We start from the raw sequence: 55927 nt of genomic DNA, 5'->3' as shown, positions 1-55927 counted from the left end.
TTCAACCTTGCAGACAAAAAAAACCGCCGGAAGGACCCGGCGGCGGTGGCTACGTAACGTCTGTCTCTGATACTCAGCCGTCACGACATATCTGACAGATAGCCCGACAATTACGATTTGTTGTTGCCGTGGCTATTTTTGCCCCCTTTTTTGCCTGCCTCTGAAGCGCGTTGCGGGTCATTCTTAAAGTTGCCCCCGCTGTGCTGGCCACCTTTTCGACCTGCTTCTGATGCTCTTTCGCGGTCTTCCGCAAAGTTGCCGGAACCGCCCCGATGGTTTGCCATTACTGACCTCCGTCATTGATTAGACATCATATTGCATAGGTACTGAGGAGTGATACCTCACGCAGCGTTACGGGCGATGCCCTGAAAATAACTGCGTGGGATTAAGCATAGTGAAGCGTGGACTGGGAAGACGCTAACTGTAATATCCTGCAACAGGATCAAGAGTGGCAAAGAAATAATCACCCCAAGAAATTAATAAGTCTTTCTTATGACTACCGAATTCTACCCGGTTAAATATGTATCATTTTGCTACAAAGCAGGTTGTTATAAAAATTGTTATAAATCAAAGAAGTGATTGTGAAATTTGCACTCCTGACAGTACGTCATATCTTTAAAGGTAGGTAGCGAATCGCTACGGACACGGTTAACTCGAGGAGTAGTGTAAAATGGCAAAAGTTCTGGTGCTTTATTATTCTATGTACGGACACATTGAAACTATGGCCCACGCAGTCGCAGAAGGCGCAAATAAGGTAGATGGCGCGGAAGTGATTATTAAGCGTGTACCAGAGACCATGCAGCCCGAGATTTTCCTTAAGGCTGGCGGCAAAACACAAAACGCACCAGTCGCAACCCCGCAAGAACTGGCTGATTACGACGCCATCATTTTTGGTACCCCCACGCGCTTTGGTAATATGTCCGGTCAGATGCGTACCTTCCTTGACCAGACTGGCGGGCTGTGGGCCTCTGGCGGCCTGTACGGCAAACTCGCCAGCGTATTCAGCTCAACGGGAACCGGCGGCGGTCAGGAACAAACCATTACATCAACCTGGACTACGCTTGCCCACCATGGGATGGTAATTGTGCCTATCGGTTACGCAGCGCAAGAGCTGTTTGATGTCTCTCAAGTTCGCGGCGGTACCCCTTACGGTGCAACCACCATTGCCGGAGGCGACGGCTCCCGCCAGCCAAGTCAGGAAGAATTATCTATCGCCCGCTATCAGGGTGAATATGTCGCAGGTCTGGCAGTAAAACTCAACGGCTAATCTTCAACAGGAGGATTCGAATGCCAACTCAAGAAGCGAAAGCCCATCGCGTCGGCGAATGGGCAAGTCTGCGCAATACATCGCCGGAAATAGCCGAAGCCATTTTTGAAGTCGCAAATTATGACGAGAAACTGGCGGAAAAAATTTGGGAAGAAGGTAGCGATGAGGTACTCATCAAAGCCTTTGAAAAAACAGACAAAGATTCGCTCTTTTGGGGTGAACAGACTATCGAACGTAAAAACGTCTAGTGCTCAGACTCCCCCGCGAACACGGGGGAGTTTTTCTTTTACTTAGCCGCCTCATTCAGCACGCTGTCGAACTTATCTATCGGGCAAAAACCATCCGCATCTATCGGACATCCTTTCAGCTCCAGCGTTACACGCTGCGCCGGGGATTTCAGCGTCAGGACATCTGCATTACGCAACTGCTGCGAGCTCTGATACACATACTCGATTTTCATCAGATCACGATTTGCATTGCTGTCATGCCAGCGCTGGAAGACAATCTTCCCGCCAATCGGCGTACGCTCGTTCTGATCGTGAAGTTGGTACGGTTTAAAATCCAGCGCGGTGAGCAGCGAAGCGATATTTGAATCATGCCCCACCAGCACGGTTATTTTCGGTGCTTTCGCGCGTTCAGTAACCAGCGCATTATCAATATATTTCACCAGTGGTTTGGCGACGTTCTGCGCCACTTCCGGGGAGGTGAACAGGCTGTCCTGATAGCCGTTTTTCAGCTTCGACAGAACCTTCCACTGCTGATCGGATTTAATCTCGCCCCAGGCAACTTTGTCCATTGGGAAGCCTTCGTAATATTGCAGCGTGAAGGCATCAACCAGCGAATTCCCAACCTTCAGCGGCCCCGAAACGCCTGGCTCCTGCTGGTATTTCGCGCTAAACGTATCTTTGGCATCGGTCAGGGAACACTGTTGTTTTTCTTTGCAAGACGGTGAGTCTTTGTAGTCAGTTATTTGCTCAAGCAGCTGATAGCTGTCGTTGAGCTGCATTTTACTACGCTCTTTCTCCATGGCCTGAACGGCCTGCTGGCTGAAGACGGCGGAATCATCGGTGATCACCGGATTAAAGGTAGGATCCATGGTGCCCATTTTTTCCTGATGATGGACCGGAACATCGCAACCAGGGAAAGCACCGGTGACAAAGAACTGCGCCGTGGCGACCGTACGCTGCAGGCTGTTAGCGTAGGTATAAACCGTGTCCGGCGCTGGGCATTCGCCCGATTTCACCATCCCCTGCTCTGCCAGCCACTCTCGCATGTAGTGGCCCATATAGATTTCCAGCACACCGCCTTTGGTGGTGAGTTGTCCACCGGGGACATCCCATTCTGGCCATTGTTTGGGGGTGGATTGTTCAAGAACGCTGCCATTATTGGCTAAAGGTGCGCGTAAGTTATGCCGACTCATCATCAATACTTGCTGAAGCTGATAACCTTCCGGCGCGGTCTGCGCCTGCGCGGCGGTTGACAATAATACAGCCCCTGCCACGGCTGTGGCGATTAACGATTTATTCATCCCTACGACCTCTTGTTGTTATCAATCACAACAGAGTGTGACAGAAATATGACATATTTCCGGGAACGCTTTCGCAAAACAGACCATCTATCGTGACGTTTTAACACCGAACTCGGTTTCGAGTTTGCGAATGCCAAGAGGTGTGAAGGTGACGTGGCGGCTGCCCTGTTCGGTTTTTATCCATCGCTGTTCACTGAACCAGCGCAGCAGCGTTGCGCCAAGCACACCACCAGGATGATAACGTCGTTCGCTCCAGTCCAGACAACCGCAGGTTAACTTCCGCCGGGATGAGCCCGCCGCCAGGACAATCCCCATCTGTGCCAGCTTTTCCTGGCCAAGAGGAGTCAGCGTTTCACCATCCGGCGTTAACCACTGACGGGAAACCAGCGTATCGAACAACCTCACCGCGACCTCTCCGGCGAGATGGTCGTAGCAGGTGCGGGCATGGCGCAAACCTGGCGGTGTAGTGATTCTGCGGGGCGTTGATGTCGCCCACGCAACGCCCATCAGGCGTTCCAGCAGTTCAGCGATATCGGAACCTGCAAGGCGAAAATAACGATGTCTGCCCTGCGCCAACGCGACAACAAAACGTTGTTCGCACAGACGCGCCAGATGCGCGCTGGCGGTCGACGCGGATATATCCGCCACCGCGCTGAGCTCAGTTGCAGTCCAGGCGCAGCCATCCATTAGGGCGCACAACATACGCGAGCGCGATTTATCGGCCATCACTGCCGCAGTGAGTGCCATTTGCGACTCCAGATCACCCTCTTCTTCATGTAACATCACGGATGCCATAACGACCTCATTGGCCCTGAATCTCTGAATTAACGATGCCATGAAAGTCGCGCAAAGTCACCGCACCGGTCACACAACACGCAGCATCATCTCGGTACCCAACCCGACCAGACAAAACAGAAAACAGCGTTTAAACACGAGCGGAGAAATAACCCGTCGTACACGGGTTCCTATCCATTGGCCAATCAGCGCAGGAACAATGGCCAAAGCCGACAAGCTTAGCGATTGTACGGGCAGCGCGTTATGCCACCACAGACCCAGCGCCAATGCCAGGGTCGAAAAGGTAAAAGAGATCCCGAGTGCCTGCACCAGTTCATCTTTCTCAAAGCCGAGGGACTGGATCCAGGGTACGGCGGGCATCACAAACACCCCGGTTCCGCCGGTCAATAAGCCGGTCACAAATCCAATAACGAGGGAGTACGGTTTTTCACGCTGCGGGGCCCCCGCGATTTTCTTTCCCGCCAGCGTCCAGATAGCGTAGGCCACCAGCGCCACACCGAGCGCAAACTGGGTTCGGGTGGTATCACCCCCGGTAATCCAGGCGCTGGCAAGCAGAGTCGCCACCACAACTGTCAACAGCATTGGCCACAGTCGTTTGAGTAATTGGCGTGTATTTCCACCACCGCCAAACTGGAACAAATTGCTTATCAGCGAAGGCAATAACAGCATGGCCGCCGCGGCAACCGGCGAAATCAGCGATCCGAGGATCCCCATAGCCACGGTGGGTAACCCCATACCCGTAACGCCTTTCACCATCCCGGCGAGAACAAATGTGGCGGCAATCATCACCACCAGAGCGGGTCCAAACGCTAAAGAACTCGTCATGTTGCACTTTCCTGGAAAAGAGAAGATAACTGATTCTGGACGTTAATCACCGTGTTTGCTTCGTCAGGCAACGAAATATGCCTTCCTGGGGAGGGCGACGCCATAAAAAATGCCGGGTTTCCCCGGCACATTTATCAGAACGTTTTCGCCCACCACAACCGAAGTTTCATGCCCCAGTAGCTGGTCCAGCCGCTGGTGGTTGATATCACCCGACCTTGTGACATCACCACCAGCGTGGGCGTGACGCTGATTGCCCAACTGCGGGAAATGGCCCCGTTCGCATCATTGATGACCGGAAAGTCCACGCCTTTACGCGACAGCCAGCGAGATACCTCAGCTTCATTTCCGGAACGTAACGCAATGGTCATCACATTTTCCCCTTCCGAACGCAGCCTGGCGACTTCCGGCGTCGTGAAGCGGCATACGCCGCACCAGCTCGCCCAGAAATAAAGCAACACCGGCTCGTCTTTGCTGAGCGCCGCCAGCGTGACGGTTTCACCATCCAGCGTTTGTAACGGTGTGCTGTCAAAGGAGGCTGGGAGCTGCGGCGCGCGCCAGACATCCATCAACAGCATCGCCCCCGCTAACAATGCCAGTAAGATCAGCCCTTCGCGCAGCCAGCGGCGCAATTTACTTAGCATTGGCCGCCGCCAGTTTTTCTTTTACCACTTCCTCAAGGGTTTCCCACGACACCGCACCGGGAATAAGTTCATCACCAATAATCGTTGCGGGAGTTCCCTGCACACCCACCAGTCTCGCCAGTTGCAGGTTAGTACTCAGCGTTTCAGCACTTTGGGCATCCAGCGTCACCGGACTGGCCCCCGCTTTTTCCTGCGCCTGCTTGATACTGACGTCGGTATGGTAGCCCTTCTTCTGCATCAGTTTTTCATGTAGCGCCAGAAACTGCTGCGGATGCTGATGCCAGGTGGTCAACACGGTCCGCGCCGCCAGTTCCGAGCTTTCACCTTTAAACGGTAGCGGTTTAATCACTACCGCCACGTCAGGGTATTTCTGCACAATTTTTTCCAGCATGGGATCCAACTGCTTGCAGTATGGGCAGTTGTAATCGGTGAAGTTTATCAGGGTCAGTTTCGCCTGCTTCGCGCCAATACGCGGGCTGTTGGGATCGTTAAACAAGGCTTCCTGAATTAATGCTTCAATTTGCTTTTCCTGTTCCGGGGTAAACGGCGCAGGCTCTTTCGCGATACTGACGGCAGAAAACAGGGTTAACAGCAGAACAATCATCATTTTCATGGGGTTACTCCTTTGGCATCATTCAACGTTTGCAGTACCGCATCGCGGGTTAACAACGTGGGTAACGCCTGGCCATCCGGCAGACCGGGGCCATAAATTTGGTTATACGGCACAGCAACCTGGCCGCGTTTTTTTAGAAATTCGGTAATAGCTTCAGAAGGGAGTGTCCAGTCGCCGCGCAGCGCCACCACATCCGGCTGTTGCAATGCGGCCTGTACGTCTTCTTTATGCAACACGTTGTATTTGTTTACCTTACAGGTGATGCACCAGTCGGCTGTGACGTCAATGAACACGCGCTTATGTTGCGCCAGCGCCCCCTCAATCGCCTGCTCGCTTAGCGGTTGCCAGTTCACGCTTTCTTTAGCGCTACTTTGTCCGCTAAACCCTAAGTGTGGGAGCAGCAACGTCGCAAGCCAGATAGCCGAACCCAGCATCATCACGCCAAGCAGACGCCGCAAAATATTCATCCACCGCCCAGGTCGCGGCAAACGCAGCGCCAGACCGGGACGCAGGGCCACCAGCAGCCACGGTAAGCTCATCCCCAGCCCAAGTGCGATAAACAATCCCCACAACGTCGGCAGCGAAGCGGTCAATGCTACCGCCACCGCCGTTCCCAGAAACGGGGCACTGCACGGCGTGGCAAGCAGTGTCGCAAATGCACCTTGCCAGAAATGTCCCGACAGTCCGTTGCCGCCGTGAGTCGCCAGCGTGGTGGTCATTGCAGAAGGCAGGCGGAATTCAAACCACCCGAACAGGCTGGCGCTGAACGTCAGCATCACCAGTACCATGACGCCAATGAACCATGGATTCTGAAACTGGATCCCCCAGCCAAGGGCCTGATTGGTTAAACGCAGCACCGTCATCAATAGCGCCAGTGCCATAAACGAGACCAGTATTCCGGCTACCGATGCGAGGAACTGACGACGGATCTGGCGACGACTTTTTTCCTCGACCAGCAAAATAGAGCCCAGCTTCATGCCGAGAACCGGTAACACACAAGGCATCAGATTGAGGATCAAACCACCCAGCAGTGCCATGAGCACCACTTGCCACAGTGGGAGTGAGGCGTTCTTAACAACCGGGGCTTCGCCAATCGCCAGACGACTCTCCTGGGCAACACCGTTATCTGCCAGCACCAGCGTGACTGACTTACCACGCAGATCCGGCGCGCCTTCTCCCCAACCGTCATGTACAGGTACCGTGGCGCGTAACGTCTCCCCCTCAACATGGATTTGCGGCATGCCAAAATCTGTATCATCAACGGCATCCAGATATAGCCCTGGTTCAGTCCAGCCTCCCGCACGGTGAGCCTCGACGACTAACTCTCCCGCCCGTGCGCCAGCGCTCAGAGTATCGGTCAGGCCGCTGGCAAGTGGGATCTGTCCCATCGCCTGAGCATAGTCATGTGCAAAAGTCGGGTCCTGGGCTGTGGGCGTCACGGAAAAAGGAAAATCCGTCAACAGGCAAACGTTGCTACAGGTAGATAGCGTCAAAACGCCGCTGAGCGTGGCGGGCGCTCTACCGCGCACCACCATCGGAAACGTCACCTTATCGTGATACCCCTGGGTAGTGATATTGGCGACCTCAAAACGAGCAGGGGTTGGCCAGGACCAGTCGACCGCAGGCATTTCCCCTTTCCAGGCGATAGCAGGCGCAACGCCCCCCTCGCCCGGAGAACGCCAGTAGGTTTTCCAGCCGTCCTCCAGTTTGACATCCAGCAGCAGACGGGTTTCTCCGCCTGCGGACGTATCAGCGCGTAACCGCACGCTGGCGTGATCGTTATCGGGTGAACGCAGCCAGCCGGGTTCAGCCGCCCAGGATACGGGCAGCCATAGCAATAACAGACAGAGCAACGCCTGTCTGAAAACAGTCATCATAGTTTTTCTCCGTGAATAATTATCTAACAGTCAGCAACGGCTGTTCTGTCATTCACGGAAGACGCAAAATCGGAGATGCACCCGGAGAGTGGGCGGCGAGATGGCTCGCGGTGGGAAAAAAGGTAGACGAAACGCCCGTACTGGCGCCAGCAATGACAGCAGCAGGCACAGCACCAGAATAGCACCTTCAAACAGTACGGGTGGCGCAGCCAGTAATGACTTCGCGCTCAGTTCACAAGGGGTAACGGGTGAGGCCTCGTCGGTCTGCACTTGCGCGCTGGCGGCAACGCTTGTAACGGCGGTATCCATCTGCAACGCGTGCAGGCCCGCCATGCGTTGTGCGGTGCAAACCATCACCACAACACATGCCAGACAGAGGAACCACCATCCCATCCGTTGACGTTTCGCCATTATACCCTCACTCATTGATGCGAGTTATCTTAACCACTCGCCAGGTTTTGGCAACCTTTACGCTGTAAAGTTATGTCCTGCTATCTGCTGGATATACCGCGATTTCAATCAGATTGAGATCGGGATCCCTGACATACACCGAGCGAATAGGTCCTGTCGCACCGGTACGTGCAACGGGCCCTTCAATAATCTCGACTCCGTGGGTTTGAAACGTCTCCATCACCTCTTCCAGCGTACGCGTGGTGATAAAACACAAATCCAGCGCCCCCGGCGTTGGCGCGTAGGCTTTGGGTTCAAACTCTTTTCCCCGAATGTGGAGATTGATTTTCTGATTGCCAAAGACGAAGGCTTTCCGACCTTGCGCGAAGGTTTCCAGCCTCATGCCTAAAAGCTCGACATAGAAACGAACGCAAGCCTCTTCATGATTGGTGGTTAGTACCAGGTGATCCAGGTGGTCAATCATAGCGATATCCATTTGGGTTGCTCATCTCTGACACTTACCCTATTCATTCACGCACGACAAGAAAAAGAAAATCTACGGGGGTATTTGCAGAACTTAGCGCAATACCTTGCTATTCACGCTTTAAAAACGAAATGATAATTAATCATATTACGTCTTCTTTTATTACACTATAACATTGCTAAAAATACCCCTGGAAATATCACGCAAGTTATCATTCACTATTTACGAAGAATGCATGTAGATAATTCAATGACAGCACACAAATAATGCCCGCTACGTACTGATGCGTAAATGAAAGTAAGGGTCAGCGTATTTTCAGAAGATTCCATTATTATATCCAGGCGCAATGAATAACGTATTCATTAGCAGAAGATTTGTTTATTAAATGTTATTTAGAGTATATGGAAATGAAAAAATATTTATTACCCCTGATTGGGTTACTTTTTACAGTTAGCGCTCAGGCAGCATCATTTACCGACGGCAAAGAGTATATCACCCTGGAAAAACCTGTCGCTTCCGCACCGCCGGCGCTGAAGTTTTTCTCATTCTACTGTCCTTCCTGTTATCAGTACGATGAAGTTTTTGAAATCACTGATAACGTGAAAAAAGTATTGCCTGCAGATGTCAAACTCACCGAATACCACGTCGACTTTTTAGGACCGCTGGGGCAAGACATGACCCACGCCTGGTCCGTCGCCATGCTGTTAAACGTACAAGATAAAGTTAAGCCGTTGCTTTTTGATGCCGTTCAGAAAAAACAAACCGTTAAAACAGCGGACGATATTCGTAACGTATTTATCAGCGCGGGCGTCAGCGCCAGTGATTATGATGCGGCATGGAATAGCTTTGCCGTGAAATCACTGACCGCTAAGCAGCAAGAAATGGCGAAGGCAGTTGATTTAACCGGTGTGCCCGCCATTTTTATCAACGGAAAATATATGATCAATCCAAAAGGACTGAAGTCTGATGACCTTAATGCATTCGTGCAAAACTATGCTGATACGGTCCGCTTCCTGATAAGCAAATCCTGATGTTTAGCTAATCTCATTTTTCGCACCACACAACAGATGCCGTAACCTCAACTGCGCTGTTGGTGGTGCAATGCCTGCATCGTTTATCGCAATATCCTCCCTTCCCGGTTGGCATTCGCCGTTATCAGGATTACCCTAAACTTAGCGGTGATACCTGTTGTCAGGGTTCACCTTCTGCAAGTGTTGATTTACACGAGAGAACGCTATGGAATTAAAGGATTATTACGCCATTATGGGCGTGAAACCGACAGACGATCTCAAGACAATCAAGACCGCCTATCGTCGACTCGCCCGTAAATATCATCCTGATGTCAGCAAAGAGACTGACGCGGAGGCCCGGTTTAAAGAGGTTGCAGAAGCCTGGGAAGTATTGAGTGATGAGCAGCGACGCGCCGAGTACGACCAGCTGTGGCAGCACCGCAACGACCCACAGTTCAGCCGTCAATTCCAGCAAGGAGAGAATCAAAGCTACAGCGCCGAAGATTTCGACGATATCTTCTCCTCCATTTTTGGTCAGCGTGCGCACCAGTCGCGCCAGCGCCCTGCCAGCCGCGGGCACGACATCGAAATCGAAGTTGCCGTATTCCTCGAAGAAACGCTTACTGAGCATAGCCGCACTATCAGTTACAACCTGCCAGTCTACAATGCGTTTGGCATGGTAGAACGAGAAATTCCTAAAACGCTGAATGTGAAAATTCCGGCTGGCGTCGGTAACGGCCAGCGCATCCGTCTGAAAGGCCAGGGCACCCCCGGCGAAAACGGTGGGCCGAACGGTGATTTGTGGCTGGTGATTCATATTGCGCCGCATCCGCTGTTCGATATCGTTAATCAGGATCTGGAAGTTGTCGTTCCCCTCGCGCCGTGGGAAGCTGCGCTGGGTGCGAAAGTAACCGTTCCGACGCTGAAAGAGAGCATCCTGCTGACCATTCCTGCAGGCAGCCAGGCCGGTCAGCGGCTACGCATTAAAGGCAAGGGTCTGGTAAGTAAAAAACATACCGGCGATTTGTATGCGGTGATCAAAATAGTCATGCCACCGAAACCTGACGACGCCAGTGCCGCCCTGTGGCAACAACTGGCGGATGCACAAAAGACCTTTGATCCGCGCAAAGAGTGGGGGAAAGCATAATGGCTAACGTTACCGTCACTTTTACCATTACCGAATTTTGTCTGTACACCGGTGTGTCAGAAGAAGAGCTGCATGAGATTGTCGGCTTAGGGGTGATAGAACCCCATGAAGACGAGACGTTTGACGATCATGCGCTGACTGTAATGCGTCGCGCGGTGCGCCTTCGTCAGGAGCTGGAACTTGACTGGCCAGGGATTGCCGTTGCGCTGACGTTGCTGGAGGAGAACGCTCAGTTACGCCAGGAAAACCGCCTGCTGCGCCAGCGCCTGTCTCGCTTTATCAGCCATCCTTAGTGTGTCAGGACCAGCATGGTGCTGGTCCTTTTATTATCCGCCCCGCGCTCTTAATGACATTGCCCAGCAGATGGCATACAGTCTCAGATAAGAATTATCTTAAACAATAAGACGTTGAGTCATGCAGCTTAAACCCCTCACGAAAGGTCGTTTTCACAACATCTGGCAGCAGGATGATGCCTTGATTGAGAAGATATTTCAGGAACTGCTCTCTGAAACGCAGATTCTCCAGGAAGATGAGTATCTATACCGCCAGGGACAGGTTGTCGATCGACTGATCATGGTGCAATCCGGAAGAATTTCGCTGCGTTACAGCGCGGAGAATGGTCGCCGATTCCAGTTGGGCGCCATGGAATGCGACGAGCAGCTGTTTGGTGAAATGGAGTTTTTTACCGGGTATCGCTGCCAGCTTGATATCGTCGCGGAAGAACCACTGACCGTAGCGGTGTGCAGCTGTGACCGTCTGGAAGAAGCGCTGAATCAGCATCCCAGACTGGCGATATTTTTTGCCAGTGCAATGGCGATTGATTATCAGGATATGCTGGAAATCTTCCTGCACCGGATGCTCTACCCTATCGTACATAACGTGGCGTATGACCTGTATCGCCAGCATCAGAACAAGCAGCCGATGGATGGTTTCCATAAAAAATACCAGGAAGCTGAGCGATTCGGCACAACCGACCGGGTCTATCGGCGGGCGGTTAAAGCGCTGACGGATGCCGGGCTGGTAACGCGAACGAAGCAAGGACTGGAAATTAAGGATCTGGATGGGCTGCGTAAATTTCTCGGCAATGACATCATTGACTGACACACCAACTCTCGTAAACAGAGCATTGGTGTGTCATTTCGGCGCAATCAGAACTTATAGGTGAGATTGAAATAGTGACCGAGCCCGGTGGTTCGCCCTGCTCCGCCGTGGTTTTCCATCAATGCCATGTTACGGAAATACTTCAGGCCATAACCGACTGCATAATGCTCTGAATGCCAGTAGATACCGTTATACCATTCAATCGCGTTATTGCTGTATAACGGTTGATTAGCAATCTTATTCGCGGCGAACTGGTAGTCAAAGTACCCCTGATAGTTCAGATAACTGCCGTTGGCAAAGGTATAGAATGGCGTCGACCAGTTAGTCGAGAACATGTAACCATCCCACTTTCCTTCGTTATCCGCACCGTAGTTTTCACGAACATAATGCGCATAGATGTTCATTCCCACCAGACCAAACCACGGGACCTTCACATCTGTACCCAGACCAACGTAATGTTCAAATAATTCCCGGTCGCCAATGTTATTGACCGTTGCAATATAGAATTCGTTAAACGGCCCAACGGATAAATCTTTATTAAAAATGGCGTCCAGGGAAAAACGTGGAGATATCTTGGCAAAGAAGTTATCACCACCGTGACGATCGTCCTTCTCGCGATCCAAAATATCAAAGAAATCCACATAACCGTACAGATCGATAATGCCAGAGCGTGCACCAAACTCCAATTCCAGATAGGTGTCATTGCGAATACCATATGGCACTTTCGCGTCCACACTTTGCATTAAGTTCATCTGCATCCAGTTAAAATCATTTTTACGGATGTTGCCATCAGTATAGTCAGCCGCGAATGCTTGCATACAGCTCATTGCCACTACTGCACCCAGGATTGTTTTTTTAATCATTAATTTATTCTTTTTCAGCATTTTCAATTCCTTTGAGTAAGGTTGAGTATCGCCTCACCATATAAATGGTGTGGCGACTGGCTATTTAATTAAAGAGGTAAGTATTATTAGTGCTTTTAATTACGTTTGAGTTTTAATGTCGCCATTAACATAACAAAGATAATTAAATACAACACCGGTATTGCGTACATAATTTTCTGTAATCCCATTGTTTTTTCCATGAGCGCGCTGATCGCTGGACTAAACATGGCCCCGGCACTGCCGCTAATTAAAATATAAGAAACGTTCTGACTGCTCGCACGCTTCACGAAAGAAACACCATAGGCAATAAATGAGTTATACAGCGCAGCACAGACAAAGCCGTAACTGTAGGCCAGATAATCAAGCCCGGAGATATTATCCTTCGTGACGATAATTGTGGTAATAATGCTAGCCAGCAAAATAATACTTAGCAGGAAATAATGTATCTTCACCCGAGAAACAATGACGGTTGATACTAATGCCCCGACCAGCGCAGCGCCCCAGTATTGCGTAATAATATTTCCTGCTTCTTCAAAGGGAATGCCAAATTTGTTCTTCACAAATAATGGTGCCCAGGTCAGGAAGGTGTACAGCGCCAGCATACCTAAGAACAGGCCAATGCCTCCGCTGATAATCCCTGGATTCCACTCCGATTTTACCTTGTCTGTCCGATCTGCCGTGGGCGACGTCTCGCAGGCAGTAAAGCGGGTGAGCGCCACAACGCCCAGCGTGAGTAAGGCCACCATACCCACGCTCAGATAGCTGTAACTCCACGACATATTGTGCGTCAGGGCGAAGGTGGTGATCAGCGGGAAAACTACACCCGCGACGTTGAAAGTGGCGTCCTGCACCACCAGCATCGTACTTTGAATACGATCCTGCCAGACCGATACCACAATCGTTCCTGCCACGCACAGACCGATCCCACCGCAAAAACCCACCAGGGTCATGGCGACCATCACCGGCCATAAGCCAGGGCTTAAGTGCATTACCAGAGCGCAAAGGAACACTATCGAATAGATAATGAGCGTCATACGCTTCACACCGATTTTCTCAATCAGGAAAAAGGCGGCGATGGTGCCGGCTAATGCTCCACCATTGAGCAACGAAAATATCGAAGCAACGGTATTCACATCGGCACCGTAGCGTACTGCAATCGGTTCGATTAGCATACCGAACTGACTGGCAAACCCTGCCATAATAAAATTTGCCAGAAAACTAATCAGCGTAAGTGCTATTTTATTCTTCATATAATGCCATCTCTGATTGGTTCAATTAAAAGCCGGAACTAAGCGGTAACAGCAGTATTTAGCGCCAGCTCAATCATGTTGTTAAAGGTCAATTGTCGTTCTTCTGCCGTTGTTTCTTCTCCGGTCAGGCAATGATCGGAGACAGTTAAAATAGCCAGCGCTTCAATATTAAACTGATGCGCTAAAGCGTATAAGCCTGCTACTTCCATATCTACACCCAGTACACCGAATTTTTCCAGTGCCGGTATTAAATTTTCGTCAGGATCGTAATAAAGATCGCCGCTGAAAACATTGCCGACTTTAATATCGATACCCGCCTTCTGTGCCAGCGTCCACGCCTGCTGTAATAATGGGAAATAGGCAGATGTTGCCATCGCATAGCCCGCGCTACGTTTTAAATTTGTGACTGAATCCGTTCCGGCGGCGACGGCCAGGATAATATCGCGCATTTTGACATGATGTTGTGTTGCGCCTAAACTGCCGACGCGAATAATTCTTTGCACACCAAAATCATGTACCAGTTCATGGGCATAAAGCGTCATTGAAGGAATGCCCATTCCATGTCCCATCACCGAAACAGGTTGCCCAAAATATAAACCGGTATAACCCAGCATATTACGTACATTGGTGACTTCGCGGTAATCCATTAAATAATTTTCGGCAACAAATTTAGCACGGAGCGGATCGCCCGGCATAATAACGGTTGGCGCGAAATCCCCTGGCTTGGCATTCATATGTGCAGTCATAACAATTCCTGAATTATGGGTATTGAAGATATGCAGGGATTGTAACCAGACGTTTGTGAGGTGATTGAGGACAAAAGTCCTGCTCAGAGGATCGGCCTCTCATTTTTGAGAGTTAGTGGTGCAGGTAAGTGGTAAAACGGAACACAGCGTGTTGGTCTTCTGGCTTGCGGTGAATAACGTCAGCACCCCAGCGCAAAGAAGCAGTACGTTGCTCATGGCAAACGTGCACTGCCAGATAAAGGCGAGGACCGCGACGGGAACCAGGCACAAGAAAGCGCCTCACCATCCGATTGTGGTCCCCCCAGATATCCCCTCACCAGCGGCGTGGCTACTACCGTCGCCAGCAGCAGGGGCTTACGATTCCCATTTATAATCCGTATGCAGAATAGCACCATAGATAATTGCATTTCTGTCTCTTGCCGCTCAATATTGTTTTTAAAGGAGGCTTATTGTTATTATCGTTTTCCATTCTAAGATTGAGTTATGCATGCCATGATCCCATTTAGATTTAGTGAGATGACTCACGCCGATATTCCTGCTGTTCAGTCGTTCCTTATTGAGCATCTTAATTTATTCTTCAATGCCGGCAGATCCATGCCTTCTGCCGAAGAAGATCTCTTTGATCTCGAACAACAGTATCTGTTACAGGAAAGAAATTTATTGCTTTGCGCATGGAGTGAAAAACAAGAATTAATCGCCACACTGGCAGTATGTCAATATAATGATCGTATTACTGAACTGCGTGGGCGCTATAACTTGCGTGAAACGGCAGAAATTTGTCGTTGCTACGTGGATGAGCGCTATCGTAGACAGGGGATTGGCAGCCAATTGTTTGCTTTAGCAGATGTATTCTGCCAGCAACATAAATATAAAATTTTGTATCTTCATACCCATCATTTTTTACCAGGAGGTTATCACTTCTGGTTGCGTAAAAATTTTAAGGTGATTATGGATATGCAGGATGAATGGCAATTGGTACATATGGAGAGTTCGCCAAAAAAGGACTCAAACGCTAATCCGCAGCATTTTTGATGGTAATCAATATGTTTTATGCGCAGAGATTGAATCATGCTTTTAATTTGATCAACATCAATCAATTCTCATTTATCTTTCTGTTGTTATTTTCATTTATAGCAACACACAGAGCAATGCATCTACATCCTATTGTTTTTACTGATTATTTTCAGAACGACATTATCTTTATACCTCTTACATTCCGTGGTTGACCTTGTTAACAATTGCCGTTAGAGTCACTTTCGATAGCATTTCATTACATTTTGTGTATGAATAGGAATATGGTGAGAATTATTTAATTCAATTCCATAACTGCCCCCGCAACTGTAGGCGGATGCAGAATATCCTTGTGTGGCTAATAAGCCACAGGTCACTGTAAAGTTTATCTTTATGGGAAGGCTGATATTCTGATTACCGTGAGTCAGGAGACCTGCTGTCAATGATGTATACCATTGAGTGGACGGGATGGTCCATGGGATGAATTATTTGACACCAGCAGTAGTGTATTTATGAATAAGATTTTAGCTAAGTCAGTATTACTTGCATTTTTCGCATATCTTTATTCTTAAATTTCACGATTCAATGTCATCTATCTTCATGTCTCCTCCCGATATATGGAATGAAATGAGCCATGACCAGACCTTAAGATTCTGGCATCAACGGGACGATGACAATGCACGCTAATTCTACCTTTTACTCCTCTAAAAAAACGCTTCTGGCAATTTTTGGTACCACTGCTCTGCTGCTCGCTTCCGGTTTTTCTGACGCGGCAAAAACCGAATATCCTCTGACGATTAAAAACTGTGGCCGCGATATTACCTTTAATCAGGCACCAACGCGCGTGGCAACGGTGGGTCAGAACAGTACCGAGATCCTCTATTCATTAGGCCTTGCCGATCGCGTCGTCGGTACTTCATTGTGGTTTGGCCCGGTACTGGACGCCTATAAAACAGAAAATGAAAAAGTTGCCGTTATTGCGCAAAATATTCCGAGCTTTGAAGGGATTTTGGCTAAAAAACCAGATCTGATCGCCAGCCAGTTTGAGTGGCAAATCGGCCCGGCTGGCACAGTTGCCTCTTATGAACAGTTTAGTGAACTGAAAGTTCCTGTTTACACCGCGCCAGCTGACTGTGCGAAAGATAACGAAGATGGTGGTGATGGTGTCCGTAAAGGGATGTTTGATATCACCATGGTGTATCAGGAAGTCGCCGATCTGGCAAAAATCTTCGATGTTCAGGATAAAGGCGAAGCGCTGATTGCCAGCCTTAAAGCACGTGAAGCCGCAGCGAAAAATAAAATTACCGGTATTGATAAGAATGTTTCCGCCGTGTTCTGGTTTTCAAGCGCCGATTTACAGCTCGATCCTTACGTTGCCGGGAAGTTTGGCCCAGCAGCATGGATAGCCCAAACACTGGGTGTGAAGAATGTGATTGATTCTGCCGAAGAATGGCCAACAGTGGGCTGGGAAACTATCGCTAAAGCTAATCCTTCTGTCATTGTGCTCGGCGAGATGAGCCGTCGCCGCTTCCCGGCAGATGACTGGAAGGTCAAGATGGAATACCTCAAGTCCGATCCTGTCACCAGGCTGGTTCCTGCCGTTAAGGAAAACCATCTGCCGGTCATTGACGTACAGACAATGAATGCTGGGATCAGAACTATTGATGGGCTGGAAAAACTGGCTGATGCCCTTGTTGAATATGGCTTAGCGCATCCGCAGGCTGCTCATTAATCTACGTTTTGCGCTATATCCTCGCACGGTATAGCGCATCTCTGTTACTCAGGAACGCAGATAATCATGAGTGATCCACGCAGGATGCGTCGTGCCGTTGGTCTGCTTGCGGTGAGAGTCGGTGGGCATGCCGTCTGGGTCAGTGCGCTGATGTGCTGCGTGCTGCTGGCGGGGATTTCCATCGGCGAAACGCTGATCCCCTGGCGGCATGTGCTCAGTACGCTGGCAAATCATCTTTTTGATACCCACTATCCTGTCGATGCGCTGGATGCTGGGATCGTCTGGAACTATCGCCTGACCCGAGCGCTGGTCTCTGCCAGTTGCGGTGCCTGCCTGGCTGTTTCCGGCGTAGTGTTACAGTCGTTGCTACGCAATGCACTCGCCGAACCTTATCTACTGGGGATTTCTGCCGGAGCATCCACCGGAGCGGTGCTGATTGCTCTCACCGGGCTTGGGGCCGGCATTATCAGCATGTCATTGGGGGCTTTCATTGGCGCGCTAACGGCATTTATGTTCGTTGTACTATTGGCAATGGCTGCTGGCGGTAGACAAGGCGGCGGTGTGACAACCCAAATCATTCTTGCCGGCATCGCCAGCTCGCAGCTTTTCAATGCAATTACGTCGCTAATCATCACCCGCTCAGCAAATGCCGAGCAAGCGCGCGGAATTATGTTCTGGTTGTTAGGTAATTTGAGCGGTGTACGCTGGCCCGATGTTGTCTTAGCCATTCCTACCGCTCTGGTCGGTATTGCGCTGTGCTTTTGTTATGCCCGCCATCTCGACGCCTTCTCCTTTGGCGCTGAGTCTGCAGCATCGTTGGGCATTCCAGTAAAACGTACCCGTGCAGTACTGATTGCCGCCGTCACCGGCATGACGGCAATTATGGTCTCCATCGTTGGTGCGATCGGCTTTGTCGGTCTGGTTATCCCGCATGCCGCTCGTCTGCTGGTCGGCAACCAGCATCATCGACTGCTGCCAGTCAGTGCGCTTACCGGCGCGATTTTCCTCATTATCGCAGATGTTATTTCCCGCACGTTACTCCCCGGTCAGGTTCTACCAATAGGCGTGATCACCGCTCTGGTTGGCGCCCCTGCGTTTTCAATCATTCTGATTAGAGGAAACCAGAACAAATGACGGTGAATCTCGTATCCCCCCTTGTGAACTCTGCACAAGCCGTTATTGAAGCCTGTAATCTGCGATGGAAGGTAAAAGGCAAGACGATTGTTGATGATATTTCACTCAGCGTAACGCCTGGTGAGTTTGTCGGCATCATAGGTCCCAACGGCTCGGGCAAAACGTCACTGATTTCACTGCTGGCCGGTTTATTGAAGCCGACTTCCGGGCATATCACTCTGCAGCAAAAGGCGCTCCAGCATTATTCGCGGCGTCATCTTGCGCAACAGGTGGCGCTGGTCGAACAACAGGCTGAAACCAGCGAGCGTCTTACTGCTTTACAAGCCGTTTCTCTGGGGCGAACCCCCTGGCTTAGCATGCTCTCCCCCTGGTCCGCCAAAGATGACGATATTGTGCAAACTATGCTGGAAAAGGTCGATCTCAGTGAATTACAGCATCGCTGCTGGCATACCTTTTCAGGGGGAGAAAAACAGCGCCTGCATATCGCACGGGCGCTGGCGCAACAACCACAGTTGTTGCTGATGGATGAACCCACCAACCACCTCGACATTCAACATCAGATTGGCCTGTTGAGTCTGGTTAAACGTGAAAAGCTCACGGTGATTGCCGCTCTGCACGATCTTAATCATGCCGCGATGTTCTGCGATCGCGTCATCGTCATGACGTCCGGACATATGGCGATGCAGGGGAAACCTTGCGCCGTTTTTACCCGCGAAAACCTCCACTCCTGGTTTGGAATCGACGCCATCATTGAAAAGGATGCGGGTGGTGAAAATTGTTTTATTCGTTATCAACGGCCTGATGAATTTTAAGGAAGAATCAATGAAATACCTCAAACAGAGTCTGCAAATTTTGTGTTTACTCGCTTTCACCTCTTCAGCCTTCGCACAAACTCACGAAGTGTTGATGAAAAATCGAGGGGCTGGGGGACCAATGGTCTATGAACCAGATTATCTGGAGATCCAGCCAGGGGATACGGTGAAATTTATCCGTAAACATAAGAGCCACAACGCGGCGTCAATCGCTGAATTGTCTCCAGCTGGCTATCCTGGATTTATGGGAAAAATAGATGAGGAGATCGAAGTTACTTATGACAATGCCGGGTTTTACGGCATCAAATGTACACCGCATTACGCTCAGGGCATGGTGATGCTCATTAAGGTTGGAGATGCCTCGTTACCAGAAAGCTACCGCGCGTTCAAAGCGCCGGGTATTGCTGACAAGCGCTTTCAGGAAATTTACGCGCGTATCGACAAACGTTAATCCGCGATACTCAGGGAGGTATACGAGGTGGCAGATAATAAACTTCCAGATGGCGAAATCCAGGAACAGCGTAGGGAATGCCTGTGTAAACTGACTAAATTTGTCGGTGCCGCAGGCGTCGCGGCTGCCGTCTGGCCGCTGGTTTCGGCCTTGGGCCCGGATGAAAAAACGCTTGGGGAAAATGAACCGATTGATGTCTCTCTTGCAGGTGTTGCTGCTGGACAAACAGTCAGACGTGTATGGCAAGGAAGGTTGATTCTTATACACCATCGCACCCCGGATGAAATTATTACTGCCAGAAGTGCCGATCTGGATACGCTTATCGACCCACAGCCAGACAGCGCCAGGGTCTCTGCAGCCCATCCTCAATGGCTGGTGGTTCAAGGTTATTGCCCACATGCCGGGTGTGTACCCAACGCCCGACCGGGGGGGATGGGTTGGATCTGTCCGTGCCACGGTTCAGAGTTTGATACCTCCGGGCGCGTGACGCGCGGGCCCGCAACTGCCAACCTGGCAATCCCAGACTACGTTATTCATTCCGATGGGCAGGTCGTGCGTATTGGCACGAAGGAAGTCTGAAATGAGGAATGAGCTTGTCTATTCGCTTCGCGGGCGTATCCCCTTCCCTCGCTCTGTTGCTGGACTCTGGGTATTTGCAATCGGCGCTATCCTGCTAATTATGCTCGGGGTGCAGATCTTTACGGGTATCGTGCTGGCGATGTTTTACGTGCCGACAGCTGAGCTGGCATTTGACTCCATTATTCATATTATGCGCGCGGTTCGCCATGGAGAGCTGTTACGCAACATGCATGCTATTGGCGCGTCGCTCTTTTTCTTTGCCTGCTATCTGCATATTTTTCGTGGTATGTACTACAACGTTTACCGCAAGCCCTGGACGACAATGTGGATGGTTAGCGTCACGCTGTATATCCTGCTGATGATGACCGCGTTTCTTGGTTATAGCCTTATCTGGGGGCAAAAAAGCTACTGGGCGGCAACGGTCATTACCCGCTTTGCCCAGGCTATTCCGTGGGTAGGGGATACGCTTTACGCATATTTAGTCGGCAGCCATACGCCGGGTACGCCGATGCTTGGCCGCTTTTTTGTTATCCACTTTATTCTTCCCTTTGTGATTGTCGTCGCCACGGTTATCCATATACGTACCGTACAGTCGGCGTTTGCCCAGGCGATGAAAAAGAAGTTTAGTGAGAAAGAGTCCAGGAGTCTGTTGTTCGATTACAAAATTACCGATCTCGATGCTATCAAAATTACTCTTTTTTTGATGGTTTTCGCCTGGTTTTTATTCTTCGCGCCGCACTATCTGAGCAGCGCCGACAACTTTATTACTGCGGACCCAACGATTACACCCGCGATTGTTGCGCCAGAATGGTATTTCCTTCCCTTCTTCTCTATCTTGCGCTGCTTCCCGAATGAATTCGTGGGGCTAGTCGCGATGTGCGGCTCAATACTGATTTTCTATTTTCTACCCTGGCTTGATACTTCCCGGGCTCGTTTTCGCCATTACAGCAAACTGGTTAAGTGCGGATTCTGGCTATGGGTTATTAATGCCTGCTTTTTAGGCTGGTTAGGGTCGAAAGCGCTGGTAGGCCCGGACCTTTTTGATGGCTTTCGTAATGAAGAGGGCTGGATCCGTGCCGCATCCCAGCTTTCGACACTGATTTGGTTTGCCTGGTTTTTAATCGTCTTACCTTGCCGTCGTTTTTTGGAAAAACAGGATTGAGGATGAAACAACTATTGAAATTCAGCGTCCTGTTCTTTTCTCTGTTGGGGCTGGGTTCCTCATATGCGCAGGAAGCCACGCCTGAACGCCAGGAATGGAGCTTCAGTGGTATTACCGGTCAATATGATAAGGAACAGCTTAGACGTGGTCTGCAGGTTTATGAAGAGAAGTGTCGCGCTTGTCACGGCATGAAACACCTTACCTTTCGGACGTTGACCAGGCCCGGTGGTCTGGAACTCACGGTTGAAGAAGCAAGAAGTATCGCCAGCGGCTATCAGTTTCCTGCGATTCAGGATGACGGCCAGATAGGTGAGCGCGACGGTACGCTAAATGACAGCTTTATATCACCATATCTAAACGACCGGGAAGCAAGATACCTTAACAATGGCGCTGAACCCGTTGACCTGAGCTATATCGTCCGTGCCCGTTCATACGATCGCGGATTCCCACAATTTTTGTTAGATGCTTTTTTGCCCTACACGGACCAGGGGGCAGATTACGTTTACGCGCTGCTAACCGGCTATCTGCCTGCCGATCCCGAACTGAAGGCTAATCGCTATTTTCCTGGGGGTGTGATTAACATGCCAAAACCGCTGACGAGTGGGGAGATCCAATGGAGCCCGGCGTCGAAAAAAGCTGAAACTGAGGAGCAATACGCCAGGGATGTTACCGCCTTTCTGGCATGGGCTGCCGACCCGGCGCTCTCTGAACGAAAGCAACAGGGAAATTACGTTATGGGCTATCTGGCTATTATGCTGGGCTTGCTATGGATAGCACGACGAATGAAGAGACGTTCGCTCATGTAGGTCTTGCGAGGCCGGGGATTACTCAGTTCACCAGCATTCAACCGGTCAGGTGCGCAGTTGCCCTTGCGCGAGTAAGACGAGCAAAGGAAGGCAAAATATAAACCGAGCAAAATGAAAAAACCCCAAGCTATTTTATAGCTTGGGGTTTATGTTTGGCGGAAGCGTAGAGATTCGAACTCTAGAACCCTTTCGGGTCGCCGGTTTTCAAGACCGGTGCCTTCAACCGCTCGGCCACGCTTCCAATGAGGCGCACTATAAACATCCCGAACGGACCTGTAAAGCACCAATGTGTTCGTTTGCCTAAAAAACAGCCAAAAAGTTGTTAATCGACTGAAATAACAACAGATTGACCATTTATTCAACACGAATACCGGCTATAGCGCTTAATGTTTTTTGATGTACATATCTTTGGTGTAGTAATTTCCCCGGTTATCCGGCGCAAATCCCCCCACCCACGGCTTCACGAGATGCGTGCGGACATAGTGGTAAACCGGAATCGCTGGCACATCCTCACCTAAAAGGTCTTCAGCCTGCTGATAGTATTTGCCTCGTTCTTCCAGCGAAGTTGCTTTCGCCGCATTACGCATCGCTTCATCAAAGGCGGGATTGCTGTACTTGGTGGTATTCTCGCTATCACCGGTACGGAAAATATTGAGGAAACTTGAGGCATCATCATAGTCGGCTATCCACGCATAGCGCACGACGTCAAAATTACCGGTGTGCATAGTGTCCAGCATGGTTTTCCATTCCTGGTTTTGCAGCTTCGCCTCGACGCCAAGGTTTTTCTTCCACATCGACGATGCGGCAATCGCAATACGCTGGTGCGTTTCGAAGGTGTTATAGAGCAGATTCAAGCTAAGCGGATGCTCAGGACCAAAACCGGCTTCAGCCAGCAGTTTTTTGGCTTCAGCAATACGTTTTTCAAGCGGCCATGACGCATACTCCGGCGCATGCAGTTTCACCCCACCTATTTCCGGCTGGCTGATAACCCACGCTGCTCGCTGCCCCTGTCCCATTACCTTTTGCGCAATGATGTCTTTATCCAACGCCATATTCAGTGCCCGGCGCACGCGCGGATCATTAAACGGTGCGCGGGTTGTATTGAACTGATAGTAATACGTTGAAAGCTGGGGCGAGACATGCAGTTCATCCCCCATCGTTTTTTTCAGTTGCGCGAACTGATTGACCGGTACGCTATACACAATGTCGATTTCACCGGCCTTATAGCGATTTACGTCAGCCGACTCTGAGCTGATAGGCAAATAAGTAACTTTATTAATAACCGTATGCCGATCGTCCCAGTAATGTGGATTACGCTCGGCAACGATGCGCTCATTGACCACCCATTGCGATAGTTTGTACGCCCCGCTGCTGACAAAATGCTCTGGCCGGGTCCACTTATCGCCAAAACGACCTATCAACACTTTATCCAGCGGGACCAGAGATGGATGCGCCAGCATCGCCAGAAACGCCGCCGTCGGTTGCGTCAGGGTAATTTCCAGCGTGGTATCATCCAGGGCTTTGACCCCTAGTGTAGTGGGATCTTTATTCCCTTGGGCAATATCAACCGCGTTCGCAACGTGCATGTTGCCCAGATACGAAGCATAAGGTGAAGCCGTTTGCGGCGAAACCAGACGCTGCCAGCTCCAGACGACATCCTGTGCGGTAATAGCAGATCCATCTGACCAGGTTATGCCCGAGCGTAAATGGAAGGTCCAGACAGTGTTGTCTTTATTCTCCCAGGATGCGGCTAGACGGGGTTCGATAGACCCATCCTGCTTAACAGCCACCAGACCGTCGAACATATCGCTGATTAAATTAAACTCAACGTTGCTTTCGACTTTATGCGGATCCAGCGATGCCGGCTCACTACCGTTGTTTCTGACCAGTTCCTGCTTTTCTGCAAGTAATGTTCCTGCTGGAACATTTGCCGCCCTCACCGCGCCGTTTATAGACATCAAACAGACAGCCAACAGCGTAAACGTCAATATCTTCGATTTATGTTGAATCATTCCCTTTACCTTATTGCTCTGTTTTATGTAGACACCGCTGTCACTGTCAGAGAGATTCAGGAATAACGCAATATTTTTCAGTTACCTGGTAGATAGTGATCTGACATTTTTGCACATACAGTGCTAACATCTAATTCGGGAACTTTTGTTGAAATAATATGCTTAAGTCTGGCGGGTTAAAATGCGTAAAGATGGGTAAAACCGCTGTGTCATTCCCCTTGATTTCATTATCCTCCATCATTAATTACATCTGTCATAAGAGAGTGACTCATGGATCGTATTATTAGTTCTTCGCGCGAGCGTACATCGCTACTCAGCACGCATAAGGTGCTGCGCAATACCTATTTCCTGCTCAGCCTGACGCTGGCGTTTTCAGCGATCACTGCAACCGCCAGTACCGTACTGATGTTACCTTCTCCGGGACTTATCCTGACGCTGGTGGGTATGTATGGTCTGATGTTCCTGACCTACAAAACGGCAGATAAGCCGGTTGGTATTTTGTCAGCGTTCGCTTTCACTGGCTTCCTGGGCTACATCCTGGGACCAATGCTGAATACATACCTGTCTGCAGGCATGGGTGATGTTATCGCCATGGCGCTGGGCGGTACGGCGCTGGTCTTCTTCAGCTGCTCGGCCTATGTGCTGACCACGCGTAAAGATATGTCCTTCCTCGGCGGTATGCTGATGGCGGGTGTTGTGGTGGTGTTGATTGGTATGGTTGCAAATATCTTCCTGCAACTGCCGGCATTACATCTGGCAATCAGCGCGGTGTTCATTCTGATTTCTTCAGGCGCAATCCTGTTTGAAACCAGCAATATCATCCGCGGCGGTGAAACCAACTATATTCGTGCCACCGTTAGCCTGTATGTTTCGCTGTACAACATCTTCGTCAGCCTGCTGAGTATTCTGGGCTTCGCCAGCCGCGATTAAGATGTCCACAAGCATTATCCAGCCCCGCTTATGCGGGGCTTTCTTTTTTGGTAAACTGCCGCCAGTTTGACTAACGCAGTGACGAATTATGTTGATCTTTGAAGGTAAAGAAATCAGTACCGATAGCGAAGGCTATCTGAAAGATACCACGCTGTGGAGCGAGGCGCTGGCGGAGAGAATCGCCGAAAACGAAGGCATTACGCTCTCCGCGGAACACTGGGAAGTGGTGCGTTTTGTCCGCGAGTTTTATCTGGAGTTTAATACCTCCCCCGCTATCCGCATGCTGGTAAAAGCGATGGCCAACAAGTTTGGCGAAGAGAAAGGCAACAGCCGTTATCTCTACCGCCTGTTCCCGAAAGGTCCGGCCAAGCAGGCGACTAAAATTGCCGGCCTGCCGAAACCGGTGAAATGTATTTAATAGCGGATACTAAATCCTTTTAGCTCGTCGCCAGGACGATGTGGTTCACTGAGAACCCGATCAACCCTGGCGCTGCTCGGCCCCCCGGCTTTCAACCACTTCATCAGTTGTTCTACCCGGTTGCTTTCACCGCAGGCGACAACCTCTACGCTGCCGTCATCCATATTCTTCGCGTAGCCGGTCAACCCCAGCCGTTGTGCTTCATGCTGGGTGGTGTAGCGAAATCCTACCCCCTGAACCCGGCCATAGACCCAGGCGATTATGCAGACTTTCGACAATGCGGTTCTCCTTATCATCACAGCGTGCGTTGCAAATATGCGAAAAACTCAGGACAATGGCGCCCATTTCTTTGAATTGACAGAATAGTAAATTATGAGTGTACGTTTAGTGTTAGCCAAAGGGCGCGAAAAATCATTACTTCGCCGCCATCCGTGGGTATTTTCCGGTGCTGTCGCCCGTATGGAAGGTAAAGCCAACCTCGGTGAAACCATCGATATTGTTGACCATCAGGGTAAATGGTTAGCACGCGGCGCGTACTCACCCGCGTCGCAGATCCGTGCACGCGTCTGGACATTCGACAAGTCTGAGTCCATCGATATTGATTTCTTCACCCGTCGTCTGCAGCAGGCGCAGACATGGCGTGACTGGCTGGCGAAAAAAGACGGTCTGGACAGTTACCGTCTGATCGCCGGAGAATCCGATGGCCTGCCGGGCATCACCATTGACCGCTTCGGCAACTTCCTGGTGTTGCAGTTGCTCAGTGCGGGGGCTGAATACCAACGCGCCGCGCTGATTAGCGCTCTGCAAATTGTTTTCCCGGACTGCGCCATTTATGACCGTAGCGATGTGGCCGTACGTAAAAAAGAAGGTATGGAGCTGACTCAAGGGCCAGTAACGGGTGAGCTTCCGCCAGCCCTGCTGCCAATTGAAGAGCACGGAATGAAGCTGCTGGTTGATATTCAGCATGGTCACAAAACCGGCTATTACCTCGATCAACGCGACAGCCGCCTGGCCACGCGTCGTTATGTGGAAAATCAGCGTGTGCTGAACTGTTTCTCTTATACCGGCGGCTTTGCGGTCTCAGCATTAATGGGCGGATGCCGTCAGGTCGTCAGCGTTGACACCTCTCAGGAAGCGCTCGATATTGCCCGCCAGAACGTGGAACTGAACAAGCTGGATCTGAGCAAAGCTGAGTTCGTGCGTGATGATGTGTTCAAACTTCTGCGTGCTTATCGCGATCGTGGTGAGAAATTCGACGTCATCGTTATGGATCCGCCGAAATTTGTCGAAAACAAAAGCCAGTTGATGGGCGCCTGCCGCGGCTATAAGGACATCAATATGCTGGCTATTCAGTTGCTCAATCCGGGCGGTGTGCTGCTGACTTTCTCCTGCTCTGGGCTAATGACCACCGATTTATTTCAGAAAATCATCGCTGATGCCGCAATAGATGCTGGTCGTGATGTACAATTTATAGAGCAGTTCCGTCAGGCCGCCGATCACCCGGTGATCGCTACCTACCCGGAAGGGCTGTATCTGAAAGGGTTTGCCTGTCGCATCATGTAACTTGAAAAGTGGAATATTACCCTTACATAAAGGGTATCTATTTCCCGGGAGGTGACTATGATTGCCAGCAAATTCGGTATCGGCCAGCAGGTCCGCCATTCCCTGTTAGGTTACCTCGGAGTGGTCGTGGATATCGACCCGGAATATTCGCTTGATCAACCGTCAGCCGATGAGTTGGCGGTTAACGACGAACTTCGCGCCGCTCCCTGGTATCACGTGGTGATGGAAGACGATAATGGTCTGCCAGTGCATACATATCTGGCCGAAGCACAACTGAGTAGTGAGCTACAGGAAGAACATCCGGAGCAACCGTCGATGGATGAACTGGCGCGAACAATTCGAAAACAGCTCCAGGCCCCGCGCCTGCGCAATTGATGCTAAAACAGACCCGATGGCGATTCGCTAATCGGGCCTGTGCGTTTTGTTCGGCTACAGATCAGTCTTACTTCGCCAGTCCCAACCGCGGGATCTCAATCGCCGGGCAGCGATCCATCACCACCGTCATCCCTGCATCGCGAGCCAGCACGGCTGCCTGCTCGTTAATCACGCCGAGCTGCATCCATAGGGTCTTCGCGCCGATGGCAATTGCCTCCTGAGCAACACCCCACGCCGCTTCAGAATTACGGAAGACATCTACCATATCCACTTTCTCTGGTACATCTGCCAGCGTCGCATAGCCCTGCTGCCCCAGCAGCGTTTTTCCAGCAACCTTCGGTGAAACAGGAATAACGTGATAGCCCTGATCGAGTAAATATTTCATCACCCGATAGCTTGGACGATCGGGTTTATCGCTTGCCCCCACCAGTGCAATCGTGCGGGTTGTTGTCAAAATGCCAGCAATATCGGTCTCTTTCATCGTTTTCCTCCAGGCTGTTAGCAAAGTGTACGACAAACCTGACTTTGCAACCATTCATCCCATACTGGCGCATGAGAGCTAAACTCAAAAATATGTCTATATGTTAGTAAACATGATTATCGAAAAATTTAGATACATCTTATACAGATATTTTCTGGACAGGAGAAACCTATGAAAGCCGGCATTGTGACAGCCTTGATTGCCCTATGTTTGCCGGCAACCGTTTTTGCTACCTCTTTACGTCTGTCCAATGATATTGACCTTCTGGTACTGGACGGAAAAAAAGTCTCCAGCTCATTACTGCGTGGTGCCGACAGTATTGAGCTGGAAAATGGTCGGCACCAGCTCGTGTTTCGCGTAGAAAAAACCATTCGCCTGTCCAGCCACGAAGAACGTCTGTATATTTCGCCTCCGTTGGTCATCAGCTTTGATACCCAACTCGTCAGTCAGGTTAATTTCCACCTCCCACGTCTGAGCAACGAGCGGGATGCAACGCATTTTGATGATGCCCCGCGCGTAGAACTGCTGGATGGGGATTCCATGCCTATACCGGTTAAGCTGGATATTCTGTCAATCACGTCCACCGCAAAAATCGTAGATTATGAAATGGAAACAGAGCGCTATAACAAAGCGGCTAAGCATGCATCTTTACCGCAATTTGCCACAATGATGGCCGATGACAGTTCGCTGCTTTCCGGGGTGTCTGAACTGGATCGCGTGCCGCCTCAGTCGCAAACACTGACCGAGCAGCGCTTAAAATATTGGTTTCAACAGGCTGACGCACAAACGCGAAGTAACTTCTTACAATGGGCGGAGAAACAACCCCCATCGTGACATTTATGTTCGTATACGCATTTTTTTTGTCTTTCTCTTGCAGCGTCAAGTGCTTCCAGTACTCTGTAACAAGGTTAACTTGGGAGCTGTACTATGGAATTAACGACTCGCACATTGCCAGCGCAGAAACATATTGCGTTGGTCGCACACGATCACTGCAAAAAGATGTTGATGAGCTGGGTTGAACGCCACCAGCCATTACTGGAAAAACACGTTCTGTATGCTACAGGAACAACAGGAAACTTAATTCAACGCGCGACAGGAATGGACGTCAACGCCATGCTGAGCGGCCCAATGGGGGGTGACCAGCAGGTAGGTGCGCTGATTTCAGAAGGGAAAATTGATGTGCTGATTTTCTTCTGGGATCCGCTCAACGCCGTTCCCCACGATCCTGATGTCAAAGCCCTGCTACGCCTGGCCACGGTCTGGAACATTCCAGTCGCCACTAACGTGTCAACCGCTGATTTTATTATCCAGTCGCCAAACTTCAACGACGCAACGGATATCTTGATCCCGGATTACGCCCGTTATCTGGCAGAACGTCTCAAATAAGCGCTAAGCAGGCGGTAATTACCGCCTGCTTTTCAGGGTTTCCGGGTCACCGGAACGTCTAATTGCTTAAGCTCATCAACAAAGCATGATGGCGCGTCTTTGCTAAACAGTAGCCATACCCGATGCCGCGCACGCGTTAGCGCCACATACAGCAACCGTCTCTCTTCTGCATCAGGAAAATCTTCAACAGCCGGGAGTAACGCCTCTTCCATAATCGACTCACGAGCCGGAGCCGGGAAACCGTCATTCCCTTCATGAAGCCCCATAACAATGACGTAATCCGCCTGCTGCCCTTTGCTGGCATGAATAGTCATAAAATCCAGCTGCAGCTTGGGCCAGCGGGTGGCCGCTTTGTCCAGGCTGGCAGGTTTGAGATGATGGTATCGCGCCAGCACCAGAATTCTCTCTTCGGCTTTCACAAAACCCGACAGCTTATCCAGCAACAGATCTAACTGGCTTTCGTCGAGCAACGTGACGGCTTTTTTATCACCGGTCGCCAGACTGTTCAGCGGTTTTTTGAGCTGGTGTGGGTTTTGCTGGATAAACTGGTTTGCGACTTCGCCAATACGGCTATTAAAACGGTAAGTCGTATCCAGATTACAGCTATCGCCCTCACCAAAATTTTGCTGAAATGCGGTTGTCAGAGAAAGCTGTGCTCCGCTGAACCGGTAAATGGCCTGCCAGTCATCTCCCACGGCAAACAGCGTAGTCTGCGAGTTTTGCTTACGCAAGGCGGCTAACAGGGCGGCGCGCTGAGGGGAAATATCCTGAAATTCATCGACCAGAATATGTTTCCACGGACTGATAAACCGCCCCTTCTCCAGAATGACAATAGCCTGATGGATCAACCCGGAGAAATCGACGGCATTCTCATCCTTCAGGGCACTCTTCCAGGCCTTGAGCAGCGGCGCCATTAGCTTTATGCGTTTACTGAACAGATCACGGATCTCCTCCGGAGCATTAGCAATCATCTCCGCCTGCGCTCCGCCATGCATTCGCATCAAACTAACCCAGCGATCCAACCGGGAAGCCAGACGACGCTGTAATTTTTCGTCATCCCAGAAGTTACCTTCGGGTACAGACCACTGCATTTCTTCTTCTAACCATTGTCGCCAGCCTTTAGCCTGAGCCTTTTTCTCACTGCACTGCTGACGCCAGGTTGTTATAAAGAGTTTGTTGCGCGCGATAGCATCATTTTCCAGTCTGCTCACCGTTGGAACTTTTTTGCTACCTTGCGAAATAATGTGCAACGCCAGTGCATGGAACGTCCGCGCGGTGACCTCATCCGTATGCAGACGCTCACGAATGCGGTCATCCATCTCCTGGGCTGCTTTGCGTCCAAACGCCAGCAACAGGATCTGTTCTGGTGCGGCTTCTCCTCGTGCAAGCAACCAACCCGCCCGGGCAACCAACACAGATGTTTTACCGCTTCCAGCACCTGCAAGTACCAACAATGATTGCTCACCGTTCACCACCGCGCGCGCCTGAGCAGGGTTCAACGGCGAAGATTCAACATGCTGGAAAAACTCGTCATACTCTTCCAGCATTGCATCGGTGTACGCCTGATTGTGCTGTAAGCGGCAGGCTTCAATGTCTTTCAGCCATGCCTGGCATTGACGTAACGCCTCCCGGCAATTTTCAAATTCTTCCAGCCGATTAACCGGGAGCGGTAACGCGGCAAAGGCACGGCGAATCTGCTGCTGCAGCCCTGACGTTTGTTCGCGCGTCAGCCATTTACTTTCACTAGTACGCGCCGCTATCGCATCTAACTGCTGCTGTAAAACCCCCGCAGCAACGTCACTCATTTCCTGGCTCCACTGTTGCCAGAGTGCATTCAAATGATGATGGAAGCGCTGGGTTTCCGCCCACTCTGTACCGTGAAGACGAACCACCTTCTCATCCGGGAGTACAAACTCCAGCTCGCCCCATACCAGGCCGCGTTTGCAATGAATAGCCAGTAACTGATTGAAGGGAATAAGATACTCGTGACGATCGCCGGAAACTTTAATCCCGGCATTGAGAATAACGGCCCGATCGTAAGGGTGTTGTGCCAGACGTTTTCCAAGAGAAGTTGCTTTCAGTTCCATAAGACTCAAGCGGATCCACACGAAGAGGTTTGCTTATCAGTGTAACCGCCAGAGAAAACGTGCTCCAGCCCAAAAAAACGTTACAATTGCCGAATTCACAGAAAACCAGAGTTAACCGAGGGTTTATGCGTACTGTTCTGAATATTTTAAATTTTGTGCTTGGGGGGTTCGCCACCACCCTTGCCTGGTTACTGGCAACGCTGGTCAGTGTCGTGCTTATTTTTACTTTACCCTTGACCCGTTCATGCTGGGAGATAACCCGACTTTCGCTGTTTCCCTATGGTAACGAAGCGATTCATGTCGATGAACTGAATCCGGCCGGTAAAAGCGTCCTGTTAAATACCGGCGGCACCGTGCTCAATATTTTCTGGCTGATTTTCTTCGGCTGGTGGTTGTGCCTGATGCACATTATCTCTGGTATTGCCCAGTGCATAACGATTATTGGTATTCCGGTTGGCATTGCAAACTTTAAAATCGCTGCCATTGCGCTCTGGCCGGTGGGTCGCCGTGTGGTTTCAGTAGAAGTTGCCCGTGCAGCGCGTGAAGCCAATGCGCGTCGTCGTTTTGAATAATCAGGACCGATGGCCTTTATGTTAAGTCCTCTGCTCAAACGCTATACCTGGAACAGCACATGGCTGTACTACGTGCGGATTTTTATCGCGCTATGCGGCACAACAGCGCTGCCCTGGTGGCTGGGCGATGTCAAGCTGACCATCCCGCTCACGCTGGGCATGGTCGCTGCCGCACTTACCGATCTGGACGATCGTCTCGCAGGCCGACTGCGCAATTTAATCATCACACTGGTGTGCTTTTTTATTGCCTCAGCCTCCGTTGAACTGCTCTTCCCATGGCCATGGCTGTTTGCTATTGGGTTAACGCTTTCCACCAGCGGCTTTATTCTGCTGGGGGGATTAGGCCAGCGCTATGCAACTATTGCTTTTGGTGCATTGCTGATCGCCATTTACACGATGCTGGGCACCTCGCTTTACGATCAGTGGTATCAACAACCAATCCTGCTGCTCGCTGGCGCTATCTGGTATAACCTGCTGACGCTCACCGGACATCTTCTGTTCCCCATCCGCCCCTTACAGGACAATCTGGCACGCAGCTACGAACAGTTAGCGCACTACCTGGAACTGAAGTCGCGTCTTTTTGACCCCGACATAGAAGATGAAAGCCAGGCACCGTTGTATGATTTAGCTCTCGCGAATGGCCAACTGATGGCAACGCTGAATCAGACTAAAGTGTCGCTGCTGACCCGCCTGCGCGGTGACCGTGGACAACGGGGAACACGTCGCACGCTACATTACTATTTTGTGGCGCAGGATATTCATGAACGCGCAAGCTCCTCACATATTCAGTATCAAACGCTACGCGATCATTTCCGTCACAGCGATGTGATGTTCCGTTTCCAGCGGTTGATGTCGATGCAAGGGCAAGCCTGTTCACAATTATCTCGCTGTATTTTATTGCGCACGCCTTACCAGCACGATCCGCACTTTGAGCGAGCCTTCACCCATATAGATGCTGCACTTGAGCGCATGCGCGCCAGTGGTGAACCTGCCGACCTGCTCAATACGCTGGGTTTTTTACTGTCAAACCTACGGGCAATCGACGCGCAGCTTGCTACCATCGAATCCGAACAGGCTCAGGTACTCTCGCGCAATGAGTCTGAAAATCAGCTTGCCGATGACAGTCCCCATGGATTCAGTGATATCTGGTTACGTCTGAGCCGTAATTTCACCCCTGAGTCTGCTCTGTTTCGCCATGCCGTTCGCATGTCGTTAGTACTCTGTGTTGGTTATGCCATTATCCAGATAACCGGCATGAATCACGGATACTGGATCTTGCTGACCAGCCTGTTTGTCTGTCAGCCAAACTACAACGCCACCCGACATCGCCTGGCGCTCAGGATTATCGGCACGTTGGTTGGGATTGCCATTGGTTTACCGATCCTGTGGTTTGTGCCCTCTCTCGAGGGGCAACTGATACTCCTGGTGATCACTGGCGTACTGTTTTTTGCCTTTCGCAACGTCCAGTATGCGCATGCCACCATGTTTATCACGCTGCTGGTGTTACTGTGCTTTAACCTGCTCGGCGAAGGTTTTGAGGTTGCGCTGCCGCGTGTCATCGATACGCTAATTGGCTGTGCTATCGCCTGGGCTGCTGTCAGTTTCATCTGGCCAGACTGGCGTTTTCGTAACCTACCACGGGTAATTGAACGGGCGACTGACGCTAACTGCCGCTACCTTGATGCAATTCTCGAACAATATCATCAGGGTCGTGATAATCGTCTGGCCTACCGTATCGCTCGCCGTGATGCGCATAATCGTGATGCTGAACTCGCCTCCGTGGTATCAAACATGTCGAGCGAGCCGGATGTCACGGCCCAAACCCGCGAAACGGCGTTCCGTTTACTGTGTCTCAACCATACGTTTACCAGCTATATTTCTGCGCTAGGCGCACATCGCGAACAGTTGACCAATCCAGACGTTTTGGCATTGCTGGATGACGCTGTTTGCTATGTTGATGATGCCCTTCACCATCAACCCGCTGACGAGCAGCGTGTATACCAGGCGTTAGAAGGGCTGAAGCAGCGAATTCAGCACCTGGAACCCCGCCCGGACAGCAAAGAGCCGCTGGTCGTTCAGCAAGTTGGGCTATTGATCGCTCTGCTCCCGGAGATCCGGCGATTACAGCAGCAAATTGACGTGCTGCCGTCTAATACCCCGGTTCCGGCGTAAGAGAACTTACCCACTCAACCAGCTCCTGGCGACGCGTCGCCGGGAGTGCGGCTTCATGTATCCCCCCTACCGCGCCTTCAAGGGCATAGAGTACTTTTACCGTCAGAGCCGGGTTATTTTGCCGAAGTTTCAGCCAGCACATTTGTGCTCCCAACGATCGCATGGTCCCCTCATCTTTAATTCCAGCTTCATTCAGCAGGGTCTCCAGATGAAACGTCATATTCGGCAATTCCCGCAGACGATGCTGGGCAAAGCGACTTTGTTTCTCCTTAACCGCAGCATCCAACGAATATCGCGATAACGACACCAGCTGCTGCTGGTTTTGCCACAGGGCATCGTTCACCTGGTAATAATTAAGTACAAGAGGACGTCCGCGCTTAATAAATGTCAGCCAGACAGGAGAATTTTGTACACAATACTGGGCGCTCTGCTCACAGGCGCGAAGATACAGCTCACCATTAGCGACCATGGCAAAGACCGTATCGCCAACCGTCAGACTGTAGCCACCAAACAGTGAGCGATAGTGAATTGTCCCCAGAGAAGCCAGATATTCCTGCGATTTATAGATCCTTGCATAAGAAAGCTCTTTCATAAAAATCCTTTTTAAATCATAACGTAAGCAAATGATTTTCAGTAGCGGATCCGTTAATGACGAAAATAGGCAACTTATGCGTATGGGGCAAGATGAATTTTATTTTTCCCGTGACGACGACTAAAAATTGCGAACCTGTTTCCGAAAATAAGGTTGATCTTTGTTGATGGCAGGGTTACTGTATATCCATACAGTAACTCACAGGGCTGGATTGATTATGTACACTTCAGGCTATGCAAATCGTTCATCGTCGTTCTCTTCCACATCAAGCAACATTGCGCGCGTTTCATCAGAGAACGCAACCGCTGGGCTTATCAGTGAAGTTGTCTATCGCGAGGACCAGCCCATGATGACACAACTGCTGCTGCTTCCCCTGCTGCAACAGTTAGGGCAACAATCACGCTGGCAGCTGTGGCTGACGCCTCAGCAAAAATTAAGTCGGGAGTGGGTGCAGTCAGCTGGACTTCCATTGACGAAAGTCATGCAAATTAGTCAGCTCTCCCCCTGCAATACGCTGGAATCAATGATTCGTGCGCTACGCACGGGTAATTACAGTGTTGTCATTGGCTGGCTGGCGGAAGAATTAACGGAAGATGAACATGCCGAACTGGTCAAAGCGGCTGATGAAGGTAATGCGATGGGTTTTATCATGCGTCCGGTTCGCGCCCAGACACTTGCGGGGAGACAGCATTCCGGGCTAAAAATTCACTCGAATTTGTATCATTGAGTAAAATTAGGATTTATCCTGGAATTTTTTTTCATCTCTCAATTTGTCTTTGAGCTGTAATGTGTTTTTCGTCTGAACGCTTGTCAGAAGCGGTTTTCAGGATATCCTCAGTACATTTATTCAGCTATAAATGTTAAATATTGTGTATACAAGCCTTTTTTTTTCATATGCCTGACGGACTTCACACTTGTAAGTTTTCAACTACGTTGTAGACTTTACATCGCCAGGGGTGCTCGGCGTAAGCCGCAGATATCGGTAGAGTAACTATTGAACTGGTCCCCGGGTGAAGGATTTAACCGTGTTATCTCTCTTCGGAGATATTCATGGCGAATTTTGGATGATAACGAGGCGCAAAAAATGAAAAAGACAGCTATCGCAATTGCAGTGGCACTGGCTGGTTTCGCTACCGTGGCGCAGGCCGCTCCGAAAGATAACACCTGGTATACTGGTGCTAAACTGGGCTGGTCTCAGTTCCATGATATTGGCAACAACCGTATCGACAACAACGGTCCGACCCACGAAAGCCAACTGGGTGCCGGTGCGTTCGGTGGTTACCAGGTTAACCCGTACGTTGGTTTTGAAATGGGTTACGACTGGTTAGGCCGTATGCCATACAAAGGCAGCGAGCAGAATGGCGCTTTCAAAGCTCAGGGCGTTCAGCTGACCGCTAAACTGGGTTACCCAATCACTGACGATCTGGACGTTTATACCCGTCTGGGTGGTATGGTTTGGCGTGCAGACGCTAAAAACAACACTGGCTTCAAAGACCACGACACTGGTGTATCCCCAGTATTCGCTGGTGGCGTAGAGTACGCAATTACTCCTGAAATCGCTACCCGTCTGGAATACCAGTGGACCAACAACATCGGTGACGCGAACACCGTTGGCGGTCGTCCAGATAACGGTCTGTTGAGCGTTGGTGTTTCTTACCGTTTCGGCCAGCAGGAAGAAGCAGCTCCAGTAGTTGTTGCTCCGGCTCCGGCTCCAGAAGTACAGACCAAGCACTTCACTCTGAAGTCTGACGTTCTGTTCAACTTCAACAAAGCAACTCTGAAACCAGAAGGCCAGCAGGCTCTGGACCAGATGTACAGCCAGCTGAGCAACCTGGATCCGAAAGACGGTTCCGTAGTGGTTCTGGGCTTCACTGACCGCATCGGTTCTGACGCTTACAACCAGGCGCTGTCCGAGAAACGTGCTCAGTCCGTTGTTGATTACCTGATCTCTAAAGGTATTCCTTCTGACAAAATCTCTGCACGTGGCATGGGTGAATCCAACCCAGTTACTGGCAACACCTGTGACAACGTGAAAGCTCGCGCTGCACTGATCGACTGCCTGGCTCCGGATCGTCGTGTTGAGATCGAAGTTAAAGGCATCAAAGACGTTGTAACTCAGCCTCAGGCTTAAGTTATCGTCTTATAAAAAACCCCGCTATGCGGGGTTTTTTTTCATCTTTTTTCATCCAAAGTAAGCCACGTGTTAAACCAGCCGACCGCTACTCTTTTCCCAGCAACGCCTGTAAATCCTGTTTCAATGTCGACATTTTGTTCGCGTACTTCTCTTTATGCTCTGCGTCTTCAATTAGCTGCACAATAGTTTCAGAAAGCGTTTTTCCGCGCCGCTGCGCAAGACCAGCCAGACGCTGCCAGACCATGAACTCCAGATCGATGGATTTCTTCCGGGTATGCTGATGCTCAGCATTAAAGTGCCGCTTGCGCCTGGCACGTATGGTTTGTTTCATACGATTAAGCAGCGCAGAATTCATGTGTTCTTCAATCCAGGCATTAACCCGAACCGGTTCATTTTCGAGGGTTAGCAATAAATCAACGGCTTCTTTGGCAGCGCTGGCCTCGACGTAACGGGTGATTAATTCCCCCTCACGATGCTTCTTCACCAGATACTTCCATTTCCAGCCGCTTTCAAGGTTTTCAAGTTGTTGATATTTCATTGCGATCTCAATGTTACCGTGTAACTCTTATCAGAATATCAGCTTTTTCGGCATCTGAAGAAAAGAATATCCAGCCTGTGAACTGCCGCGCGTCATCACAACCGTTTCGCGGCGCTTTCCAGGTGTTTAGTGGTGAGGGTTACGGTATAATCTCGTTTTTTACAACAGACTAAAAAACATCAACTTTGACCATTACGAAACTTGCATGGCGTGATCTGGTTCCTGATACCGACAGTTATCAGGAAGTATTTGCACAGCCGCACGTCACTGACGACACCGACACCTTACTTAGTGATACTCAGCCACGTTTACAATTCGCGCTAGAGCAGCTTCTTCAGCACTGGACAACATCCTCGTTCATGTTGGTAAAAGCACCGGAAGAGCTTGAGTATCTCAACCTTATTGCAAAGGCTGCACGTCCCTTGCACACGGATGCAGGAAGCCTGACTGGCGGTCATTACGACATCTCCGGTCACACTATTCGTTATCGTACAGCAGAGAAAGCGGAAGACAATTTTGCGACGTTGACGCAGGTGGTCAGCGCTGACTGGGCCGAAGCCGAACAACTGTTTGGCTGTCTGCGTCAGTTCAATGGAGAAATTACGCTGCAGCCAGGTCTGGTACATCAGGCCAATGGAGGTGTGCTGGTTATCTCATTGCGCACGCTGTTGGCCCAACCTCTGTTGTGGATGCGCCTGAAAGCCATTGTCAGCCACGAACGTTTTGATTGGGTAGCTTTTGATGAGTCTCGCCCGCTGCCTGTCTCCGTTCCCCCTATGCCGCTTAAACTGAAAGTTATTTTGGTGGGTGAGCGTGAATCGCTGGCGGATTTCCAGGACATGGAACCAGAGCTGGCTGAGCAGGCCATTTACAGCGAGTTTGAAGATAATCTGCAGATTGTGGATGCCGAAACCATGACGCAATGGTGTCAGTGGGTCACGCATACCGCCATACGCAATAATTTGCCTTACCCCGCTCCTGATGCCTGGCAGGTTCTGATCCGTGAAGCCGTTCGCTATACCGGGGAACAGGATACATTGCCGCTTAACCCGCTGTGGATCACCCGACAGTTCAAAGAGGTGGCCCCATTATGCGAGAGCGAAACCTGCAACGCTGAGCAGTTCAGCCTGATGCTGGCTCAGCGCGAATGGCGTGAGGGATTCCTGGCTGAACGCATGCAGGATGAAATTCTGCAAGAGCAGATCCTTATCGAGACAGAAGGCGAGCGTATTGGCCAGATCAACGCCTTGTCGGTGATTGAGTTTCCAGGCCACCCACGCGCATTTGGCGAGCCTTCTCGTATCAGTTGCGTCGTGCATATTGGCGACGGCGAGTTTACGGATATTGAGCGCAAAGCCGAGCTCGGCGGAAATATTCATGCCAAGGGTATGATGATTATGCAGGCGTTCCTGATGTCGGAACTCCAGCTTGAGCAACAAATCCCCTTCTCTGCCTCACTGACCTTTGAGCAATCTTACAGCGAAGTGGACGGTGACAGCGCGTCTATGGCAGAACTGTGCGCATTGATTAGCGCCCTCGCCGACGTTCCTGTTAATCAAAGTATCGCCATTACAGGTTCTGTCGATCAGTTTGGTCGGGCACAACCTGTCGGTGGTCTGAATGAGAAAATTGAAGGTTTCTTCGCCATCTGCCAGCAGCGCGAACTGACAGGCACACAGGGCGTTATCATTCCTTCGGCTAACGTCAGACACCTCAGCCTGCAGCCTGCGCTGCTACAGGCCATAGAAGAAGAAAAATTCACTATCTGGGCGGTGGACGACGTGACTGATGCGCTGCCACTGTTGTTAAATCTGGTGTGGGATGGCGAAGGCCAGACAACGCTGATGCAAACCATTCAGGAGCGTATTGCCACGGCAACGCAACAGGAAGGTCGTCACCGTTTCCCATGGCCGCTACGTTGGCTGAACTGGATTATTCCGAACTGATCGGACTTGTTCAGCGTACACGTGTTAGCTATCCTGCGTGCTTCAATAAAATAAGGCTTACAGAGAACATGGTAGATAAACGCGAATCCTATACGAAAGAAGACCTTCTTGCCTCTGGTCGCGGTGAGCTGTTTGGCGCTAAAGGGCCACAACTGCCAGCACCAAGCATGCTGATGATGGACCGTGTCATCAAGATGACCGAAACCGGTGGCAACTTTGACAAAGGTTATGTTGAAGCTGAACTGGATATCAACCCGGACCTGTGGTTCTTCGGTTGTCACTTTATCGGCGATCCGGTGATGCCGGGCTGTCTGGGTCTCGACGCCATGTGGCAACTGGTTGGATTCTATCTCGGCTGGCTGGGCGGCGAAGGTAAAGGCCGTGCGCTGGGCGTAGGCGAAGTTAAATTCACCGGCCAGGTTCTGCCGACCGCGAAGAAAGTCACTTACCGCATTCACTTCAAACGCATCGTTAACCGTCGCCTGATCATGGGCCTGGCAGATGGTGAAGTGCTGGTTGATGGTCGTCTGATCTATACCGCAAACGATCTGAAAGTGGGTCTGTTCCAGGACACTTCCGCGTTCTAATCCAGAACTGCGAAGCAGCCAGACATTAACGTTTCCCCGTTTTTTCAGGTGTGCAAAAAGGCGAAACCTCCGCTCTGCGGAGGTTTCTTTTATCTAAAGAGACAGAATCAGGCCATTAAAACCCTATCCCCCATGGCTTCTCGCCAGCCTCCCAGCCAGTATGACCTCTGATTCAGCGTCTGATAGGGACACATTTCTTTTGAGCGTCCGGCAATGCCGGCCTGATATCCACGTTGATGTGCCCGTTCCAGGCGATCTCGTTTTTGTCTCTTCATGCCTCGTTTCCCTCATTTTTGGGTCTGGTGGAAAAGAAAACAGTGATTACTAAGTGTGCAATCACACTAAACGAATACCCCTAAACATCAGGCTCGTCAATGCGCAAAATTCACGCCAGTGTCATATTTGTGAGCTACTCGCTAAATCATTTGTACAAAAATAGTCAGTCAGAACAGCTATCTCCACGGCTAAAAAAATAAAAAAAACCGCCCCGGGCAATGAACCAGGGGCGGTATAATTTACAATTATTTAAGCTTAAGGGATGCGTTTCAGCTCTTGAGCAATGGCCATTGCTTCCTGACTCCAGGCATTGGCAAGAACCTTCACCATCTCATCGTAGCCGTCTTTAGTCTGTACAGCTTCGATGTGGAATGGACGTTTGATCAGTTGTCCCTGATGATTCAGCAACCATTCACCGCTCACGATAACCTTACCATCGTACCGACCGTGGAAGCCGGTTACGGTAACGTTCAGCGTGTCCTGAGTGCTTCCCAGCGGCTGTGAAGCGACAACCCAGCCAGGCAACTGCATACTGAGGTTCGCAACCAGCGTATTGCGCAATTGCTGATCTAATGGGCTGGCCCAGAGATTATTATTGGCTATCACATATTGCACATCGCTGGTCTGGTAAACCACCCCATTACCGGCCAGATAATCAGGTACCGCAATCTGTTCAACCCACAGCAGACGGTTTCCCTGATTGGCAGAGCTCTGCACACCGCCTTGTGCGATAGGGAGCTGGTAATAGCTTTTATTTTCTCCGCTGGAGCTGCATGACGTCAGCCAGACCGCCATCATCACCACTAGCCACTTTTTCATTGTTTCGCCCTCTTCGGCTCTGGATCTTTTTTGTCCTTCGCTTCAAATACCAGCGCATTACTCTTATCGTTCAGCGTTTTCAGTACCGGTTGCAGTTCACGCAGCACCTGATCAAGACGCTGCATATCCGCCACCATCTTGTTGTAGGCCGCGGAACCAGGCTGGAAGCCCTGCATACTACGATTTAGTTCACGCAGCGTGTTCTGCATATCCGCCGGCAGATCCTGCATCGACTGACTGGACGTGATCTTGTTCATGTTATCCAGCGTGGTTTGCAGATGCTTCATCGTGCGCTGGCTTTCCGACAGCGTATTAGTTGCCTGCTCAATCATCGGGTTCAGCGGCAGATTGTTAATCTTATCCAACGCTTCCATCAGACGCTGTTGGATCTGCGCCAGACCACCGCTCACGGTCGGAATAATTTGATAACCATTAAATTCGCGCACACCAGTAATCGGAGGCTCTTTCGGGTAGAAGTCGAGATCGACATACAGCGCGCCGGTTACCAGGTTCCCGGTTTTGAGCGATCCTCGTAATCCGCGTTTAAGCAGTTGCTCCAAATGAGCGCCAACATCGGTATCCTCTCCCAGTTGCGCCTTCAGACGTTCTGGTTCAATACGTACCAGCACCGGAATGCGGTAATCATTGTTAAATACCTGACGCATATTCGGTGAGAAGAAAGGTACTTTACTCACCGTACCCAAGCGGATGCCACGGAATTCCAGCGGCGCACCAGGCTGCAGGCCACGAATCGAATCTTTAAAGAACATCAGGTAATCAATATGATCGGTATACAGTGAATCCTGAATACTTTTTTGATCGTCATAGAGATTAAACGCTGATTGTTGTGCGACCGGCTCACCCTGCTCTAAACCTTCTGGCACATCAAAACTTACGCCACCGCCAAACAGCGTGGAGAGCGATCCCATTTCCACGCGCATACCTGCCGAGGTAAGATCAACGGCGATCCCGCTGTCTTTCCAGAAACGTACATTGCTGGTCACCAGACGATCGTTAGGCGCATTGATGAAAAGCTGATAGCTGATGGTACGCTTTTGCGCATCAAATGTGCTGGTTTCAACCGAACCTACACGATAGCCGCGGAAAAGCACCGGATCGCCAGGGCTCAACTGACCGGCTTTTTTGCTGTCCAGAATCACACGGATCCCTTTTGCATCTGGCGGGGCCAACGGCGGTGAATCCAGCAGTTGGTAATTTTCCAGCTTACTGCCTTTATTGCCAGGCTGCAGTTCAATATAAGCCCCGGACAATAGCGTGCCTAGTCCACTGATACCTTCACGTCCAACCTGCGGCTTCACCACCCAAAAGACAGAATCTTTATGCAGCAGCTTTTCCATTCCGGAGTTAAGACGCGCTTTAATCTCCACATGGGTCAAATCATCAGTCAGGGTTGCGCTCTCGACGATACCGACATCCACGCTGCGGCTTTTAATCGTCGTTTTGCCCCCTTCAATACCTTCGGCATTGGTGGTAATAAGCGTGACCTGTGGCCCCTGATGACTGTAGTGATAAAACAGTACCCACGCGCCAATGAGTGCAGTGACGATAGGGAATATCCATACGGGCGACCAGTTTTTTACCTTTTGCACTTTGGCTTCCCCACTTTTAGATTCCATGCTGTCAGGACTCCTCATGGCCTGGTTCTGGTTCACGGTCCCACGACAGACGCGGATCAAATGTCATCGCAGAAAACATTGTCATAATGACGACTAAAGCAAACATCAAAGCACCCATTGCAGGATAAATGTTCATTAACCCTCCCATGCGCACCAGCGCAGAGAGTACCGCAATCACAAAGACGTCGATCATTGACCAGCGACCGACAAATTCCACAACTTCATAAATCAGGTGCATACGTTCGCTGTCGCGTTTGCCATGCCCTTTGGCATCCCAGCATAGCCAGGCAATGGCGATCATTTTCAACGTCGGCACCATAATACTGGCGATAAAAATAACCGCAGCCACCGGATAAGAGCCTTCGCTCCAGATTAAAACCACCCCCTCAAGTATCGTTGATGGCAGCTTTGACCCGAGCAGATCGGTAATCATAATCGGCAAAATATTGGCAGGAAGATAAAGCATGATTGACGTAAACAGTAATGCCAACGTCCATTGCAGACTGTTTTTACGCCGCACATAGCCTTTCGTCTGGCAGCGCGGACACACCCGTTCATTAGCGGGAAGTATCGCAGTGCAGCAAGAGCAGGAACGCAGTCCCTGTCGAATGCCGGGTACACCAGGTTTTAACTCCTGCTTAATCACTGGCATTGGCGCAATATCATCCCACAGCCAGCGACGGTCAACGCACTGGAATGCGCGCAGTTGCAAAACGCAAAAGAAGCACCACGGAATAAAGCTGCTGCCCACGCCGATATCGCCGTAAGCCATGAGCTTAACGAAGCTGACCAGCACGCCGGCGAGGAAGATTTCCGCCATCCCCCAGCTTTTTAACTGGAACAGGACGCGTGCAAGACCCGCCTTAAGTCTTGCGGGCATCTGCACCCGATTCACCAGCAGCAGGATAGTCAGCAGGCAAAACGCGGGGACCAACTGCACGAATAATAAAAAGAAGGTGCCGAGACTGGCGTAGTCTTCAGAAAAGAGAACGCTGGGGATCTCCAGCAACGTGACTTCGCTGCTCACCCCTGCAACGTTCATATTCACAAAGGGGAAGAGGTTTGACAGAAGCAGCATGAATAATGCTGCTAAAACATAGGCGGTAGGACGCTGCCGCGGCGCGTCCCACTCCACCGTTAACGTAGTGCCACATCGTGGACATGCCGCTTTCTGACCATGCTCAAGGCGAGGTAACGCCACCAGCATGTCACACTGCGAGCACAAAATATGCTTCGCGGCATGGTGATGTTCGCACATATGTGCTCCTTTAAATTATGCGCCGTTCTTCAAAGACTCAAGATACTCCCAGCGCTCAAAGGCTTGCTCAAGTTCTTGTTCCGCTTCGTTCAGACTAGCTAATACCTGTTGTGTTTGCTCATGTGGCTGACTGAAAAAAGCGGCGTCAGCAACCTGCGCTTGTAGCCTTTCCAGTTTAGCTTCCAGTTCTTCAAGCTGCGCGGGGAGTTGCTCGAGTTCGCGCTGCAGTTTATAGCTTAGTTTGCTCGTGCCACGTTTGACAATTTCTGCTTTAGGAGCAACGGCTTCCTCTGTTTTTTTCGTGACCGGTTGTTTAAACGCCACATACTGAGATTGCTGGCTGCGCGCATCATGATAACCACCGACATAACGACCAATTTTACCGCCGCCTTCGAAGATCCAGCATTCAGTTACAGTATTATCCACAAACTGACGGTCGTGGCTTACCAGCAGTACAGTCCCCTGATAGCTATCAATTAGTTCTTCGAGCAGTTCCAGCGTTTCGACGTCAAGATCGTTCGTTGGTTCATCGAGAATCAAAAGATTGCTGGGTTTCAGAAAAAGACGCGCCAACAACAGGCGATTTCGTTCCCCACCAGAAAGCGCACGCACTGGTGTCATCGCGCGTTTCGGATGGAACAGGAAGTCCTGCAGGTAACCCAGCACATGGCGAGGTTTACCGTTAACCATCACCTCTTGCTTACCTTCAGCCAGGTTGTCCATCACGGTTTTATCTGGATCCAGTTCGGCGCGGTGCTGATCGAAATAAGCCACTTCCAGCTTGGTGCCGACGTGAATGCGTCCACTGTCAGCCTGAAGCTGGCCTAACATCAACTTCAGCAGCGTTGTTTTGCCGCAGCCGTTCGGTCCGATTAGCGCAATTTTGTCGCTACGTTGTACCTGTGCGGAGAAATCTTTTACCAGTTGCTTTCCATCAACCTGGTAATCCACATTCTCCATTTCGAAAACAATCTTGCCTGAACGGCTCGCCTCTTCGACCTGCATCTTCGCCGTGCCCATCACTTCGCGGCGTTCGCCACGCTCGCGACGCATGGCTTTCAGTGCGCGCACGCGGCCTTCGTTGCGGGTACGGCGCGCTTTGATCCCCTGACGGATCCAGACCTCTTCCTGCGCCAGCTTGCGGTCAAACTCTGCATTTTGTAACTCTTCTACGCGCAGCGCTTCTTCTTTCTCCAGCAGATACTGATCGTAATTCCCCGGATAAGTCACCAGCTTGCCACGATCGAGGTCGACGATACGTGTCGCCATATTGCGTATAAATGAACGGTCATGGGAAATGAAGATGATTGTCCCATTGAAGGATTTCAGGAACCCTTCCAGCCAGTCGATGGTTTCAATATCCAGGTGGTTTGTTGGTTCATCCAGCAGCAGTACACGCGGATTACTCACTAACGCGCGGCCCAGCGCCGCTTTACGCAGCCAACCGCCTGAAAGCGAAGAAAGTGCGGCGTTTGGATCCAGCCCCAACTGCTCCAGCACTTCATTAATACGGCTTTCGAGCTGCCACAGATTGTGATGATCGAGCATTTCCTGAACCCGCGCCATCTCATTCAGATTTCTGTCGCTCGGATCAGTCATCACCAGACGCGAAATATCGTGATAACGCTTGAGATACTCGGCCTGCTCTTCGATACCCTCGGCAACGAAATCATACACGCTGCCCTCAACATTACGCGGCGGATCCTGTTGCAGACGCGCCACAACCAGATCCTGCTCATAAATGATACGCCCGTCGTCAAGCCCCTGCTCACGGTTCAGGATCTTCATCAGCGTCGATTTACCTGCGCCGTTACGGCCAACCAGACAGACGCGTTCGTTATCTTCGATATGCAGTTCTGCATTATCAAGAAGCGGCGCATCGCTGAACGACAGCCATGCACCATGCATACTGATCAATGACATTTATTTATCCTTTCAGGCTGCGGTAATCAGCCAGCAATTGTGGATCTGACGGTTACGGGCAAAATCCTGGGAAAGCGTTTTTTGGGTAATTTCTTGTGCTTTCAATCCCAGTTCAGCCAAACCGTCGAGATCCATACGGAACCCACGTTTGTTGTTGGAGAACATGATCGTGCCGTCTTTACGCAGCAGACGTTTCAGATCTTTCATCAGCGCCAGATGATCGCGCTGCACATCAAACGAATCTTCCATACGTTTTGAGTTAGAGAACGTCGGCGGATCGATGAAAATCAGATCAAACTGTTCATTCGCATCACGCAGCCAGCCCAGGCAATCGGCCTGAATTAAACGGTGAGCGCGACCGCTCAGGCCGTTCAGACGCAAGTTGCGTTCCGCCCATTCCAGATAGGTACGCGACATATCGACCGTCGTAGTACTACGCGCACCGCCCAATCCTGCATGTACGCTGGCGCTTCCGGTATAGGAAAACAGGTTGAGGAAGTCCTTACCTTTACTCATCTGCCCCAGCATGCGGCGCGCAATACGGTGGTCGAGGAATAAACCCGTATCAAGGTAGTCAGTCAGGTTCACCCACAGGCGCGCGTTGTACTCGCTTACCTCAATGAATTCACCCTTCTCATTCATCTTCTGATACTGATTCTTGCCTTTCTGTCGCTCACGGGTTTTCAGCACCAGTTTGTTTGGCGCGATTTCCAGTACTGACAGCGTGGCGGCAATGATGTCGAACAGGCGTTGACGTGCTTTTTGCGCATCAACCGTCTTCGGCGGGGCGTATTCCTGAACCACGACCCAATCACCGTAACGATCTACTGCAACGTTGTATTCCGGCAGGTCAGCGTCATACAGGCGATAACATTCAATGCCTTCCTGACGCGCCCATTTTTCCAGCTTCTTAATATTCTTGCGCAGGCGGTTGGCATAATCTTCCGCTACCGTGGCAGGCTTGCTGTCCGCAGTGGTCTCTGCAACGTGATAATTCTTCTGCACACAATCCAGCGGGCCGTTTTTCGCTTTGAACTGCTTGTCGGCACGTAATTGCAGGCTGCTAAGCAGATCCGGCGAGGCGCTGAACAGCGACAAATTCCAGCCGCCAAACTGGTTTTTCATCGTACGGCCCAGCAGGCTGTGCAGGGCAATCAGCGCCGGTTCGCTATCCAGACGTTCGCCGTAAGGCGGGTTACTGATAACTGTCCCATACGGTCCTTTCGGCAGCGGATTGCTCAATTTGGCGACATCTTTCACGTCAAACGTCATCAGATCGGCGATACCGGCGCGGCGAGCATTACTACGCGCTTTTTCAATCACGCGCGCATCGCTATCGGATCCATAAAAATGCGAGGTATAGTCAGCCAGTCCCTTACGCGCACGCACCTGCGCTTCGGCTTTAACTTCTTGCCAGACGGCTTCGTCGTGTTGCGCCCAACCGCTGAAGCCCCAGTATCCACGGTGCAGACCCGGCGCGCGATCGGTCGCCCACATTGCCGCTTCAATCAGCAGCGTGCCGGAACCACACATCGGATCGAGTAACGGGGTTCCCGGCTGCCAGCCAGAACGCATAACAATTGCCGCGGCCAGCGTCTCTTTAATCGGTGCCTGACCCGCGCGATCGCGATAGCCACGCTGATGCAAACCGTCACCGCTCAGATCGAGCGCAATGCTGGCAGTATCCTTGTTCAACCAGACGTTGATGCGCAGATCCGGAGATTCACGATCCACATTCGGACGCGGCATATTTTTGCGGGTAAAGGCATCGACAATCGCATCCTTGACCTTCAGCGCGCCGTACTGGCTGTTACGAATGGTCTCGTTCAGTCCGCTAAAATGGACGGCAAACGTAGCACCAGGGTTAAATATCTCTGTCCAGTCGATTGCCTGAACGCCGAGGTACAGATCAAGATCGCTGTAGACCTTGCACTCTCCCATCGGCAGGATAATGCGCGAGGCCAGGCGGCTCCACATCAGGCTCTGGTAAACAAGCCGCGTGTCGCCCTTAAAATGGACCCCACCCTGAACGACCTGACACTCCAGCGCGCCGAGGTTTTCCAGTTCAGTTTTTAACAGCTCTTCCAGCCCGCGGGCCGTACTGGCAAACAGAGAATTCATAATGTCACTTTTACTCCGAGAAAATTGCTGCGCATTATAGCTAATATGGGCTGTATGTCATAAAGTTGAAGGCTTATTTTCATTCGAGGGGCTGTACAGTGGTCACGTTAACCCGACTTTTTATTCATCCGGTTAAATCAATGCGCGGCATTGGGCTTACGCATGCCCTGGCAGATATTAGCGGTCTCGCCTTTGATCGCATATTTATGATCACTGAACCTGACGGAACATTCATAACCGCCCGCCAGTTCCCACAAATGGTCCGTTTTACGCCTTCCCCATTCCACGATGGGCTGCATCTTACGGCGCCAGACGGCAGCAGTGCGCTCGTACGATTTGCCGATTTCGCTCCTCAGGATGCACCAACAGAAGTATGGGGAAACCATTTTACCGCGCGTGTTGCGCCAGCGGCTATCAACCAGTGGCTTAGCGGCTTTTTCTCCCGTGAAGTGCAGTTACGCTGGGTCGGCCCGCAGCTGACGCGCCGTGTAAAACGCCATGTTGATGTTCCTTTATCCTTCGCTGATGGTTATCCCTATCTGCTGGCCAACGAAGCATCCCTGCGCGATCTGCAACAGCGCTGTCCGGCAAGCGTCAAAATGGAACAGTTTCGCCCCAATATAGTGGTTTCGGGAGCAGGTGCCTGGGAAGAAGATACCTGGAAAGTGATTCGTATTGGCGACGTCATTTTTGATGTAGCAAAACCCTGTAGCCGCTGTATTTTCACGACAGTTAGCCCGGAAAAAGGCCAGAAACATCCATCCGGTGAACCGCTTGCCACATTGCAAACCTTCCGTACTGCGGTAGATAACGGCGATGTCGATTTCGGTCAGAATCTTATCGCGCGTAACAGTGGCGTTATTCGCGTCGGCGATGAGGTAGAAATTTTGGCAACCGGCCCCGCCAGAGCGTACGGCGCGGCTGAATCAGACGAAACTACACCCGAACAACAACCTGATGCCACGGTGCTTATTGACTGGCAGGGACAGACCTTTCGCGGAAATAATCAGCAGGTATTGCTTGAGCAGTTGGAGAACCAGGGTATCCGGGTTCCCTATTCATGCCGGGCAGGCATTTGCGGATGCTGTCGAATTCGACTGGTAGAAGGCGAAGTTAGCCCGTTGAAGAAATCAGCGATGGGGGACGACGGAACGATTCTGTGCTGTAGCTGTGTTCCCAAAACGGCAATCAGGCTGGAGAGCTAAACCGCCTGTTCAAGGCTGAAACTGTCAACAACGGCCTGCGGTTTCAGTCTGTCATTCATTATTTTAATCGCATCGCCAAGCTGCATCGTACGCCCGGCGATAACCACGCCAGGTTGCGCAAGCAGGCAAAGCGCGGCGTTTTTACCCGGCTCAACCACTAACAGGTTTACCTGTTCATCGGTATCGCTTAAATCAACACAGGCTGCGTCACCCACGACCGGCGACCAGTTAATACCGTGTGCGACAAAGTGCCAGCTTTTTGGCATTTGCGGTTTGAGATAACGAATCGCCACCAGCGCATTAAGCACCAGTTCCGCTTTTTGTTCTTTGGCTAAATCCAGGTAGCGACATTTTTCTTCAAAGGAAAAATAAAGCGCGGCGTCATCAACACAAAAACCAGACGGAGAAAATGCATCAGGAGTGAGCATTTTACGAGCAAAACGCGAACGGAATAACATGCCATTGGCTAAATCGAGCATCATACGATCGTGCTCTTCATCATAATACCAGCGCCAGTTATCGTCGGGTTTAATTCGCATCAGTTTCTCTCCTTTCCTTAATCATCACCGTTACGACAGTATCCTTTTGCCGCTTCGTTTATTGCCCTAATAATAAAAGCTCAGAATGTTTAAATAAGCAACAGTAAAGGAATATAAAACAACCAGGGCTAGAAATAAAGCCCTGGTTTGTGATTAAGGTAGCATTCAGATATTGCTGACGATTTCTTTTATCAACGGCGGACCTTTAAAAATAAAGCCCGAATAAATCTGTACGAGGGTTGCACCAGCAGCTATTTTCTCACGTGCAGCAATCACCGAGTCGATACCACCAACGCCAATAATCGGCAGCTGACCTTTTAATTCCTGAGACAACTGGCGAATAATTTCTGTACTTTTTAATTGTAACGGTCGACCGCTCAGACCACCCATTTGATCGCAATTTTTCATTCCCTGAACAAGAGAACGATCGAGGGTGGTGTTAGTCGCAATTACGCCATCAATATTATGACGAACTAAACTATCGGCGACCTGGATCAGTTCTTCCACAGAAAGATCCGGCGCGATCTTTACCGCCACCGGAACATATTTATGGTGGATCGCTTGCAGATCGTTTTGCTTATTTTTAATTGCCGTCAGGAGATCGTCCAGCGCTTCGCCGTATTGCAGCGTACGTAATCCCGGCGTATTCGGTGAAGATATATTAATCGCGATATAACCAGCATAAGCATAGACTTTTTCCATACAAATCAGATAGTCATCTTTGCCGTTCTCTACTGGGGTATCTTTGTTCTTACCAATATTAATACCCAGAATACCGTCAAAATGCGATTTTTTAACGTTCTCAACCAGGTTATCAACCCCGTGGTTATTAAACCCCATGCGGTTGATCAGACCTTCTGCATCGACCAGACGGAACAGACGCGGTTTATCGTTACCCGGCTGAGGGCGTGGCGTCACGGTACCAATCTCAATGGAACCAAATCCCATAGCGCCGAGCGCATCAATGCACTCCCCGTCTTTATCCAGTCCGGCAGCAAGCCCGAGCGGATTTTTGAACGTCAACCCCATACAGGTAACCGGTTTTGCCGGTACTTTCTGGCGCACAAGCGCTTCAAGCGGTGTGCCGGTAATGCGACGTAATTGCTGGAATGTCAATTCATGAGCGCGCTCTGGATCGAGCTGAAAAAGGGCTTTACGAACGAAGGGGTAGTACATGAACTCTCCTGGATTCCCGGTGTGCAAACCGGGGGCGTATTATGTGCGATCGCGAGCAAAAAGGGAATTGACCTGCGGCAATAAATAGCAATCGTTTTCCTTGCCTCTGCCTTTTTATTCAATTTCCAACTTTTCTATGCCGTATAAATCATTTCGATAAACAAAATCTCTCTGCCAGACTGCTCAAATTGTTATCGATGTTAACAAAAAGCAAACAATTAGTTATAAGGGGAGAATGAAATTATGCGCGTCATCACTCTGGCGGGGAGCCCTCGCTTTCCCTCTCGATCCAGTGCGTTACTGGAATATGCCCGAGAAAAACTTCACGGTCAGGATGTCGAAGTCTTTCACTGGAACCTACACAATTTTTCCCCGGAAGACCTGATCTATGCTCGTTTCGACAGTCCAGCGCTGAACACATTTATCGAACAATTGCAGGATGCAGACGGGCTGATTGTCGCAACACCAGTCTATAAAGCCGCTTACTCTGGCGCCCTGAAAACCCTGCTCGATCTACTCCCCGAGCGGGCGCTGGAAGGGAAAGTGGTTTTGCCGCTGGCGACCGGCGGCAGCGTGGCGCATTTACTTGCCGTCGATTACGCGCTGAAACCGGTACTGAGCGCATTAAAGGCCCAGGAGATCCTGCACGGTGTGTTTGCTGATGATTCACAGGTAATTGATTATCAACATAAACCTCAGTTTACGCCCAACCTTCAGCAGCGTCTGGACAGTGCGCTCGATACCTTCTGGCTGGCGTTGCATCGTCGCGATGTCCAACTTCCTCAACTGAACACCCTGCGAGGTGCCGCTCATGCTTGATTTTCTCAGGCGTCACACGTCATGGCTGGCACTGACCGGGTTGTTGTCGCTGTCAACTCTGGGGCATGCCGCAGAATCGGCCCCCGATGCTCTGCGTATTGGTTACCAGAAAGGAAGCGTCAGTATGGTGCTGGCCAAAAGCCATCAGCTACTCGAGAAACGCTATCCGCAGACTAAAATCTCGTGGGTCGAATTCCCGGCTGGACCGCAAATGCTGGAAGCACTCAATATCGGCAGTATCGATCTCGGCAGTACCGGTGACATTCCGCCGATTTTCGCCCAGGCCGCCGGGGCCGATCTGGTTTACGTGGGCGTCGAGCCGCCCAAACCGAAAGCCGAAGTGATTCTGGTGCCAAAAAATAGCCCAATTCAGAGCGTCGCGCAGCTTAAAGGACATAAAGTCGCCTTCCAGAAAGGCTCCAGCGCCCACAATTTACTGCTCCGGGCGCTGCAACAGGCCGGACTGAAATTTACCGATATTCAACCGACGTATCTGACTCCCGCCGATGCGCGAGCGGCCTTTCAGCAAGGGAACGTTGATGCGTGGGCTATCTGGGATCCCTATTATTCCGCCGCGTTACTGCAAGGTGATGTACGCGTACTGAAGGACGGCTCAGACCTCAAGCAAACCGGTTCGTTTTATCTCGCCGCCCGTCCTTATGCCGAGAAAAATAGCGCTTTTGTACTTGGCGTACTGGATACCTTTAGCCAGGCCGATGCGTTAACGCTCAACCAGCGCCAGCAAAGCATTACCCTGCTGGCCAAAACCATGGGGCTGCCCGAACCGGTGATTGCGTCTTATCTGGATCACCGTCCGCCAACCACCATTGTGCCAGTCAACGCCTCCGTTGCTGCCCTGCAACAACAAACCGCCGATCTGTTTTATGACAACCGTTTGGTGCCGAAAAAAATCGATATTCGCCAGCGTATCTGGCAACCCACCCAGCAGGCAGGAGAAAAATTATGAGTCTGAATATGTTCTGGTTTTTACCCACCCACGGTGACGGTCATTATCTTGGAACGGAAGAAGGTTCGCGCCCGGTCGATCACAGTTATCTGCAACTAATCGCGCAAACGGCCGATCGTCTTGGATTTACCGGCGTCCTGATCCCAACCGGTCGCTCTTGCGAAGATGCCTGGCTGGTCGCCGCTTCGATGATCCCGGTCACCCAGAGATTAAAGTTTCTGGTCGCGCTGCGCCCAAGCGTCACCTCGCCAACGGTTGCCGCACGTCAGGCTGCGACGCTCGACAGACTCTCAAATGGCCGGGCGTTATTTAACCTGGTGACCGGCAGCGATCCACAGGAGCTGGCAGGTGACGGCGTGTTCCTCGATCACACAGAACGATATGAAGCCTCTGCTGAATTTACTCAGGTCTGGCGGCGCTTGCTGCAAGGTGAAACGGTGGATTTCAACGGCAAACATATTCATGTCCGCGGCGCGAAGCTGCTTTTCCCTCCCGTACAACAACCCCGGCCACCGCTTTATTTCGGCGGCTCGTCTGATGTCGCACAAGACCTTGCTGCCGAGCAGGTTGATCTCTATCTGACCTGGGGCGAGCCGCCGGAACAGGTGAAAGCGAAGATTGAACAGGTGCGGGCCAAAGCAGCGGCGCTCGGGCGCAAGATCCGCTTTGGTATTCGTCTGCATGTGATCGTACGGGAGACAACCCACGAGGCGTGGCAGGCAGCGGATCGTCTGATAGCCCACCTGGATGACGACACCATTGCCAAAGCCCAGGACGCCTTCTCAAGAACGGATTCGGTTGGTCAGCAGCGAATGGCTGCACTGCACAATGGTAAACGCGACAAATTGGAAATTAGTCCGAACCTGTGGGCAGGCGTTGGACTGGTACGCGGTGGCGCGGGTACCGCGCTGGTCGGAGATGGTCCGACTGTCGCGGCGCGTATCAACGAGTATGCCGCGCTGGGAATCGACAGCTTTGTGTTGTCCGGATACCCACATTTGGAAGAGGCATACAAGGTTGGCGAGCTGCTGTTCCCGCATCTGGATGTTGCTATACCGGAAATTCCGCAGCCGCAATACCTGCAACAACAAGGTGAAGCGGTGGCAAACGAATTTATCCCGCGCAAAGTCGCGCAAAGCTAAGGAGCTGCAAATGGCAACGCCGAAAAACAGGTGGTTATTACGCCTCGCGCCCTGGTTTTTACCGGTAGGTCTGGTGGCGCTCTGGCAGCTCGCATCTTCAATGGGCTGGCTGTCCACTCGCATCCTGCCCTCTCCGGAGGGTGTTATCGAAGCCTTCTGGACGCTTTCCGCCAGCGGCGAGCTTTGGCAGCATCTGGCCATCAGTTCCTGGCGCGCGCTAATCGGATTCTCCATCGGTGGATCGATTGGCCTGACGCTGGGACTGATCAGCGGTCTTTCGCGTTGGGGAGAACGTCTGCTGGATACCTCAGTGCAGATGCTGCGTAACGTACCGCATCTGGCGCTGATCCCGCTGGTGATTTTGTGGTTCGGCATTGATGAATCCGCCAAGATCTTTCTCGTGGCGTTGGGCACGCTGTTCCCAATTTACATCAACACCTGGCATGGGATTCGTAGTATCGATCGTGCGCTGGTAGAAATGGCGCGCAGCTATGGATTATCCGGCTTTTCACTGTTTGTTCATGTGATCCTCCCCGGCGCCCTGCCCTCGATTATGGTCGGCGTGCGTTTTGCTCTCGGGCTGATGTGGCTGACGCTGATTGTGGCGGAAACCATTTCTGCCAATGCCGGTATTGGTTACCTGGCGATGAACGCCCGCGAATTTCTGCAAACCGATGTGGTCGTGGTGGCCATTATTCTCTACGCCCTGCTCGGCAAACTTGCCGACGTCAGCGCCCAACTGCTGGAGCGAGTCTGGCTACGCTGGCATCCGGCTTATCATGTAAAGGAGGCTACCGTATGAATACCGCTCGCCTGAACCAGGGTACACCGCTGTTGCTGAGCGCCGTGACAAAACAATACGCCGCCAATACGGTGCTCAATCAATTAGATTTGCATATTCCGGCCGGACAGTTTGTTGCCGTGGTTGGCCGCAGCGGCGGTGGTAAAAGCACGTTGCTGCGTCTGCTGGCAGGGCTGGAATCGCCGACCTCAGGCGCATTACTTGCCGGAACCACCCCACTGGCGGAAATTCAGGATGATACGCGTATGATGTTCCAGGATGCGCGTCTGCTGCCATGGAAGACGGTTATCGATAATGTGGGCCTGGGTCTGAAAGGTCAGTGGCGCGATGCGGCCCGAGATGCGCTGGCCGCCGTTGGGCTGGAGAGTCGTGCTCACGAATGGCCGGCTGCGCTATCCGGTGGACAAAAACAGCGTGTAGCCCTGGCACGGGCATTAATTCATCGCCCCGGTTTGCTGCTGCTGGATGAACCCCTCGGCGCTCTGGATGCCCTAACCCGCCTTGAAATGCAGGATCTGATCGTCTCTTTATGGCAAGAGCACGGCTTTACCGTACTGCTGGTCACTCATGACGTCAGTGAAGCGGTGGCAATGGCCGATCGCGTGTTGCTGATTGAGGACGGAAAAATCGGACTGGATCTTACGGTGGATATTCAGCGCCCCCGCCGTTTGGGATCGGGACGGTTAGCCGATCTGGAAGCGGAAGTGTTGAACCGGGTTATGCAGCGTGGCGACAATGAAGTTCAGTTACGCAAGCAGGGTTAAAAATGCCGGATGGCGCTACCGCTTATCCGGCCTACGCGTGAATGGTAGGCCGGACCCATCCGGCAATATTATCAGGCTAACGCTTTAGAGATCTTCTCGAACAGATCGCCTGAGAGATTCTCCAGACCTTTCAGCTTTTCCAGCGCCGCACGCATTTTCGCCTGACGTTTTGCATCATAACGTTTTAAGCGAATCAGCGGCTCAATCAGACGTGACGCCACCTGCGGGTTACGACTATTAAGCTCAGTCAACATGTCGACCAGGAACTGATATCCACTACCATCTTCCGCATGGAATGCCGCCGGGTTGCTACCTGCAAAGGCACCGATCAGCGAACGGACTCGGTTCGGGTTACTCATACTGAAAGAGCGATGCTTCAGCAGGCCGCGTACGGTTTCCAGCACGTTTTTCGCCGGGCTGGTGGATTGCAGGATAAACCAT

Annotated in this window: 60 protein-coding genes, 1 tRNA gene, 1 pseudogene and 1 riboswitch (1 of these 63 running past the window's edge); of the genes and pseudogenes, 32 read left to right on the top strand and 30 right to left on the bottom strand. The window is 51.1% G+C overall.

Annotation, left to right across the window (positions count from 1 at the left end; genetic code table 11):
- Positions 1-110 precede the first annotated feature (110 nt).
- Positions 111-284 carry a con-10 family general stress protein gene (locus OGY37_RS14945; RefSeq protein WP_003036022.1) on the bottom strand — a complete coding sequence of 58 codons (174 nt, stop codon included), beginning with the start codon at positions 282-284 and terminating at the stop codon, positions 111-113.
- 386 nt (positions 285-670) lie between these two features.
- Between OGY37_RS14945 and wrbA the strand changes: the two genes are divergently transcribed.
- Both wrbA and OGY37_RS14935 read left to right on the top strand, forming a co-directional pair.
- A complete protein-coding gene (gene wrbA, locus OGY37_RS14940) occupies positions 671-1267 on the top strand; it encodes an NAD(P)H:quinone oxidoreductase (protein ID WP_003832057.1) in 597 nt (198 codons plus the stop codon).
- Between the two features lie 20 nt (positions 1268-1287).
- Positions 1288-1515, top strand: a complete 228-nt coding sequence (locus OGY37_RS14935) for a YccJ family protein (RefSeq protein ID WP_001143127.1) — start codon at positions 1288-1290, stop codon at positions 1513-1515.
- A gap of 38 nt (positions 1516-1553) precedes the next feature.
- On the opposite strand, the gene agp is transcribed toward OGY37_RS14935, so the two are convergent.
- The 8 genes from agp to OGY37_RS14895 form a co-directional block, all read right to left on the bottom strand.
- Complete coding sequence (gene agp / locus OGY37_RS14930; protein WP_286621121.1) at positions 1554-2795, bottom strand: bifunctional glucose-1-phosphatase/inositol phosphatase; 1242 nt, start codon at positions 2793-2795, stop codon at positions 1554-1556.
- Between the two features lie 87 nt (positions 2796-2882).
- Positions 2883-3590: an ArsR/SmtB family transcription factor gene (locus tag OGY37_RS14925; RefSeq protein ID WP_286621119.1), complete on the bottom strand. Its 708-nt coding sequence runs from the start codon at positions 3588-3590 to the stop codon at positions 2883-2885.
- A 69-nt stretch (positions 3591-3659) separates the two neighbouring features.
- Positions 3660-4415 carry a sulfite exporter TauE/SafE family protein gene (locus tag OGY37_RS14920; RefSeq protein ID WP_286621117.1) on the bottom strand — a complete coding sequence of 252 codons (756 nt, stop codon included), beginning with the start codon at positions 4413-4415 and terminating at the stop codon, positions 3660-3662.
- A 134-nt stretch (positions 4416-4549) separates the two neighbouring features.
- Entirely contained in the window at positions 4550-5056 is a 507-nt protein-coding gene (locus tag OGY37_RS14915; RefSeq protein WP_286621115.1) for a protein disulfide oxidoreductase, read from the bottom strand.
- Positions 5046-5669, bottom strand: a complete 624-nt coding sequence (locus tag OGY37_RS14910) for a DsbA family protein (protein WP_286621113.1) — start codon at positions 5667-5669, stop codon at positions 5046-5048. Before OGY37_RS14910 ends, OGY37_RS14915 begins: the two co-directional genes overlap by 11 nt.
- Positions 5666-7546 (bottom strand): protein-disulfide reductase DsbD family protein, encoded by a 1881-nt coding sequence (locus OGY37_RS14905; protein WP_286621112.1) that lies wholly within the window; start codon positions 7544-7546, stop codon positions 5666-5668. The genes OGY37_RS14910 and OGY37_RS14905 overlap by 4 nt, the downstream gene beginning before the upstream one ends.
- Before the next feature lie 48 nt (positions 7547-7594).
- A complete protein-coding gene (locus OGY37_RS14900; RefSeq protein ID WP_003832041.1) occupies positions 7595-7957 on the bottom strand; it encodes a hypothetical protein in 363 nt (120 codons plus the stop codon).
- A gap of 70 nt (positions 7958-8027) precedes the next feature.
- Positions 8028-8432 (bottom strand): VOC family protein, encoded by a 405-nt coding sequence (locus tag OGY37_RS14895; protein WP_003832040.1) that lies wholly within the window; start codon positions 8430-8432, stop codon positions 8028-8030.
- Positions 8433-8827: 395 nt separating this feature from the next.
- On the opposite strand from OGY37_RS14895, the gene dsbA reads away from it, so the two are divergent.
- From dsbA to OGY37_RS14875, 4 genes are all read left to right on the top strand, one after another.
- On the top strand, positions 8828-9451 hold the full coding sequence (dsbA, locus tag OGY37_RS14890) for a thiol:disulfide interchange protein DsbA (RefSeq protein ID WP_126318536.1): 624 nt from the start codon (positions 8828-8830) through the stop codon (positions 9449-9451).
- Positions 9452-9656: 205 nt separating this feature from the next.
- Positions 9657-10577, top strand: coding sequence for a curved DNA-binding protein (gene cbpA, locus OGY37_RS14885; protein WP_003832035.1), 921 nt, complete (start codon positions 9657-9659; stop codon positions 10575-10577).
- Entirely contained in the window at positions 10577-10870 is a 294-nt protein-coding gene (cbpM, locus tag OGY37_RS14880) for a chaperone modulator CbpM (RefSeq protein WP_003832033.1), read from the top strand. The genes cbpA and cbpM overlap by 1 nt, the downstream gene beginning before the upstream one ends.
- 121 nt (positions 10871-10991) lie before the next feature.
- Complete coding sequence (locus OGY37_RS14875; protein WP_063941862.1) at positions 10992-11678, top strand: Crp/Fnr family transcriptional regulator; 687 nt, start codon at positions 10992-10994, stop codon at positions 11676-11678.
- Positions 11679-11725: 47 nt separating this feature from the next.
- Here the strand turns inward: OGY37_RS14875 and OGY37_RS14870 are convergent, their stop codons facing one another.
- The 5 genes and pseudogenes from OGY37_RS14870 to OGY37_RS14850 form a co-directional block, all read right to left on the bottom strand.
- Positions 11726-12562 carry a nucleoside-specific channel-forming Tsx family protein gene (locus tag OGY37_RS14870; RefSeq protein ID WP_126318540.1) on the bottom strand — a complete coding sequence of 279 codons (837 nt, stop codon included), beginning with the start codon at positions 12560-12562 and terminating at the stop codon, positions 11726-11728.
- 95 nt (positions 12563-12657) lie between these two features.
- The gene (gene tsgA / locus OGY37_RS14865; RefSeq protein ID WP_063941861.1) at positions 12658-13812 is read right to left on the bottom strand and encodes an MFS transporter TsgA; all 1155 of its coding nucleotides are present in this window, start codon (positions 13810-13812) and stop codon (positions 12658-12660) included.
- Positions 13813-13850: 38 nt separating this feature from the next.
- On the bottom strand, positions 13851-14558 hold the full coding sequence (gene deoD / locus OGY37_RS14860; protein ID WP_286621109.1) for a purine-nucleoside phosphorylase: 708 nt from the start codon (positions 14556-14558) through the stop codon (positions 13851-13853).
- Between the two features lie 112 nt (positions 14559-14670).
- Entirely contained in the window at positions 14671-14826 is a 156-nt protein-coding gene (locus OGY37_RS14855) for a hypothetical protein (protein ID WP_154816728.1), read from the bottom strand.
- Positions 14827-14840: 14 nt separating this feature from the next.
- Positions 14841-14902: pseudogene (locus OGY37_RS14850) on the bottom strand (hypothetical protein); the annotation flags it as partial.
- 148 nt (positions 14903-15050) lie between these two features.
- On the opposite strand from OGY37_RS14850, the gene OGY37_RS14845 reads away from it, so the two are divergent.
- From OGY37_RS14845 to OGY37_RS14810, 8 genes are all read left to right on the top strand, one after another.
- Positions 15051-15590, top strand: coding sequence for a GNAT family N-acetyltransferase (locus tag OGY37_RS14845; RefSeq protein ID WP_188048025.1), 540 nt, complete (start codon positions 15051-15053; stop codon positions 15588-15590).
- 211 nt (positions 15591-15801) lie between these two features.
- Positions 15802-16024: riboswitch (cobalamin riboswitch) on the top strand.
- Positions 16025-16245: 221 nt separating this feature from the next.
- Positions 16246-17301 (top strand): ABC transporter substrate-binding protein, encoded by a 1056-nt coding sequence (locus OGY37_RS14840; protein ID WP_003832024.1) that lies wholly within the window; start codon positions 16246-16248, stop codon positions 17299-17301.
- A gap of 66 nt (positions 17302-17367) precedes the next feature.
- Positions 17368-18435 (top strand): FecCD family ABC transporter permease, encoded by a 1068-nt coding sequence (locus OGY37_RS14835; protein WP_286621107.1) that lies wholly within the window; start codon positions 17368-17370, stop codon positions 18433-18435.
- Positions 18432-19247 carry an ABC transporter ATP-binding protein gene (locus tag OGY37_RS14830; RefSeq protein ID WP_003832021.1) on the top strand — a complete coding sequence of 272 codons (816 nt, stop codon included), beginning with the start codon at positions 18432-18434 and terminating at the stop codon, positions 19245-19247. The genes OGY37_RS14835 and OGY37_RS14830 overlap by 4 nt, the downstream gene beginning before the upstream one ends.
- Positions 19248-19257: 10 nt before the next feature.
- Positions 19258-19698, top strand: a complete 441-nt coding sequence (locus tag OGY37_RS14825) for a pseudoazurin (RefSeq protein WP_353622292.1) — start codon at positions 19258-19260, stop codon at positions 19696-19698.
- A gap of 27 nt (positions 19699-19725) precedes the next feature.
- Entirely contained in the window at positions 19726-20277 is a 552-nt protein-coding gene (gene petA, locus OGY37_RS14820) for a ubiquinol-cytochrome c reductase iron-sulfur subunit (RefSeq protein ID WP_126318544.1), read from the top strand.
- 1 nt (position 20278) lies between these two features.
- Positions 20279-21439, top strand: a complete 1161-nt coding sequence (locus tag OGY37_RS14815) for a cytochrome b (protein ID WP_286554234.1) — start codon at positions 20279-20281, stop codon at positions 21437-21439.
- A 2-nt stretch (positions 21440-21441) separates the two neighbouring features.
- Positions 21442-22245 (top strand): cytochrome c1, encoded by an 804-nt coding sequence (locus tag OGY37_RS14810; RefSeq protein ID WP_003832014.1) that lies wholly within the window; start codon positions 21442-21444, stop codon positions 22243-22245.
- 153 nt (positions 22246-22398) lie between these two features.
- On the opposite strand, the gene OGY37_RS14805 is transcribed toward OGY37_RS14810, so the two are convergent.
- Positions 22399-22486: transfer RNA gene (locus OGY37_RS14805), tRNA-Ser, on the bottom strand.
- A gap of 142 nt (positions 22487-22628) precedes the next feature.
- Entirely contained in the window at positions 22629-24257 is a 1629-nt protein-coding gene (locus OGY37_RS14800) for an ABC transporter substrate-binding protein (protein WP_286621103.1), read from the bottom strand.
- Positions 24258-24527: 270 nt separating this feature from the next.
- On the opposite strand from OGY37_RS14800, the gene yccA reads away from it, so the two are divergent.
- On the top strand, positions 24528-25187 hold the full coding sequence (yccA, locus tag OGY37_RS14795; RefSeq protein ID WP_008784297.1) for an FtsH protease modulator YccA: 660 nt from the start codon (positions 24528-24530) through the stop codon (positions 25185-25187).
- Between the two features lie 88 nt (positions 25188-25275).
- The gene (gene tusE / locus OGY37_RS14790) at positions 25276-25605 is read left to right on the top strand and encodes a sulfurtransferase TusE (RefSeq protein ID WP_008784296.1); all 330 of its coding nucleotides are present in this window, start codon (positions 25276-25278) and stop codon (positions 25603-25605) included.
- Here tusE and yccX read toward each other — a convergent pair.
- The gene (yccX, locus tag OGY37_RS14785) at positions 25602-25883 is read right to left on the bottom strand and encodes an acylphosphatase (protein WP_003832008.1); all 282 of its coding nucleotides are present in this window, start codon (positions 25881-25883) and stop codon (positions 25602-25604) included. The genes tusE and yccX overlap by 4 nt on opposite strands.
- Positions 25884-25977: 94 nt before the next feature.
- Here yccX and rlmI point away from each other — a divergent pair, with 94 nt between their 5' ends.
- Together rlmI and hspQ are read left to right on the top strand one after the other, a co-directional pair.
- On the top strand, positions 25978-27168 hold the full coding sequence (rlmI, locus tag OGY37_RS14780; RefSeq protein ID WP_008784294.1) for a 23S rRNA (cytosine(1962)-C(5))-methyltransferase RlmI: 1191 nt from the start codon (positions 25978-25980) through the stop codon (positions 27166-27168).
- Positions 27169-27225: 57 nt separating this feature from the next.
- Positions 27226-27543: a heat shock protein HspQ gene (hspQ, locus tag OGY37_RS14775; protein ID WP_003035905.1), complete on the top strand. Its 318-nt coding sequence runs from the start codon at positions 27226-27228 to the stop codon at positions 27541-27543.
- A gap of 67 nt (positions 27544-27610) precedes the next feature.
- Here hspQ and OGY37_RS14770 read toward each other — a convergent pair whose 3' ends face one another.
- A complete protein-coding gene (locus OGY37_RS14770; protein WP_032942909.1) occupies positions 27611-28024 on the bottom strand; it encodes a CoA-binding protein in 414 nt (137 codons plus the stop codon).
- 171 nt (positions 28025-28195) lie between these two features.
- Between OGY37_RS14770 and csgI the strand changes: the two genes are divergently transcribed.
- Together csgI and mgsA are read left to right on the top strand one after the other, a co-directional pair.
- Positions 28196-28858 carry a curli synthesis inhibitor gene (gene csgI, locus OGY37_RS14765; protein WP_008784291.1) on the top strand — a complete coding sequence of 221 codons (663 nt, stop codon included), beginning with the start codon at positions 28196-28198 and terminating at the stop codon, positions 28856-28858.
- 93 nt (positions 28859-28951) lie between these two features.
- Complete coding sequence (gene mgsA, locus OGY37_RS14760; RefSeq protein WP_003035897.1) at positions 28952-29410, top strand: methylglyoxal synthase; 459 nt, start codon at positions 28952-28954, stop codon at positions 29408-29410.
- A 32-nt stretch (positions 29411-29442) separates the two neighbouring features.
- Here the strand turns inward: mgsA and helD are convergent, their stop codons facing one another.
- Positions 29443-31497, bottom strand: a complete 2055-nt coding sequence (helD, locus tag OGY37_RS14755) for a DNA helicase IV (RefSeq protein ID WP_149281423.1) — start codon at positions 31495-31497, stop codon at positions 29443-29445.
- Positions 31498-31622: 125 nt separating this feature from the next.
- Between helD and OGY37_RS14750 the strand changes: the two genes are divergently transcribed.
- On the top strand, positions 31623-32069 hold the full coding sequence (locus OGY37_RS14750) for a YccF domain-containing protein (protein ID WP_003831998.1): 447 nt from the start codon (positions 31623-31625) through the stop codon (positions 32067-32069).
- Positions 32070-32087: 18 nt separating this feature from the next.
- Positions 32088-34241, top strand: coding sequence for a YccS family putative transporter (gene yccS, locus OGY37_RS14745; protein WP_003831997.1), 2154 nt, complete (start codon positions 32088-32090; stop codon positions 34239-34241).
- On the opposite strand, the gene OGY37_RS14740 is transcribed toward yccS, so the two are convergent.
- Entirely contained in the window at positions 34219-34833 is a 615-nt protein-coding gene (locus tag OGY37_RS14740; protein WP_003831996.1) for a TfoX/Sxy family DNA transformation protein, read from the bottom strand. The two genes, yccS and OGY37_RS14740, sit on opposite strands and share 23 nt — an antisense overlap.
- A gap of 217 nt (positions 34834-35050) precedes the next feature.
- Here OGY37_RS14740 and sulA point away from each other — a divergent pair, with 217 nt between their 5' ends.
- Positions 35051-35560 carry an SOS-induced cell division inhibitor SulA gene (gene sulA / locus OGY37_RS14735; RefSeq protein ID WP_008784287.1) on the top strand — a complete coding sequence of 170 codons (510 nt, stop codon included), beginning with the start codon at positions 35051-35053 and terminating at the stop codon, positions 35558-35560.
- Positions 35561-35917: 357 nt separating this feature from the next.
- Entirely contained in the window at positions 35918-36964 is a 1047-nt protein-coding gene (ompA, locus tag OGY37_RS14730) for a porin OmpA (protein ID WP_126318575.1), read from the top strand.
- Positions 36965-37052: 88 nt separating this feature from the next.
- Here ompA and matP read toward each other — a convergent pair whose 3' ends face one another.
- Positions 37053-37505 (bottom strand): macrodomain Ter protein MatP, encoded by a 453-nt coding sequence (gene matP / locus OGY37_RS14725; RefSeq protein ID WP_003831992.1) that lies wholly within the window; start codon positions 37503-37505, stop codon positions 37053-37055.
- A 185-nt stretch (positions 37506-37690) separates the two neighbouring features.
- Here matP and OGY37_RS14720 point away from each other — a divergent pair, with 185 nt between their 5' ends.
- Positions 37691-39451, top strand: coding sequence for an AAA family ATPase (locus OGY37_RS14720; RefSeq protein WP_286621101.1), 1761 nt, complete (start codon positions 37691-37693; stop codon positions 39449-39451).
- Positions 39452-39519: 68 nt separating this feature from the next.
- Positions 39520-40038 (top strand): bifunctional 3-hydroxydecanoyl-ACP dehydratase/trans-2-decenoyl-ACP isomerase, encoded by a 519-nt coding sequence (gene fabA / locus OGY37_RS14715; RefSeq protein WP_003035875.1) that lies wholly within the window; start codon positions 39520-39522, stop codon positions 40036-40038.
- 107 nt (positions 40039-40145) lie between these two features.
- On the opposite strand, the gene rmf is transcribed toward fabA, so the two are convergent.
- The 6 genes from rmf to rlmKL form a co-directional block, all read right to left on the bottom strand.
- Entirely contained in the window at positions 40146-40313 is a 168-nt protein-coding gene (gene rmf, locus OGY37_RS14710; protein ID WP_003035871.1) for a ribosome modulation factor, read from the bottom strand.
- Between the two features lie 256 nt (positions 40314-40569).
- The gene (gene pqiC / locus OGY37_RS14705; protein WP_003831985.1) at positions 40570-41133 is read right to left on the bottom strand and encodes a membrane integrity-associated transporter subunit PqiC; all 564 of its coding nucleotides are present in this window, start codon (positions 41131-41133) and stop codon (positions 40570-40572) included.
- Positions 41130-42770: an intermembrane transport protein PqiB gene (gene pqiB / locus OGY37_RS14700; protein WP_003831983.1), complete on the bottom strand. Its 1641-nt coding sequence runs from the start codon at positions 42768-42770 to the stop codon at positions 41130-41132. The genes pqiC and pqiB overlap by 4 nt, the downstream gene beginning before the upstream one ends.
- Positions 42771-42774: 4 nt before the next feature.
- Entirely contained in the window at positions 42775-44028 is a 1254-nt protein-coding gene (pqiA, locus tag OGY37_RS14695; protein WP_003831981.1) for a membrane integrity-associated transporter subunit PqiA, read from the bottom strand.
- A gap of 15 nt (positions 44029-44043) precedes the next feature.
- Positions 44044-45951: an ABC transporter ATP-binding protein gene (locus OGY37_RS14690; RefSeq protein ID WP_003831978.1), complete on the bottom strand. Its 1908-nt coding sequence runs from the start codon at positions 45949-45951 to the stop codon at positions 44044-44046.
- Between the two features lie 12 nt (positions 45952-45963).
- Complete coding sequence (gene rlmKL / locus OGY37_RS14685; RefSeq protein WP_003831977.1) at positions 45964-48072, bottom strand: bifunctional 23S rRNA (guanine(2069)-N(7))-methyltransferase RlmK/23S rRNA (guanine(2445)-N(2))-methyltransferase RlmL; 2109 nt, start codon at positions 48070-48072, stop codon at positions 45964-45966.
- Between the two features lie 98 nt (positions 48073-48170).
- Here rlmKL and OGY37_RS14680 point away from each other — a divergent pair, with 98 nt between their 5' ends.
- Entirely contained in the window at positions 48171-49277 is a 1107-nt protein-coding gene (locus OGY37_RS14680; protein WP_126318582.1) for a YcbX family protein, read from the top strand.
- On the opposite strand, the gene zapC is transcribed toward OGY37_RS14680, so the two are convergent.
- Positions 49274-49816, bottom strand: a complete 543-nt coding sequence (zapC, locus tag OGY37_RS14675; protein WP_286548475.1) for a cell division protein ZapC — start codon at positions 49814-49816, stop codon at positions 49274-49276. The two genes, OGY37_RS14680 and zapC, sit on opposite strands and share 4 nt — an antisense overlap.
- Before the next feature lie 165 nt (positions 49817-49981).
- Positions 49982-50992, bottom strand: coding sequence for a quinone-dependent dihydroorotate dehydrogenase (pyrD, locus tag OGY37_RS14670; RefSeq protein WP_003831973.1), 1011 nt, complete (start codon positions 50990-50992; stop codon positions 49982-49984).
- A 243-nt stretch (positions 50993-51235) separates the two neighbouring features.
- Between pyrD and ssuE the strand changes: the two genes are divergently transcribed.
- Genes ssuE through ssuB form a run of 5 tightly spaced genes read left to right on the top strand, consistent with a single transcriptional unit; the run spans position 51236 to position 55486 of the window.
- Complete coding sequence (gene ssuE / locus OGY37_RS14665) at positions 51236-51811, top strand: NADPH-dependent FMN reductase (RefSeq protein WP_003831971.1); 576 nt, start codon at positions 51236-51238, stop codon at positions 51809-51811.
- Positions 51804-52778, top strand: a complete 975-nt coding sequence (locus OGY37_RS14660) for a sulfonate ABC transporter substrate-binding protein (RefSeq protein ID WP_126956782.1) — start codon at positions 51804-51806, stop codon at positions 52776-52778. The genes ssuE and OGY37_RS14660 overlap by 8 nt, the downstream gene beginning before the upstream one ends.
- Positions 52775-53920, top strand: a complete 1146-nt coding sequence (ssuD, locus tag OGY37_RS14655) for an FMNH2-dependent alkanesulfonate monooxygenase (RefSeq protein ID WP_003831965.1) — start codon at positions 52775-52777, stop codon at positions 53918-53920. The genes OGY37_RS14660 and ssuD overlap by 4 nt, the downstream gene beginning before the upstream one ends.
- Before the next feature lie 10 nt (positions 53921-53930).
- The gene (gene ssuC / locus OGY37_RS14650; RefSeq protein WP_149384723.1) at positions 53931-54722 is read left to right on the top strand and encodes an aliphatic sulfonate ABC transporter permease SsuC; all 792 of its coding nucleotides are present in this window, start codon (positions 53931-53933) and stop codon (positions 54720-54722) included.
- Positions 54719-55486: an aliphatic sulfonates ABC transporter ATP-binding protein gene (gene ssuB / locus OGY37_RS14645; RefSeq protein ID WP_149384724.1), complete on the top strand. Its 768-nt coding sequence runs from the start codon at positions 54719-54721 to the stop codon at positions 55484-55486. The genes ssuC and ssuB overlap by 4 nt, the downstream gene beginning before the upstream one ends.
- Before the next feature lie 71 nt (positions 55487-55557).
- Here the strand turns inward: ssuB and pepN are convergent, their stop codons facing one another.
- Positions 55558-55927 carry the end of an aminopeptidase N gene (pepN, locus tag OGY37_RS14640; RefSeq protein ID WP_286621098.1) on the bottom strand. It continues 2243 nt past the right edge of the window, so the window shows 370 of its 2613 coding nt (coding positions 2244-2613); its start codon lies off the right edge, out of view; its stop codon occupies positions 55558-55560.

The sequence above is a fragment of the Citrobacter sp. Cpo030 genome (assembly GCF_030333005.1).
Taxonomy (GTDB): Bacteria; Pseudomonadota; Gammaproteobacteria; order Enterobacterales; family Enterobacteriaceae; genus Citrobacter; species Citrobacter portucalensis.
The sequence above is the reverse complement of the archived record's forward strand: the minus strand, read 5'-3'. Positions and strand labels throughout refer to the sequence as shown.

Excerpts from the sequence above, each read along its gene's own strand:
- OGY37_RS14845 (WP_188048025.1), top strand. The coding sequence starts at position 15,051 with ATGATCCCATTTAGATTTAGTGAGATGACTCACGCCGATATTCCTGCT.
- ompA (WP_126318575.1), top strand. The coding sequence starts at position 35,918 with ATGAAAAAGACAGCTATCGCAATTGCAGTGGCACTGGCTGGTTTCGCT.
- OGY37_RS14810 (WP_003832014.1), top strand. The coding sequence starts at position 21,442 with ATGAAACAACTATTGAAATTCAGCGTCCTGTTCTTTTCTCTGTTGGGG.
- hspQ (WP_003035905.1), top strand. The coding sequence starts at position 27,226 with ATGATTGCCAGCAAATTCGGTATCGGCCAGCAGGTCCGCCATTCCCTG.
- tusE (WP_008784296.1), top strand. The coding sequence starts at position 25,276 with ATGTTGATCTTTGAAGGTAAAGAAATCAGTACCGATAGCGAAGGCTAT.
- OGY37_RS14910 (WP_286621113.1), bottom strand. The coding sequence starts at position 5,669 with ATGAAAATGATGATTGTTCTGCTGTTAACCCTGTTTTCTGCCGTCAGT.
- tsgA (WP_063941861.1), bottom strand. The coding sequence starts at position 13,812 with ATGAAGAATAAAATAGCACTTACGCTGATTAGTTTTCTGGCAAATTTT.
- OGY37_RS14915 (WP_286621115.1), bottom strand. The coding sequence starts at position 5,056 with ATGCTAAGTAAATTGCGCCGCTGGCTGCGCGAAGGGCTGATCTTACTG.
- pqiB (WP_003831983.1), bottom strand. The coding sequence starts at position 42,770 with ATGGAATCTAAAAGTGGGGAAGCCAAAGTGCAAAAGGTAAAAAACTGG.
- fabA (WP_003035875.1), top strand. The coding sequence starts at position 39,520 with ATGGTAGATAAACGCGAATCCTATACGAAAGAAGACCTTCTTGCCTCT.
- pqiA (WP_003831981.1), bottom strand. The coding sequence starts at position 44,028 with ATGTGCGAACATCACCATGCCGCGAAGCATATTTTGTGCTCGCAGTGT.
- cbpA (WP_003832035.1), top strand. The coding sequence starts at position 9,657 with ATGGAATTAAAGGATTATTACGCCATTATGGGCGTGAAACCGACAGAC.
- OGY37_RS14830 (WP_003832021.1), top strand. The coding sequence starts at position 18,432 with ATGACGGTGAATCTCGTATCCCCCCTTGTGAACTCTGCACAAGCCGTT.
- OGY37_RS14945 (WP_003036022.1), bottom strand. The coding sequence starts at position 284 with ATGGCAAACCATCGGGGCGGTTCCGGCAACTTTGCGGAAGACCGCGAA.
- rlmI (WP_008784294.1), top strand. The coding sequence starts at position 25,978 with ATGAGTGTACGTTTAGTGTTAGCCAAAGGGCGCGAAAAATCATTACTT.
- deoD (WP_286621109.1), bottom strand. The coding sequence starts at position 14,558 with ATGACTGCACATATGAATGCCAAGCCAGGGGATTTCGCGCCAACCGTT.
- OGY37_RS14840 (WP_003832024.1), top strand. The coding sequence starts at position 16,246 with ATGCACGCTAATTCTACCTTTTACTCCTCTAAAAAAACGCTTCTGGCA.
- ssuD (WP_003831965.1), top strand. The coding sequence starts at position 52,775 with ATGAGTCTGAATATGTTCTGGTTTTTACCCACCCACGGTGACGGTCAT.
- zapC (WP_286548475.1), bottom strand. The coding sequence starts at position 49,816 with ATGCGAATTAAACCCGACGATAACTGGCGCTGGTATTATGATGAAGAG.
- dsbA (WP_126318536.1), top strand. The coding sequence starts at position 8,828 with ATGAAAAAATATTTATTACCCCTGATTGGGTTACTTTTTACAGTTAGC.
- OGY37_RS14895 (WP_003832040.1), bottom strand. The coding sequence starts at position 8,432 with ATGGATATCGCTATGATTGACCACCTGGATCACCTGGTACTAACCACC.
- rmf (WP_003035871.1), bottom strand. The coding sequence starts at position 40,313 with ATGAAGAGACAAAAACGAGATCGCCTGGAACGGGCACATCAACGTGGA.
- pqiC (WP_003831985.1), bottom strand. The coding sequence starts at position 41,133 with ATGAAAAAGTGGCTAGTGGTGATGATGGCGGTCTGGCTGACGTCATGC.
- OGY37_RS14870 (WP_126318540.1), bottom strand. The coding sequence starts at position 12,562 with ATGCTGAAAAAGAATAAATTAATGATTAAAAAAACAATCCTGGGTGCA.
- OGY37_RS14900 (WP_003832041.1), bottom strand. The coding sequence starts at position 7,957 with ATGGCGAAACGTCAACGGATGGGATGGTGGTTCCTCTGTCTGGCATGT.
- OGY37_RS14835 (WP_286621107.1), top strand. The coding sequence starts at position 17,368 with ATGAGTGATCCACGCAGGATGCGTCGTGCCGTTGGTCTGCTTGCGGTG.
- OGY37_RS14920 (WP_286621117.1), bottom strand. The coding sequence starts at position 4,415 with ATGACGAGTTCTTTAGCGTTTGGACCCGCTCTGGTGGTGATGATTGCC.
- yccA (WP_008784297.1), top strand. The coding sequence starts at position 24,528 with ATGGATCGTATTATTAGTTCTTCGCGCGAGCGTACATCGCTACTCAGC.
- ssuB (WP_149384724.1), top strand. The coding sequence starts at position 54,719 with ATGAATACCGCTCGCCTGAACCAGGGTACACCGCTGTTGCTGAGCGCC.
- yccS (WP_003831997.1), top strand. The coding sequence starts at position 32,088 with ATGTTAAGTCCTCTGCTCAAACGCTATACCTGGAACAGCACATGGCTG.
- OGY37_RS14690 (WP_003831978.1), bottom strand. The coding sequence starts at position 45,951 with ATGTCATTGATCAGTATGCATGGTGCATGGCTGTCGTTCAGCGATGCG.
- cbpM (WP_003832033.1), top strand. The coding sequence starts at position 10,577 with ATGGCTAACGTTACCGTCACTTTTACCATTACCGAATTTTGTCTGTAC.
- OGY37_RS14935 (WP_001143127.1), top strand. The coding sequence starts at position 1,288 with ATGCCAACTCAAGAAGCGAAAGCCCATCGCGTCGGCGAATGGGCAAGT.
- matP (WP_003831992.1), bottom strand. The coding sequence starts at position 37,505 with ATGAAATATCAACAACTTGAAAACCTTGAAAGCGGCTGGAAATGGAAG.
- pyrD (WP_003831973.1), bottom strand. The coding sequence starts at position 50,992 with ATGTACTACCCCTTCGTTCGTAAAGCCCTTTTTCAGCTCGATCCAGAG.
- OGY37_RS14750 (WP_003831998.1), top strand. The coding sequence starts at position 31,623 with ATGCGTACTGTTCTGAATATTTTAAATTTTGTGCTTGGGGGGTTCGCC.
- OGY37_RS14905 (WP_286621112.1), bottom strand. The coding sequence starts at position 7,546 with ATGATGACTGTTTTCAGACAGGCGTTGCTCTGTCTGTTATTGCTATGG.
- OGY37_RS14660 (WP_126956782.1), top strand. The coding sequence starts at position 51,804 with ATGCTTGATTTTCTCAGGCGTCACACGTCATGGCTGGCACTGACCGGG.
- helD (WP_149281423.1), bottom strand. The coding sequence starts at position 31,497 with ATGGAACTGAAAGCAACTTCTCTTGGAAAACGTCTGGCACAACACCCT.
- agp (WP_286621121.1), bottom strand. The coding sequence starts at position 2,795 with ATGAATAAATCGTTAATCGCCACAGCCGTGGCAGGGGCTGTATTATTG.
- OGY37_RS14740 (WP_003831996.1), bottom strand. The coding sequence starts at position 34,833 with ATGAAAGAGCTTTCTTATGCAAGGATCTATAAATCGCAGGAATATCTG.
- sulA (WP_008784287.1), top strand. The coding sequence starts at position 35,051 with ATGTACACTTCAGGCTATGCAAATCGTTCATCGTCGTTCTCTTCCACA.
- OGY37_RS14800 (WP_286621103.1), bottom strand. The coding sequence starts at position 24,257 with ATGATTCAACATAAATCGAAGATATTGACGTTTACGCTGTTGGCTGTC.
- wrbA (WP_003832057.1), top strand. The coding sequence starts at position 671 with ATGGCAAAAGTTCTGGTGCTTTATTATTCTATGTACGGACACATTGAA.
- OGY37_RS14770 (WP_032942909.1), bottom strand. The coding sequence starts at position 28,024 with ATGAAAGAGACCGATATTGCTGGCATTTTGACAACAACCCGCACGATT.
- OGY37_RS14815 (WP_286554234.1), top strand. The coding sequence starts at position 20,279 with ATGAGGAATGAGCTTGTCTATTCGCTTCGCGGGCGTATCCCCTTCCCT.
- ssuE (WP_003831971.1), top strand. The coding sequence starts at position 51,236 with ATGCGCGTCATCACTCTGGCGGGGAGCCCTCGCTTTCCCTCTCGATCC.
- OGY37_RS14825 (WP_353622292.1), top strand. The coding sequence starts at position 19,258 with ATGAAATACCTCAAACAGAGTCTGCAAATTTTGTGTTTACTCGCTTTC.
- mgsA (WP_003035897.1), top strand. The coding sequence starts at position 28,952 with ATGGAATTAACGACTCGCACATTGCCAGCGCAGAAACATATTGCGTTG.
- rlmKL (WP_003831977.1), bottom strand. The coding sequence starts at position 48,072 with ATGAATTCTCTGTTTGCCAGTACGGCCCGCGGGCTGGAAGAGCTGTTA.
- ssuC (WP_149384723.1), top strand. The coding sequence starts at position 53,931 with ATGGCAACGCCGAAAAACAGGTGGTTATTACGCCTCGCGCCCTGGTTT.
- OGY37_RS14875 (WP_063941862.1), top strand. The coding sequence starts at position 10,992 with ATGCAGCTTAAACCCCTCACGAAAGGTCGTTTTCACAACATCTGGCAG.
- csgI (WP_008784291.1), top strand. The coding sequence starts at position 28,196 with ATGAAAGCCGGCATTGTGACAGCCTTGATTGCCCTATGTTTGCCGGCA.
- OGY37_RS14925 (WP_286621119.1), bottom strand. The coding sequence starts at position 3,590 with ATGGCATCCGTGATGTTACATGAAGAAGAGGGTGATCTGGAGTCGCAA.